The following is a 57,182-nucleotide window of genomic DNA, read 5'->3' as shown; positions in this document are numbered from 1 at the left end:
CGAGCCCGTTGGAGAGCCGGTCGCGCTCGGCCTTCGCTGCGGCGGCGTCGCGCTCGTTCTCCGCCTCGCGCGTCTCCTGATGCGTGCGCCACAGCGCGGTGATCGAGGTGCGCCAGCGGAGGGCGGCGGAAAGCAGGAGCAGGCCGAGGGCAAGCGCGGCCCAGAGCCAGACATGCGGAGCGGGCGCCGCGCCGGTCATTTCGGCAGCTTTTCCTTGAGGAAGGCGACGACTTCGGATTGCGGCACGTCGTCGGCGACGAAGGACTGGCCGATGCCGTGCGTCAGGATGAAGGTGAGCTTGCCGCCCTTGACCTTCTTGTCCTGCGCGATGGCGTCCATCAGCGTCTCGGCCGGCGGCAGGCCGCCGGGGATCTCGCCCATCGTCGTCGGCAGGCCGACGTCGCGCAGATGCGCCTCGACGCGCTTGCCGTCGTCGGGGCTCGCAAGGTTCATCCGGGCGGAGAACTGGTGGGCGAGAACCATGCCGATGGAGACCCCTTCCCCATGGACGAGGCGGGCGCTGTCGTAGTGTGTCGCGGCCTCCAGCGCATGGCCGAAGGTGTGGCCGAGATTGAGGAGGGCCCGCTGGCCGTTCTCGCGCTCGTCGGCGGCGACGACGTCGGCTTTCGCCTGGCAGCTCGTGGCGATGGCCGTAATGCGCGCCTCGCCGCCGGCGAAGACGGCGCGCCAGTTCTTCTCCAGCCAGGCGAAGAAGTCCGGCTTGTCGATGAGGCCGTATTTGGCGACCTCGGCGTAGCCGGCGCGGAACTCGCGCGGCGAGAGCGTGTCGAGCACGTCCGTGTCGGCGAGCACGAGGTCCGGCTGATGGAAGACACCGATGAGGTTCTTGCCGTGGGAAGAGTTGATGCCCGTCTTGCCGCCGACGGAGGAATCGACCTGCGCGAGCAGCGAGGTCGGCACCTGGATGAAGCGCGAGCCGCGGCGCACGATGCCGGCGGCAAAGCCGGTGAGGTCGCCGATGACGCCGCCGCCGAGCGCCACCACCGCGTCGTTGCGCTCGATGCGGGCGGCAAGCACGCTGTCGCAGACGCCGATCAGGTGCTCGAAGCTCTTCGTCTTCTCGCCCGCCGGCAGGACGAGCGAGACGGCCTCGATGCCCTCGGCGCTCAGAGCCGCCATGAAGTTGTCGAGATAGAGGGGCGCGACGTGCTCGTCGGTGACGACGGCGATCTTGCGGCCCTTGAGGCGGCTTGCGATCTCGCGGCCGGCGGCGGAAATGAGGCCGGGGCCGATCAGGATGTCGTAGGAGCGGTCGCCGAGGTTAACCCGCACGGTGCGGCGCGCGGTGGCATTGGCAGTCATGGTCATCTCGTCAGGTTCGGGGCGGAGCGGCGGTGATCGCGGCGAGCACCTCCTCCACCATGGTTTCCTTCTTCACGTCGCGCGACATCACGGTGAGATCGGCTTCCGCATAGATCGGGTAACGGGCGTTCATGAGGTTTTCCAGCGTCTGGCGCGGGTTCTCGGTCTTCAGCAGCGGGCGGGTGTCGCGCTTGTTGACGCGCTCCCAGAGCACGTCGAGGTCGGCCTTCAGCCAGACGGTGAGGCCGCCGCGCTTGATGTGCCGGCGCGTGTTCTCGTTGATATAGGCCCCGCCGCCGGTGGACACGACCCGCGGGCCGGTACGCAGCAGCCGCTTGATGACGCGGGTTTCCAGCGCGCGGAACTCCGCCTCGCCATAGGCGGCGAAGAGGTCGGTGATCGACATGCGCGAGACGCGCTCGATCTCGTGGTCGCTGTCGATGAAGGGAATGCCGAGCGCCTGTGCCGTCATGCGGCCGATCGCCGACTTGCCGGCGCCCATCAGGCCGATCAGAACGAGGTTGCGCTTGCCGAGCGCGGCTCGGGCGACCTCGGCGAGCGGCGGGGCGAGCGTGGAAGAGGCCTGTTCGGTCGGCTCGGTCATGGTGGTTTCCGGATTCTCGTTCCTTCCGTATCGACAAAAGCGCCGGAAGCGTCAAGCCTGCCCGCAAACCGGCGCCGCGTCAGTATTCCTTCTCGTAGAAGATGCCGGCGCCCGCGCTGCCGCCGCTGCCGGCCTCGCCGCGCAGCTTGAGACCCTTGCCGACGTCGAGGTTGATCACCGCCTTGGCGCCGTTGGTCTCCGGGTCCTGCTTCAGCTCGATATAGGTCCGGTCGTTGAGGTATTTGCCCGCCGAGACCGCCGCCCGGCCTTCCGCATCCGTCGTGATGTCGAGGTCGTCGACGCCGAGCTTGCTGCGCAGGCTGTCGAGCAGGCCCGTCGATCTGCCGCCGGCAAGCTGGCTGGCGGCGGAGGCGAGCTGGGCGATCTGCACCGCCGAAAGGTTCGACATCGAGCGGTTGAAGATGAGCTGCGCGAGGATCTCGTCCTGCGGCAGGGACGGCGAGGAGGCGAAGGTCACCGTCGGGTTGCTGGCAAGGCCCGCCACCGTCACCGTGATCTCCGTCGTGCCCGCCGTGCTGGCGGCGACGAGATCGACCGTCGGCACGAGGCCGCCGGCAAAGCCGATATGGGCGCTGGTGAAATCGAGGCGGCGCGTCAGGATCTCCATGCGGCCGCGCTTCAGCTCGAAGCCGCCGGAGACGACGGGGGCCACGGAGGTGCCGGTGATCGTCAGGGTGCCGCCCATTTCCGCGTTGATGCCGCGCCCGCGCACGAAGAGCTGTTCCGGCGCCTCGATCGTCAGGTCGAGGCCGATGCCGCGCGCCGCGCCGCTCGCGCCCTGCTCGCGCTGAACGTCGGCGGTCATGCGCCTGACGTCGGCGGGGGCGTTGCGGTGCTTGATGTCGATCTCGGAGAGCGAGGCCGGCAGCTTCTGCGGAATGGTGATGTTGGCCTTGTTGATGTGCACCTTGCCGCCGAGGGCAAGCCCGGCAACCGGTCCCTTCAGCGTCAGGTCGCCCGTGACGTTCGCCGTCACCAGCGTGCCGTCGACATAGGTGACGTCGCCGAGCTTGAGGGCGACGTCCACCGGAAAGCCGCTCTTAGGATCGATGCCGACCGTGCCGCTCGCCGCAAGCTGCCCGCCGCTTGCCAGCTTGCCGGAGAGCGTCTGGATCACCGCCTGCTTGCCGTCCATGGTGACGCGGATGTCGAGGTTCTCGACCGCGAGGTTACGGCGCACGTCGACGAGGCGCGCCCCGCCCGAGGTGATGCTGCCGGTGACGGAGGGGGCGGCTGCCGTTCCGCCGATGGAGACATCGACCGCGGCATTGCCGGTGAGCACGAAGCCCTGCGCGGAGAGCTGGCCCTGCAGCAGGCCGAAGGGCACGGTGCCGTTGAACTTCAGCGCGAGCGGGGTCGCCCCGCCGATGCCCACCGTGCCGCCGCCGCGGAAGGAGAGGCCGCCATCGCCGGTGAGCACCGTGTCGAGCTTCACCCTGTTGTCGGCGAAATCGCCCTTGGCGTCGATGTTGAGCGGGCCGATGCCGGCCCCGCGCGTCTGGCTGGTCACGGCGCCCTTCCAGTCGAGCGCATAGGTGACGACGGGGGCTGTCGCCTTGCCCTTGACGGTGACCGTGCCGTCGATGGCGCCGGCCGCGTCGAGCCCGGCGGCGAAGGTGTTGGCGAGCGCGGCCGGCAGGGCGTCGAGGCGGACGGCAAGATCGAGCGTCTCGCCGGCCTTGCCGGTGACGGCGACGGCGCCGCTGCCCGTGCGGATCGTCAGCCCGTCGAGCACGGCCGCGCCGTCCACGACGCGGATCGTCGACGGTTTGGCGAGCTTCAGCGGGATGCGGCGCGGTGCGGCTTCGAAGGCGTCGAGCGCGATCGCGAGCCCGCCCTCCTGCAGGACCTTGCCCTTGACCGTAAGCGGCGCGTTGTCGAAGCGGCCGGCGAGATCGAAGGCGGTGCTCTGGCCCTGCCGGGAGAAACCGAGCTTCAGGGCCTCCAGCCGGTTCTCGCCGGCGGCGACCCCGGCGGCCTCGACCGTGCCGGTGACGGCGAGGCTGGCAAGGTCGGAGACGGAAAGGTTGACGGCGGGCTTGGTGATGCTTGCCGTGTCGCGGCTCAGCTTGGCTCCGGAGGCCTCGATGGTCGCGGAGGTCTTGCCGTTCGCCGTGGCGATCTCGACCTGGCCGGCAAGGTCGCCGGCGGCCTTCTGGCCCGCCATGGCGGCGAGCAGGCCGATATCGGGGAAATCGAAGCGGATCGTGCCGTCCGGCATGAAGTTCGGCGCAAGCGTCAGCGCGCCTTTCAGCGTGTTGGGGCCGATCTCGGCCTCCAGCACGGGAACGGTGATGCGGCCGTTCTCGGAAGCGACGGAGGCGCGCACGTTGATCGCCTGGCCGCCGAGCGCGCCGGTTGCCGTCAGGTCGCCGGACGGGCTGTCGGGGACGGCCTTGCCCTTGAGCGTCACGACGAGGTCGCTCAAGGTGCGGCCGGAAAGGGTCGCGCCGCTGGAGGTGACCTTGGCCGAGACGTCGAGCCCGTCGAGGGGGCCGCTGGCGGCAAGGTCGAAGGCGGCTTCCCCCGAGGCATCGGCAAGCAGCTTGCCGAGGGTAAGGACCTTGCCGGAGAGCGTGGCATCCAGCTTGCCGCCGCCGAGCGAGACGTCGCCGCCGGCCTCCAGCGTGCCGGATTTCACTTCAAGGCCGCTGACCGAGAGCGCGCCGTCGCCCGCCTGCCGGAGACGCCCCGAAAGGCCGATGGTCGTGTCGATCTTGCCGGCGAGCGCCGGCGGCAGCACGGCCGGCAGCGCGAAGAGGCGGAAGTTGACGTCGGCCTCGCGGCTCGCCAGTCCGTAGCTGCCGGACAGCGTGCCGCCGATGCTGGCGCTTTCGAGCGTTGCGGGGTCGAAGGCGATACTCTGCGGCGAGACGTCGAGCGTCGCGGCGAGCTTGGCCGGGCCCTTCACCAGCCGGTCGAGATCGGCATTGGCGAAGGCGGTCGCGCCGGTTTCGAGCGTGACGTCGAGCCGGCCTGAGCGGTTCGCGACGTCGAAGGCGTCGCTGTGGGCCGACAGGTGGACCGCCTCGATACGGCCGGCGGGAAGGGCGGCGGAAGCGAGCCGCGCATCGGCCGAAAGCACCGCCGCCTTCGCCTCGCCCTTGAGGGAGATGTCGGCGCCTTCGATGAGGGCCTGGACCTCGCCGTCGGCGAGCGGCCAGCGGAAATCGATGGGGCCGTCCTTGCCGGCGAGCTTCACGTCGAGGTCGTTGGCGCCGCTGGCGCTGACGGTGCCGGAGGCGGCGAGCGTCAGCGCGCCGGTGGAGATCGCGCCCTTTTCGATGCGCAGCATGTCGGAGCCGTCGAAGGCGGCGGTGATGTCGATGCCGGTCTCGCCGGCAAAGAGCGGCCGCAGCGGCGGCGGCATCAGCGCGTCGAACGTGCCGCCGCCGTTGAGGGAGAGGGTGTGCAGGCCGTTTGCCGCAAGGTCGTGGCGGCCGTCGATGCGCAGCGTCTCGGTGCCGTCGAGCGCGGCGGAAAGCCGGCCCTTCCATTGCGAGAGCGGGCCGTCGCCCGTCAGGCGGATCAAGACGGCGGGATCGTTCGGCAGCTTGAGGAGGCCGGCGAGCACGCCGCCCTTCGGTTCGGCGACGGTGGCCTCGAGGCGCAGTTCGTTGGCATCCGGGTTGAAGGCGATGTCGGCCGCGACATGGGCGTCGGGCCGCGCCTTTTCGGATGCGGAGAGCTTGAGGGCGATGCTCTCTCCCGTCGCATCGCCGCGGCCGGAGACGACGATCCGCTGGTCGCGCCCGGCGACGGCGCCGGAGACGAAGAGCTCCGGAATGGCGAGCGAGCCGACATGGACTTCCACCGGCAGCGAGAACGAGCCGCCGGACGTCGTCGTTTCTGCTTCCGCCTTCTTTTCCGGCAGGCGGAGCAGGGAAACGGTGGAGGCGGAGACGCGCTCGGCCTCGAAGCTGAGGGTCAGCAGGCGTAGCGGCGACCAGTCGACGGCAAGGTCGCGGATCTCGGCATAGGTGCCCTTCCCGTCGCCGAGCGTGATTGCGGCGGCGCGCAGCTTGCCGGTCAGAAGGCCGGAGGGCTCGCTGATCGAGATCACCTGCCCGTTCGCCGCCGCGATCCGCTCCGCATAGGAAACGGCCAGCCGCGCGCCCGTATCGGTGAAGCCGACGAAACCCAGCGCGGCGACAAGGACGACGAGGAGAACGGCAAGGGCGTAACCGGCATAGCGGAGCGTGGCGCGGAGAATTCGGGTCAGCCTGTTCATCTTCTTCCATTCGGCCGGCGGGAAGTGCCGCACCTCAGCGTCTAAACTAGGGCGCTTTCGCGCGTCTTCGAATCGCGCGGGGGCGCCCCTGGTCTTTTAGTCGAAGCAATGGCGGGCGCAAAATCGCCGCTTGCCTTCCTGCCATCACCCTGGCTGCAAATCGCGGCGGCCGTCAGAAGGACTGGCCGATGCCGGCATAGACCCCGAAGGAGGTTCCGCCGGGATATTTCTTCAGCGGAACGGCGACGTCGAGGCGCAGCGGCCCGAAGGGCGTCGCATAGCGAAGCCCGATGCCGGCACCCGCCCGGATGTCCTCGAAATCCGGCACCTCGTCGGTCGAGACCGTGCCGACGTCGATGAAGGGGACGATGCCGAGCGTCTCGGTGATGCCGATGCGCGCCTCCGCGGAGGCCGCCACATAGGACCGGCCGCCCAGCAACTCGCCCTTGCCGTTGCGCGGGGAGATCTCCTGGTAGCCGTAGCCGCGCACCGTGCCGCCGCCGCCGAGGAAGAAGCGGCGCGTCGCCGGGATGTCGGAAAGCTGGTCGCCGCCGATGATCGTGCCGGCGGCGAGCTTGCCGGCCAGAACGAAACGGTCCTCCGCGCCGAGCCCCTGGTAGCCGGTGATCGCCCCCTCGAAGCTGGAGAAGACCGTGCCGCGATAGGTCTCGTAGCTCGGCTTGGCGTTGATCAGGAAGCGGTAGCCTTCCGTCGGGTTCAGCTTGTCGTCGCGGGTGTCGCGCACATATTCGATGGGCAGGCTGACGGTCAGGTACTTGTTCTTGCCGAAGGCGTCCTCGACGTCGCTCCACATGACCTCGCCGCCGGCGCTCACCGTGTCCCTGTCGGAAAGCTCCACGCTGACGCCGGCGGCGGCCGTGGTGGTGAAGGCGTTGTAGGCGTCCGGATCGACCAGCGCGGCCTTCAGGCTGGCATTGAAGGTCGAGGCCGGGCCGAAGGCGCCGGGCTTGGAGAAGAGGATCGCCGTCGTATAGTCGAGGTCGCCGAGGTTCGACTCGCCGATGCGGTTGACCGAGCCTTCGATGCGCAGGGATTCGGCCTGGCCGAAGAGGTTGCGGTGGCCCCAGTAGCCCTGGAGGCCGAAGCCGTCCGTGTTGGAATATTGCGCGCCGACGCCGAAATAGCGGTGCTTGCCTTCCGAGACCTCGATGGTCATCGGCAACGAGCCGTCCGGGGCGAGGCTGCTGGCCTCACGAATCGTCACGCTGGAGAAGACGGCGAGCTGGCGCAGGCGCTCGGCCGCCTTGGTGAGCGCTTCCGGCGAATAGGGCTGGCCGGCATTGATGCGCGAATAGCGCTGCACGAAATCCGCGTCCACCGTCTTGGTGCCCTTGACGCCGACGGCGCCGACGGGTGCGACCGGGCCGCCCTCGGCGGCGATCACCACGTCGACGGTGCGCGTCTTGTGGTCGGCGGTCGCGTTGCGCTCGGTGAGCTTTGCGAGCGGCCGGCCCTCGGCCTTGATATCCGCGACGATCTTCTCGCCGGCCTTCAGGATGAGCGTGGAATCGGCGCGCGCGCCGGCCACCAGCCCGTAGTCCGCCGGGTTGCGGCCTTCCGCATCGCCGGAAAAGGCGACCTCGCCGAAGGTGAAGACCGGGCCGGGCTCGACGCGGATCGACACGGGGATCGCGCCCCTGGCGTTGAATTCCGGGTTCGGCGGCAGCGAATCGAGGTCCTGCCCGTTGATGGTGACGTTGACCACGCCGCCGTAGCGGGCGTGCTCGTAGAGCGCGGCGAGGATGCGGTCGCGGTCGTCGCGCGCCTTGATGACGAGGCCGAGATCGCCGGAGACCGGCTTGCCCTCGTCCTGCTTGAGCAGCGCGGTGTTCTCGATCGCCTCCTTGAGGTCGTCGTCCTCCGTGCCGGGATCGAGCGTCAGCGTGTAGGAGACGGGGTCGATGACGGGAGCGGTGTCTTCCTCGCTCTCGAAGAACTTCATGCCGAAGAGCTCGAAGGCGGATGCCGAGGAAACGGAAAGCGGGCCGCAGGCGAGCGATGCCGCAACCGCGAGCGCGGTGCCAGCCTTCAGAAACGCAAAACTCTTTTCCGGCCGGTTCACTTTGTCCCGCATCCGCAGCAATCCGTCGCCTTTCTCCCAAGGTGCGGTGCGGGCGGCAGGCCGACAGCGTCCGACACGATCTCTAGGCACTCCGTTCCATCCGGAGCCTTCCAGGCAGGAAACGACCCTAACGCGTTAGGTTTTCCGTAATGTTAACGGCGGTTTTACACGCTGGCGCAGCGGATTTGAAGCACCGGAGGGGATTTTGTGCGAAGCGCGCAAAGCAAAAGCCCCGGGCCATGCCCGGGGCTTCGCATGAATTGCAACCGTCAGGCTCAGTAGTTGGACGGGCAATTGTCGATGTAGCGGCGGCCGTAGCGGTCGCGGTAGTAGCACTGGCCCGGCTGTTCCGAGACATGGCCGATGACGCCGCCGGCAATGCCGCCGATGGCTGCGCCCACGGCCGCGCCACGGACGTTGCCGGTGACCGCGCCACCGATGATTGCGCCGGAGACGGCGCCGATGCCCGCACCCTTTTCCGTCTGCGTGCAACTGGCGGCGGCAAGGCCCACCAGGACGAGCGCAATGACTTTCTTCATGAAGATGTTCTCCAAAGTTGAGCGGCGGCCGCGTTTGCCGGGTCCGCCCTATCCCCTTCTACCCAGGAAACATACCGGGGCCGTTCGCGACGGCCGGGTCTGTCCGAGCCTGAGGATATATGCGGGACCGGGGAAGTCCATGGCATTGAAGTATTTTTTTGCAGGCCGAATAAAATGCGGGGCCGTGCCGTTTGGCCTCTCCCGGCGCGCGCCCGGTCACGATAATTTTCATCCCCCTTACAAAGTAGCGGTTGATCGCCGCCGCAAAACGTCAAATGATATGATTGTTGAGGTCGCGGCGAAGGAGGAGAAGACGTCGCCGCGGCACTCGTGCCGAAAAGAATGCACGCGAATCGAAATGCTGGAGTCGCTCGATCCCCGCCCGCGTCGTGAGGACGCCCGCTGCATATGACGTCGGATCGTCCGGTCCCAGCGGCAGGTAACCGCCAGGGAGGAATGAATGGCGAAAGTGGCAATGACCGTCAACGGCAGGAAGGTGAGCCGCGAGTGCGAGGACCGCACCCTGCTTGTGCACTTCCTGCGCGACCAGCTCGCTCTCACGGGAACCCATGTCGGCTGCGACACGTCCCAGTGCGGGGCCTGCGTGGTGCATATGGACGGCAAGGCCGTCAAGAGCTGTTCCATCCTCGCGGCCCAGGCCGCCGGCTCCGAGATCCTCACCATCGAAGGCCTTGCCGCGGGTGGGGACCTCCATCCCGTGCAGGCGGCCTTCAAGGCGAACCACGGCCTGCAATGTGGCTTCTGCACGCCCGGCATGGTGATGACTGCGGTGGACATGATCAACCGCTACGGCGCCAAGCTCGACGAGAAGACCGTTCGGGAAAATCTCGAAGGCAATATCTGTCGATGCACCGGCTACCACAACATCGTGAAGGCCATCCTCGCCGCCGCCGAAGAGATGGGCGCGGCAGGCCGGCAGGCTGCGGAATAAGGCATTGGGCGGTAGGCGGTAGCCAGTAGGGAGGCCGTCGCGAGGCGACGAAGTCCCTGACGCCTATTGGCTAGAGCCTGTCGCCTCCATTCTCTGGAGGAGATGAAGATGGGTGTCGAAGGCATCGGCGCGCGCGTCGCGCGAAAGGAAGACAAGAGGTTTCTCACCGGCAAGGGGCGCTATACGGACGACATGTCCGTGCCGGGCATGCGCTATGCCGCATTCGTGCGCTCGCCACACGCCCATGCGAGGATCAGGAGCATCGATACGTCGGCGGCGGAGGACATGCCGGGCGTCATCGCCGTGCTCAACGGCAAGCAGATGCTGGACGACGGCATCGGCAACCTGATCTGCGGCTGGATGATCCATTCCAAGGACGGTTCGCCGATGAAGATGGGCGCCTGGCGGCCCATCGCCCACGAGACGGTGCGCTATGTGGGCGATGCGGTGGCCGTTGTCGTCGCCGACAGCGTCGGCGAGGCGCGCGATGCGGCCGAGGCCGTCGTCGTCGACTACGAGGTGCTGCCCGCCGTCACCGACGCCGTGAAGGCGCTGGAAGCCGGCCAGCCGCAGCTTCACCCCGAGGCCCCCGGCAACCTCATCTACGACTGGGAGATCGGCGACAGCGCCGCGACGGACGCAGCCATCGCATCGGCCGCCCATGTCACCGAGATGAAGATCGTCAACAACCGCCTTGCGCCGAACCCGATGGAGCCGCGCGCCGCGCTCGGCATCTACGATGCGGCCGAGGACCACTACACCTGCTACACGACGAGCCAGAACCCGCATGTCGCGCGCCTCGTCATGAGCGCCTTCTACAACGTGGCGCCGGAAAACAAGCTGCGCGTCATCGCCCCCGATGTCGGCGGCGGCTTCGGCTCGAAGATCTATATTTATCCGGAGGAGATCGTCTGTCTCTGGGCCTCCAAGCGGGCCGGCGTGCCGGTGAAGTGGACGAGCGACCGCACCGAGGCCTTCCTCACCGACGCGCATGGCCGCGACCATGTCTCGACGGTCAAGATGGCCTTCGACGCGAACAATCGCGTTACGGCGCTGAAGGTCGACACCATCGCCAATTTCGGCGCCTACATGTCGCTCTTCTCCTCGGCGGTGCCGACCTATCTCTATGCGACGCTGCTTTCCGGCCAGTACAATTTCCCGGCGATCCACGCCAATGTCAGGGCCGTCTACACCAATACGGTCGCGGTCGACGCCTATCGCGGCGCGGGCCGGCCGGAGGCGACCTATCTTCTCGAACGCACCATGGAGACGGCGGCGCGTGAACTCGGCGTCTCGCCGGCCGAGCTTCGCCGCATCAACTTCATCCGCTCCTTCCCGCACCAGACGCCGGTGATCATGAACTACGACGCCGGCGACTACGAGGCTTCGCTGGAAGCGGCGATGAAGGCGGCCGACTGGGCCGGTTTTGCGGCCCGCAAGGCGGAGGCCGCAGGCCGCGGCATGAAGCGCGGCATCGGCATGAGCTGCTATATCGAGGCCTGCGGCATCGCGCCGTCTGCGGCGGTCGGCTCGCTCGGCGCGGGTGTCGGCCTCTGGGAATCGGCGGAGGTGCGCGTCAATGCGGTGGGCACGATCGAGGTGCTGACCGGCTCGCACAGCCACGGGCAGGGCCATGAGACGACCTTCGCCCAGCTCGTCGCCGACCGCTTCGGCGTGCCGCTCGACAGCGTCTCCATCGTCCACGGCGACACCGACAAGGTGCAGATGGGCATGGGCACCTATGGTTCGCGCTCGGGCGCGGTCGGCATGTCCGCCGTCGTCAAGGCGCTCGACAAGGTTGAGGCGAAGGCCAAGAAGATCGCCGCCCACCTGATGGAGGCCGACGAGAGCGACATCGTCGTCGAGAACGGCGCGCTGAAGGTCGCCGGCACGGACAAGTCGGTGCCGTGGTTCCAGATGGCGCTTGCCGCCTATACCGCGCACAACCTGCCGGCCGGCATGGAGCCGGGCCTCAAGGAGGGCGCCTTCTACGACCCGGCGAACTTCACCTTCCCGGCCGGCTGCTATATCTGCGAGGTCGAGGTGGATCCGGAGACGGGCAAGACGAAGATCGTCCAGTTCGTCGCCGCCGACGACTTCGGCAACATCATCAACCCGATGATCGTCGAGGGTCAGGTGCACGGCGGCATCGCGCAGGGCATCGGCCAGGCGCTACTGGAAGGCGTGCACTACGATCCGGAAACGGGTCAGCTCGTGACGGCAAGCTACATGGACTACACCATGCCGCGCGCCGACGACCTGCCGTCCTTCCAGGTCTCGCACCAGGTCACGCCCTGCCCGAACAACCCGCTCGGCATCAAGGGCTGCGGGGAGGCGGGGGCCATCGGCTCGCCGCCGGCGCTGATGAACGCCATCACCGACGCCATCGGCAACAACGACCTCACCATGCCGGCAACGCCCCAGAAGGTCTGGGCGGCGCTGGCGGCCAGCAACTGACGGAGGAAGCCATGTACGCAACCAACTACCATCGTGCATCCTCCGTCGCGGATGCGGTCAAGCTGCAGTCCTCGTCCGACGAGGCGAAATACGTCTCCGGCGGCATGACGCTGATCCCCACCATGAAGCAGCGGCTCGCTGCGCCGTCCGACCTCGTGGACCTGCGCCATGTCGCCGAACTGAAGGGTATTTCCGTCGACGGCAGCCGTGTCCGCATCGGTGCGGGCACGACGCATTACGAGGTCTCGACCTCGGCGGAGCTCAAGGCGGTCTGCCCGGCGATCTGCCATCTGGCGTCGCATATCGGCGACCCGCATGTGCGCCACATGGGCACGATCGGCGGCTCCATCGCCAACAACGACCCGGCGGCCGACTACCCCTCCGCCATGCTGGCGCTGGGGGCGACCATCGTCACCGACCGCCGCGAGATTTCCGCCGGCGACTTCTTCACCGGGCTCTTCGAGACCGCGCTGGAGGACGGCGAGATCGTGACCGCGGTGACCTTCGCGGCGCCGGCGAAGGCCGGTTATTCCAAGTTCCCCAACCCGGCCTCGCGCTATGCAATGGCCGGCGTCTTCGTGGCGAAGGGGGCGGACGGCAGCGTGCGCGTGGCGGTGACGGGGGCCGGCTCCGACGGCGTCTTCCGGCACGAGGGCATGGAACAGGCGCTTGCCGCAAACTGGTCGCCGGAGGCAGTCGCCGGCGTTTCGGTCGATGCCGGCGATCTCCTCTCGGATATCCACGGCAGCGCGGAATACCGGGCGAACCTCGTGAAGGTCATGGCAAAGCGCGCCGTCGCGGCCGCCTGACCCCCGCAAAAGCTGAAACTGGTTCGATTAAAAGGACGGTTGAGGCCGTCCTTTTTTCGTGCAGACTTGACATGCATCAACATCGAATGGCCTTTGGAGACCTAGGATAGATTGGAATGGTTCAAAGGTGGCGCCGATTTGCCGCAGCGCAATCCGTTGCGGCGCAGGAGCGCCGGGTGTAGCCGATTGAACGACAGCCAACGACGATGATGTCCGGGTTCTCGCCGGACAGGAGACTGCGGATGGACTTCGAGACTTTCTTCAAGAACGAACTGGGCGGCCTGCATCAGGAAGGCCGCTACCGCGTTTTCGCCGACCTGGAGCGCCAGAAGGGCAACTTCCCCAGGGCGACCCGCTACACGGCGGACGGCCCGAAGGAGGTCACGGTCTGGTGTTCCAACGATTATCTCGGCATGGGCCAGAATCCCGCGGTCACGGAGGCGATGAAGCTTGCCATCGACCAGTGTGGCGCCGGTGCCGGCGGCACCCGCAACATCTCCGGCACCAACCACTACCATGTGCTTCTCGAACAGGAACTCGCCGACCTGCACGGCAAGGAAGCGGCCCTGCTCTTCACCTCGGGCTATGTGTCCAACTGGGCCGCGCTCGGCACGCTCTGTTCGAAGGTTCCCGGCCTCATCTGTTTCTCCGATGCCGGGAACCACGCTTCGATGATCGAGGGCATCCGCCATTCGAAATGCGAGCGGGTGATCTGGAAGCACAATGACCTGAAGGACCTCGAAGCCAAGCTGGCGGCCGCCGATCCCAAGGCGCCGAAGCTGATCGCCTTCGAATCGGTCTATTCGATGGACGGCGACATCGCCCCCATCAAGGAAATCTGCGACCTTGCCGACAAGTACGGCGCGATGACCTATCTGGACGAGGTCCATGCCGTCGGCATGTACGGCCCGCGCGGCGGCGGCATTGCCGAGCGCGAAGGCCTGATGGACCGCCTGACGGTCATCGAGGGCACGCTTGCCAAGGCCTTCGGCGTGATGGGCGGCTATATCGCCGGCTCCTCCGCGCTGTGCGATTTCGTGCGGTCCTTCGCCTCGGGCTTCATCTTCACGACGTCGCTTCCGCCGGCGCTGGCCGCAGGTGCGCTCGCCTCGATCCGGCACCTCAAGGCCAGCCAGACCGAGCGTTTCGCGCATCAGGAGCGCGTACGCAAGCTGCGCGCCGCGCTCGACCGCAACGGCATCCCGCACATGCCGAACCCGAGCCATATCGTGCCGGTGATGGTGGGCGATGCCGCCAAGTGCAAGTGGATCTCGGACCTGCTGCTCGACAATTTCGGCATCTACGTCCAGCCGATCAACTATCCGACCGTGCCGCGCAAGACCGAGCGCCTGCGCATCACGCCGACGCCGCTGCATTCGGATGCCGATATCGAGCATCTCGTCGGCGCGCTGCACGCGCTCTGGTCGCGCTGTGCGCTGGCCCGTGCCGTCGCCTGAGACGACGGCGCAATCGACGTTATCCGATGAGCCCGGCGGCCACCCGCCGGGCTTCTTCGTCTCCGGCGAAGACATCGTCCATCGAGGATGCCGGCGGCAGGTGGGCGAGCCTTTCCATCGTCTCCTCGGCGATGTCGGCCATGGCGAGGAAGCCGATGCGCCCGGCGACGAAGGCGTGGAAGGCGACTTCCTCGGCCGCGTTCATCACCGCGCCCTGCAGGCCGCCGCGCGTCAGCGCCGTGCGGGCAAGCCGCAGCGCCGGGAAACGCACCTCGTCGGGTGCCTCGAAATCGAGCCTTGCCAGCCTTGCGAAATCCAGCCGCTCGACATCGAGCGGCGCGCGCTCGGGATAGGTCAGCGCGTAGCCGATGGCCGTGCGCATGTCCGGCGCGCCGAGCTGGGCGAGTACCGAGCCGTCGACATAGCCGACCATGGAATGGACGATCGACTGCGGATGCACGATGACCTCAATCTGCTCCGGCCGAACGTCGAAGAGGTGCTTGGCCTCGATCATCTCCAGCGCCTTGTTGAACATGGAGGCGCTGCCGATGGAGATCTTGAGGCCCATCGACCAGTTCGGGTGCGCGCGGGCGATATCGGCCGTCACGCCGGCCATCTCCTCGCGGCTCCAGGTGCGGAAGGGCCCGCCCGAGGCGGTCAGCACGATGCGCTCGACGGCGTGGCGCTGGTCCTCCTCCAGCGCCTGGAAGATCGCGCTGTGCTCGCTGTCGACGGGGATAAGCCGCCCGCCGCCCCTGGCGACGGCATCGACGAAGAGGTCGCCGGCCGAAACGAGGCATTCCTTGTTGGCAAGCGCGATGTCCGCGCCGCGCTCCGCCGCCGCCAGCGTCGGGGCAAGGCCCGCCGTGCCGACGATCGCCGCCATCACCCAATCCGCATCGCCGGAGGCCGCTTCCAGCAGCGCCGCGCGTCCCGCGGCCGCTTCGATGCCGCTGCCGGAAAGCGCGTCCTTCAGCGCGGCGTAGCGGCTCTCGTCGGCCGTCACGGCCAGCCGGGCGCCGCAGTCTTTCGCCTGCGCGGCCAGCAGCTCGACATTGCCGTTGCCGGTCAGCGCCAGCACCTCGTGGCGCTCGCGCCCGCCGCGCTGGCGCACCACGTCGAGCGTGCTGGTGCCGATGGAGCCTGTCGAGCCGAGAATGGTGATGCGGCGCTTCTGCCGCGTGTCGGGAGCCATGATGATGTCCGCATTTTCTTGTGTTCTGTCTATGGCTCTACAGGCGAAAGAAGTCCGCAACAAGCCATGGAAACGCGCGAAAACGGCGGGCGGGCCGCCGTTGCCGAATCGCGGCTTGACCTTTTCGTGCGGACAGCCATAACGTCCCGGCAAAAGCGGTCTTCCGCGACGATCCGATTGGAGAATTCTGTGCACCGACGCCTGAGAGTATGGACGCTCGCCTGCCTTGCCTTCTTGGCGGCAGCGCCGGCCTATGCCGACGAGCCGGTTCCCGGCGGTCTCGGCGGCACCTGGCTCGTCGAGGACATCGGCGGCAACGGCGTCATCGACGACCTGCAGACGACCCTTGAGATCAAGCCGGACGGCTCCTATGGCGGCAACGGCGGCTGCAACACCTATCGCGGCAAGCTGAAGGTGCAGAACGGCACCATCGCCTTCGCGCCGGCCGCCGCCACGCGCAAGATGTGCGCGCCGGCCATCATGGACCAGGAGCAGAAGTTCTTCGACGCGCTCGGCACCGTCATCTCCTGGAAGCTCGAGAACGGCATCCTGCACCTGACGGGCAAGGAGGGCGCGCCGGAAATCCGCCTCGCCGGCCTCAAGAACAACACGGACGTCGTCATCCGCCTGCCCGGGCCGGAACAGAGCGTGGTGCGCGAGACGCTGAACTACCAGTGCGACGCCGACCAGCGCATCAGCGTCGAATACATCAATGTCGGCGCCAATTCGCTCGCCGTGGTGCGGATCGGCGAGGAGACGGTGATCGCCTCCAACGTCATGGCCGCCTCCGGCGCCAAATATGCCGGCGGCCGCTACGAATGGTGGACCAAGGGCGACGAGGCGACGCTCTACGACCTGACGAAGGGCGAGAACGCGCCGGGCGTCAACTGCCGCAAGACCGGCTGAGGCCGGGATCGGAGGGAAAGGGCATGCCCACGTTCCATGTCGGCCAGAAGGTCGTCTGCATCAACGACCGCTTCAAGAATGTCTCGATCGACCAGGGCATCCGCAAGGGCCAGGTCTATACGGTCCGCTGGGCGGGCCACTACCGGCACTATGTCGACGGCGATTTCTACGGCATCAAGCTGATGGAGCTCCATCGCGGCATGGATGACGGCCCGGAAGGCTACGGCGCCGTCGACATGCCCTTCCGCGCCAGCCGCTTCCGCCCGCTCGTCTCCGACCGCATCCGCGCCATGCTCGGCATGAAGGCGCCGAAGCCGAAGGTCGTCGCCAAACCCTCCATCGTCCCCGCCGTGCGCACCAAGCCGCCCGTCGCCATGCCCGAGCGCGAGACGGAAGAGGTCTGATCGCCATTTCAAGGAAATGGTGATCCCGCCGCGATTCGAACGCGGGACCCCCAGATTAGGAATCTGGTGCTCTATCCTGCTGAGCTACGGGACCACTGACTGCACCCATACAAAAGCCGCGGCGGGAAGCCAAGCGATTTTCCGCGGGACGTTCCCTGCGGAACAGCGAGGCGGCGCGGCGCGTGAGACAGTCGGTTCATGGGATGAAATGGTTCATCCGCAGGAACCGACAGGAGAATGTCTCATGCGCAGGATCATGCTTTCCGCCGTCGTCGCCACTTTCGCGGCGCTTTCCTTTGCCGCGCCCTCCAGCGCCGGCGATTTCTCGATCGGCTTCGGCTTCGGCCACGGCTGGGGACATGGCCATGGGCATGGTCACGGCTGGGGCCACGGCGCCCATGTGCAGGTCTATGACGACTACGGCTACGACTGCTTCTGGAAGAAGGTGAAGCGCTACGATGCCTGGGGCAACCTTGTCATCCGCAGGGTGCGTGTCTGCCGTTGATCCTTGCCTTCGCCCGGTCCTCCCCGCCTAGTCCGGCTGATGTCCCTGCAGCCGGGCGCTTTTCCGTCAGGCGGCAAGGCGGCTTTCGGCGAGCTTGACCCAGTAGGTCACGCCATGGGGGATGGCCTCGTCGTTGAAGTCGTAGGCGGGATGGTGGAGCCCCGCCGTATCGCCGTTGCCGAGGAAGATGAAGGCGCCGGGACGGGCGAGCAGCATGTAGGAGAAATCCTCCCCGCCCATCATAGGGGCGAGCGCCGGTTCGACGGCGGCTTCGCCGGCGATCTCGCGCGCCACCGCGACGGCATGGCCGGTTTCCTCGGCATGGTTGACCGTGACGGGATAGTTGCGGTGGTAGGCGACCGTGATCTCCGCGCCGTGCGCGGCGGCAAGGCCGGCGCAGATCTGGCGGATGCGGCTTTCGGCCTCCTCGCGCATATCCGGGCTCAGCGTGCGCACGGTGCCGGCAAGCTGCGCCTCTTCCGGGATGACGTTGTGCGCGAAGCCCGCATTGAACTTGGTGACGGAGACGACGAGCGAGGCGATGGGATCGGCGACGCGCGAGACGATGGTCTGCAATGCCGTCACCACCTGCGCGCCGATGACGATGGGATCGACCGTCTTGTGGGGCAGGGCGGCATGGCCGCCGCGGCCCTTCACGGTGATGTTGAATTCGTCGGTCGCCGCCATGATGGGGCCGGAGCGCGTGCCGAAGGCGCCGACGGGAAGGCCCGGCAGGTTGTGCATGCCGTAGACCTCGGCAATGCCGAAGCGCTCCATCATGCCGTCCTTGACCATCTCGTTGCCGCCGCCGCCGCCTTCCTCGGCCGGCTGGAAGATGACCGCGACATTGCCGGAGAAATTGCGCGTCTCGGCAAGGTATTTCGCAGCGCCCAGCAGCATGGCCGTGTGGCCGTCGTGGCCGCAGGCGTGCATCTTGCCCCTGACGGTGGAGGACCAGGGCTTGCCGCTCGTCTCCTCGATCGGCAGCGCGTCCATGTCGGCGCGAAGGCCGATGGTGCGGCCCTCTGCCCTGCCGCGGATGAGGCCGACGACGCCGGTGCGGCCGATGCCGGTCACCACCTCGTCCACGCCGAATTCACGCAGCTTCTCGGCCACGAAGGCGGCGGTCTTTTCGACGGCGAAGAGGAGCTCGGGCTCCCGGTGCAGGTTTCGGCGCCATCCGGCGATTTCATCCTGCAATTCTGCGGCGCGGTTGAGAACGGGCATGCAACGCTTCCTGTGATTTCGGCCGTAAATTCGGCCTGCCTACCTCGATGGCTTTGCCATGAGGGTGCCATATAGGTTAAATAGGGCGACGGTTCGAGACAACTCCCGATTTCGAGGACAGACCTTTGCAGATGAACGGACGATCGACGCGCCGGAGCGCGCGGCTTTTGGGCTCCGCCCTGTTGCTTGCAGCTTCCCTTTCCGCAACCGTGGCGAATGCCAATCCGCGCATGCTGGTGGATGTCAACACGCTGAAGGTCATCGAGCACGAGGATGCGTTCCAGCGCTGGTATCCGGCTTCCCTCACCAAGCTGATGACCGCCTATACCGTCTTCCGCGCCATCAAGGCCGGCGAGTTGACGCTGGACAGCCCGGTCACCATGACGAAGAACGCCGCCGCCGAGCCGCCGGCCAAGATGTATTTCAAGCCCGGCCAGAAGATGACGCTCGACAGCGCGCTGAAGATCATCCTCGTCAAGTCGGCAAACGACGTCGCGGTCGCCATCGCCGAATCGGTCGGCGGTTCCGAGCAGCAGTTCGTGAACCGCATGAATGCGGAGGCGGCCCGCATCGGCATGACCTCCTCGCATTTCATCAATCCGAACGGCCTGCCCGGCAAGGGCCAGTACACGACGGCGCGCGACCTTGCGGTGCTCGCCGTCACGCTGAAGCGCGAATTCCCGCAATACGCGCCCTATTTCGCGCTGGAAGGCTTCACCACGGGCAAGAAGCAGTATCCGAACTTCAACATGCTGATCGGCCGCTTCGACGGGGCGGACGGCATGAAGACGGGCTTCATCTGCGCGGCCGGCTTCAACCAGGTCTCCTCGGCGACCCGCAACGGGCGCAGCGTCGTTTCGGTCGTGCTCGGCTCGGACAGCCTCGGCGCGCGCGCCGATATCTCCGCCAACCTTCTCCAGAAGGGCTTGACGGGCCCTGCCGGCAACGGCCCGACGCTCGGCCAGCTTCGCCCCTACGGCGAGACGCGCGACGTGGTTGCGGACATCTCGCAGGACATCTGCACGAAGCATGCCGCCAAGGTGCGCAGCGAGGGGCGCGACGAGGCCGGCCGCCAGAAGCTCGGCTCGCCCTATATCCATGAACTGAACCGGCCGCTGAAGCTCGTCTATGCCGGTCTCATCGCCGGCGACAGCGACAAGCCGGCGGGCGACGACAAGGTCGCCATCGGCGATATCGGCGATGCGGTCAACGTGCCGATCCCGATCCCGCGTCCCACCTACTGACAGGACTGGCCATGACCCTTGCAGAGCGGCGCGTGCCGGTTTCCGTGCTGACCGGGTTCCTGGGCGCGGGCAAGACGACCTTGCTCAACCGCCTGCTGAAGGATCCGAGCCTGACGGATACCGCCGTCATCATCAACGAGTTCGGCGAGGTCGGCATCGACCATCTCCTCGTCGAGCAATCGGGCGACGGCATCATCGAGCTTTCCGACGGGTGCCTGTGCTGCACCATCCGCGGCGAGCTGGTCGATACGCTCGCCGACCTGATGGACCGCATGCAGACGGGAAAGATCCAGCCGCTGAAGCGCGTGGTGATCGAGACGACCGGCCTTGCCGATCCCGCGCCGGTGCTCCAGGCGGTGATGGGCAATCCGGTGCTCGCCCAGTCCTTCAGCCTCGACGGCGTGATCACGGTGGTCGACGCCGTCAACGGCCTGTCGACGCTCGCGAGCCATCCGGAGGCCGTCAAGCAGGTCGCCGTCGCCGACCGCGTGCTGGTCAGCAAGACGGCGATGGCTGACGCGGCGGCGCTGGAGGCCGTGAAGCGGGAGATTGCGGCGCTCAATCCGCGCGCGCCGATATCCGATGTCGATGCGCCTGGCCTTGCCGGTCCGGACCTGCTCGCCAACGGCCTCTACGATCCCGACAGCAAGAGCGCGGACGTCCGCCGCTGGCTGCACGAGGAGGCGCACGGCCATCATCACCATGATCATGATCATGACGATCACCATCACCACCACGATCATGGACACCGGCATGCCCATGACGTGACGCGCCACGATGCGACGATCCGCTCCTTCAGCATCGTGCACGATCGCCCCATCGATCCGATGGCGCTGGAAATGTTCGTCGATCTCCTGCGCTCGGCGCATGGAGAGAAGCTGCTGCGCATGAAGGGCATCGTCGCCATGTCGAATGCGCCGGAGCGCCCGCTGGTGCTGCAGGGCGTGCAGAGCGTGTTCCATCCGCCGGAGCGTCTTGCGGCCTGGCCGGACCCGGAAGACCGGCGCACCCGGCTGGTGCTGATCACCAGGGACCTGCCGGAAGCCTTCGTGCGCGACCTCTTCGACGCCTTCACCGGCACGCCCAAGATCGACCGCCCGGACCGCGCGGCGCTCGCCGACAATCCGCTCGCGATACCGGGATTGAAGCTTTAGGGTTGGGTTCACCCCCTCTGCCGCCAATCAAGTCTTCTTGCGGATCAGGAAACGGTGTCCCGCCTCGATGCGCTCGCTGGCTTCCAGCGCGTGGCCGTCCTCGTGGCAGAAATGGGGGATGTCGATGACGGCGAGGGGATCGGTGGTCTCGACCCAGAGCGCGGTGCCGGGCGCCATGGCGGAGAGGCGCTTGCGCGTCTTCATCACCGGGAGCGGGCATTTGAGGCCGCGCAGGTCGTAGGTCTCGGTGTCGTCCTCTGCCGCCATTCCGGTCATTTCTGCCAGAACTTCCAGAAAGGCTTCTTCGGCGTCTGCTCGACGACTTCCACGGCCGGGTTTTCCTCCGGCACCGGGACTGCGCCCGCCGTGTCCGCCGGCTTCTTCACCTCCGCTCCGGCCTCGGTGGTCCGCGCTTCCTTGCGCGCCTGCCGGCCTTCGCCGAGGGGGTTTTCCGCGGTGTCCTGCGTCGCGGTTACGGCGGGCACGGCTGCGCTCTCGTCGCTGTCCTTCGTCCAGAGCTTCCAGAAGGGCTTCTTTTCCTTCTTCTCGACGACCGTCACGCCCGGGTTTTCCTCCGGCACGGGCAGGGCGCCCTTGCCTTGGGCGGCCTTCTGCGCCTTCTCGGCCGCGACGTCGGCGGCAAGGTCCTCGGCTTCCTTGATCTTTTTCTGCTCGGCCTCGATTTTCGCCTGTTCGACGGCCTGCTTTGCGCGCTCCTCGGCCTCGAGCCTGCGCTTTTCGGCCTCCTCGGCCTTGCGCTTCTGCGCCTCGATCTCGCGCTCGGTCATCAGCTTGCCGGCGTCGAGCGACGTGCCGGTCGGGGCATAGGCGAGCTCGCGGCCCTTGCGCTGGTCGGCGACGATCGCCTTGCGCTGGGCTTCGGACGGCTCGACCCAGACGGTGCCCTCGTATTTCGACAGCGCCTTCGCATAGGCGGCCGCATAGGTCTTGTTGTAGTTCGCGAGCGCCGTTTCCAGCGCGGCCGGCGTCGTCATCGCCGGGCAGGCGCCGCCCGGGGAGAAGGGCTTGTCGGCCTGCTGGTTGAAGACGTACTTGCCCTCGCAGACATTGACCTCCGGCGGGCGCTTGGTGATCTCGAAATGATCCCAGCCGACCTTCAGCATCTTCCAGAAGCCGATATTCGGATTGTCGCGGTGGCGCGCCATGTTCTCCGCGGTCATGCGGAAGGGGAAGGCTTCGAGCTGGATGGCCTTCTGCCCGCCGTCGAAGGCGTCGCGCGCGAAGGCGAAGATCTCCAGCATCTGCTCGTCGGTCATCGAATAGCAGCCGGACGACGAACAGGCGCCATGGATCATGAGGTTGGTGCCGCTCGCCTTGTTGGCGCGGTCGTAGGTGTTCGGAAAGCCGGTGTTGATCGCGAGATAGTAGCTCGAATTCGGATTCAGGTTGGCGCGCGAGAGCGGATAGAAGCCTTCCGGCGCCTGGCGGTCGCCTTCCTTGGTCTTCGGCCCCAGCTTGCCGGACCAGGCGCAGATCTTGTAGCTGCGCACGAGCTGGTAGCGGTTCGAGCGGTCGGCCTTCCAGATCTCCAGCCGGCCCTCTTCCTTGAGGATGCGCAGCATCATCGGCGAGGAGCGGTCGATGTTCATCGCCGCCAGCTTGCTGACGACGGACGAGGAGAGCTGGTAGCCGGTCTTGCTGGATACCGTGCGCAGGTCGACGTCCACCTTGTCGAAGGAATCCAGCGTCTCGTTGGTGCAGCCGGCGGCGGCAACGGCGAGAAGCGAAACGGCGGCAAGAGCTGTCAGGCGCATGCAGAATCCATGAACTATCGTCAGATCGCGAGCCGTCGCGCCGTTGCGGCGGGACGTGCTGTCGTTATCGGCTTATACTTCATAAAGCCTTAACCGGAAATTCTTTCGCGAGGCTGCCGGCAGGCTCACCGTTTCAGACACAAGGATTATGGCCGAGATGGGGCGGCGGGCGGCCTGCCGCCCGCAAATCGCCTCAGAGCTGGCGGCCGATGTTGAGGTAGCGCTGGCGGCGCTCCTTGCGCAACTGGTCGCCCGGCTTGGCGCCGAGATCCTTGAGCGCGGCGGCGATCACGTCGCCGGTGCGGCCGATCACCGCCTCGGCGTCGCGGTGCGCGCCGCCGACGGGCTCGGGAATGATGCCGTCGATGATGCCGAAGGCCTTCAGGTCTTCGGCGGTGATCTTCATGTTGCTCGCCGCTTCCTTGGCGCGGGTGGAATCGCGCCAGAGGATGGAGGCCGCGCCTTCCGGCGAGATGACGCTGTAGATGGCGTGCTCCAGCATGTAGACCCGGTCGCCGGTGGCAATGGCGATCGCGCCGCCCGAGCCGCCCTCGCCGAGAACGACGGAGACGATCGGCACGCGCACGTTGAGACACATTTCCGTGGAGCGGGCGATGGCTTCCGCCTGGCCGCGCTCCTCGGCGCCGATGCCCGGATAGGCGCCGGCGGTGTCGATGAGCGTGACGATGGGCAGGCCGAAGCGGTCGGCCATTTCCATGACGCGGATCGCCTTGCGGTAGCCTTCCGGACGGGCGCTGCCGAAATTGTGTTTCAGGCGCGACTTGGTGTCGTTGCCCTTTTCCTGGCCGATGATGGCGACCGCCTCGCCGCGGAAGCGGCCAAGGCCGGCCTGGATCGCCTCGTCCTCGGCGAACTTGCGGTCGCCGGCGAGCGGCGTGAATTCCTCGAAGAGCTGGGCGGCATAATCGACGAAATGCGGACGCTGCGGATGGCGCGCGACCTGCGTCTTCTGCCAGGGGGTCAGCTTGGAATAGATGTCGGCCATCGCCTCGCGGGCGCGCACTTCCAGCCGGCCGATCTCGTCCGTCGTGTCGATGCTCTCATCTTCCTCGGCGAGCTTGCGGAGCTCGTGGATCTTGCCTTCGAGATCCGAGATGGGCTTTTCGAAATCGAGGTAGTTGTGCATGAGATGCGTTTCCGATCGTTTGCTCAAACCGCGCCAGGCTGCCGTGGACCGGAAGGCCAGCGGCAAGCGATGGGGGTCCTAATCCGTTTTTTTCGCCTGTTTGGCAAGGGGGTGATGGGTTTGAACGAGCTCGTGCAGCCGTTCTTCCAGCACATGCGTATAGATTTGTGTCGTTGAAATGTCCGAATGACCGAGCAGTTCCTGCACCGCGCGAAGGTCCGCGCCGTTCTGCAGGAGATGGCTGGCAAAGGCGTGGCGAAGGACGTGCGGGGAGAGCGTGGCGGCCCGGATGCCGGCCCGTCCCGCGAGCGCCTTGAGGTCGCGCGCGAAGACCTGGCGCGGCAGGTGCCCCTCCTTGCTTGCCGCCGGAAAGAGGAAGTCGCCGGCCGACGGATCGTCGTCGGCTTCCGCCGCAAGCGCCGTCCTGTAGGCCTCCATGGCGGCGACGGAGGCGCGCGACAGCGGCACCAGCCGCTCCTTGTTGCCCTTGCCCTTGACGACGAGGAAGCGCCCGGTCTGCGCCAGCACGCTCGCCGGCAGCGAGACGAGCTCGCTGACGCGCATGCCCGTCGCATAGAGGAGCTCGACGAGAAGATGCATGCGCCGCTTGAGGAGGGGATTGCCATCGGGTTCGTTCGCCTCCGTCTCCGCCCGGGCGATGAGGCGGGTGACGTCGTCGACGCTGAGGGTCTTCGGCAGGGTGCGGCCCTTCTTCGGCGCGTCGAGGATGCCGGTCGGGTCGTCGCCGCGCAGGCCCTCGCCGTAGAGGAACTTGAAGAATTGACGCAGCGCCGAAAGCCGCCGGGCCTGCGATGAGGCGGCAAAGCCCTGCCGCGCGAGATGGCCGAGATAGGCGCGCAGGTCGTCGGCCGTAGCCTCGGTGAGGCGCACGCCACGCCCGTTCAGGAAGGAGCGGGCGTCCTCCAGGTCGCGTTCGTAGGATTGCAGCGTGTTCGTCGCCGCGCCGCGCTCGGCGCTCATCATCTCGAGGAAGGATTCCACCTGGAGCGCCGACGGATCCCTCATGGCTGCGGGTTCACCCGTTCGGAGGGGATGCGGATCGTCACCTCGCGCGTCGTCGGCTCGACGAACGTCACCAGCGCCACCATCGTGCCGTAGACCGAGCCGGCGATCACGGCGCAGAAGAACAGGAATCGGAACAGGGTGGGCATGACACTCTCCGGGACGACGATCCTATATCGCCCCGCCCGCCGCCGAGCGCAAGGGTAAGGGGCGCGGCGGCGGCCCGCGAGCATCATGCGGGCGATGCGCAACAAAAGGCCCGCCGTTTGAAAGATTTTAACCAGAGGGTGCATAGGATCGGGCCCACGACGCAGACCAACTGGAAAGACCTCACGATGACCGCCATCAAAACTCCCGGCTTTACCGGCGATACGCTCGAAATCATCGCCTTCCGCCTGCACGATCAGGAATTCTGCGTGAAGACGACCACGATCCGCGAAATCCGCGGCTGGGCGCCGTCCACGCCGATCCCGCATTCGCCGCCGGACGTCATCGGCGTGATGAACCTGCGCGGCACGGTGATCCCGATCATCGACCTTGCCCACAAGCTCGGCATGAAGAGCACGGAGGCCAACGAGCGCAGCGCCATCGTCGTTGCCGAGGTGCACAGCATGGTGGTCGGCCTCGTCGTCGACCGGGTGTCCGATATACTCACCATCCGCGGCGAGCAGATCCAGCCGGTGCCGGAAGTGACGACCTCCTTCGACAAGGCCTATGCCGAGGGTATCATCGCCCATGAGAACGGCATGATCTGCTTCCTCAATCTCGCGCGCATGTTCAAGGAGCGCGACATGGAAGACATGGCGGCCTGACCGCTTCTTCCATCGTAGACAGGACGAACCGCCGTGCCGGCCGCACGGCGGTTTTTTGTTGCCTGTTCGAGACCGCAACCTTTGCGTTATTTAGCGTGTAGGCTGAAAATTCCGCCTGACGCAACGTTAACTTCCTCGACCCCGAATTGTCCCCGTTTCTCAGGGGAAAGGCGACATGTCGCTCGCTTTCCTTTATCACTTGTTAAGTCTGTCACTCTATCCTTGATTGCAAATGCGCATTCCGGCGGTTCGCCACGTCGCCTTCCGCCGAAAGAGACACCGAGGAACCCGCGCGGCCGGTGAAGCAGGCCGCGGAGAACGCAACCCAATGGCCGCCGCGCAGGCAATTCCCAGGAAGGCGTGGCCGTCGTAGAAAAGGGACAGGTCATGCTTTCATTCGCCAAGTCCATGGATGCGGGCCATATCGTCGATGCGCTGTCGCGCTCGCAGGCCGTGATCCAGTTCGACCTCAAAGGCAATATCCTCACCGCCAACGAAAACTTCTGCCGCGCGCTCGGCTACGAGTTGAAGGAGATCGTCGGCAAGCATCATCGCATCTTCTGCGACGCCGCCCATGTGGAGAGCGACGCCTACCGCCAGTTCTGGGCGCGGCTCGGCAACGGCGAATACGATTCCAACACCTACAAGCGTATCCGCAAGGACGGGGCCGAGATCTGGATCCTTGCGACCTACAATCCGGTCTTCCGCGGCGGCAAGCCCTACAAGGTCGTCAAGTTCGCCACCGACATCACCGAGGCGCGGATGCGGGCGGCGGAAGATGCCAGCAAGCTCGCGGCGATTTCCCGCTCCCAGGCGGTGATCGAGTTCACGCCGACCGGCGAGATCCTCGATGCCAATGCCAATTTCTGCGATGCGCTCGGCTACGACATTTCCGAGATCCGCGGCAAGCATCACCGCCTGTTCTGCGATCCCGCCTATACGCAGACGCAGGCCTATGCGGATTTCTGGAAGAACCTTGCTGAAGGCAACTTCGCTTCAAGCGAATTCGTGCGCTACGGCAAGGGCGGACGGGAGATCTGGATCCAGGCGGCCTACAACCCCATCCGAGACCTCAACGGGCGCGTCTACAAGGTGGTGAAGTTCGCCACCGACGTGACCGAGCGCATGTCGGCGATCAACGCGCTCGGCGGCGCGCTGAAGGCGCTTTCCGAAGGGGACCTGACGCAGAACCTCGCCATGACGTTCGTTCCGTCGATGGAGGCGGTGCGCAAGGACTTCAACGAGGCGGTGGCAGGCCTTCACGAAGCCATGCGCACGGTCGAGACCAATGCCAATGCCATCGCCTCGGGCGCGCAGGAGATCCGCTCTGCCGCCGACGATCTCGCCAAGCGCACGGAGCAGCAGGCGGCCTCCGTCGAGGAGACGGCCGCCGCGCTCGACGAGATCACCACGACCGTCGCCGATTCGAGCCGGCGGGCCGACGAGGCCGGCACGCTGGTCGCCAAGACCCGCGCCGGGGCGGAAAAATCCGGCGAGGTCGTCAAGAAGGCGATCGACGCGATGGGGCAGATCGAGCAGTCCTCGCGGGAAATCTCCAACATCATCGGCGTCATCGACGACATCGCCTTCCAGACCAACCTGCTGGCGCTCAACGCCGGCGTGGAGGCGGCGCGCGCGGGCGAGGCCGGCAAGGGGTTTGCGGTGGTGGCACAGGAGGTGCGCGAGCTCGCCCAGCGGTCGGCGAGCGCGGCCAAGGACATCAAGGCGCTCATTACCACCTCGGGCGAGCAGGTGAAAAGCGGGGTGGCGCTGGTCGACGAAACGGGGCGCGCTCTCCGGGAGATCCTGGAACAGGTGCAGGAGGTCCACACTAACGTGTCGGCGATCGTCGAAGCCTCGCGCGAGCAGTCGACCGGGCTTCGCGAGATCAACCAGTCCGTCAACTCCATGGACCAGGCGACGCAGAAGAACGCGGCGATGGTGGAGGAAAGCACGGCGGCAAGCCATGCGATGGCGCGCGAGGCCGAGGCGCTGCACACCCTTATCCGCCGGTTCCGGCTTTCGGGCAGCGCGCCGTCCGCGGCGCGCCCGCATACGCCGGCTCCCGTCCCGCAGCTTCATGCCGTGGCGCGCACCATGCGCGCGCCGCGTGGCTCCACGGCGGCGGCGGAGAGCTGGGAAGAGTTCTGAGCCCGCGATACGACAGAAAGGCGGCCGGCAGCGATGCCGGCCGTCGGCATTCGTGAGGGGCCGTCAGCGGGCGGCGGGCGGCACTTCCGGCGGCGGCGGACGGCGGATCATGGGCACGGCCTCCATGACGAGCCAGTCGAGCCCTTCGCCGCCGCGGTTGTCGACGATGTCGAAAAGCTGCCGGCGCATGCGCGGCTCCCAGAACTTGTTGATATGGGTCGCCACGCCGCTCGCCGCTCCGCTCCTGGGCTGCGAATGGAAGAACGTGGCGATCTGGTTCGCCTCCCTGACCAGTCTGTTGCCTTCCGACATTCCTGTCTCCTAACCGCTGCCGACCTTGCGCCTCGCGCCGGAGGCGATGCGCCCGGCGCCTGTGAAAATCTCGAATTCATCGCCCCGGACCAGCGCGACCAGCGTCATGCCCGCCTCTTCCGCCGTGCGGATGGCAAGCGCCGTCGGCGCGGAAATGGCGATGATGAAGGGGCTGCCGACGATGGCCGTCTTCTGCACCATCTCGACGGAAACGCGGCTCGTCACGATGACCGCGCCCGCTCCGCCGTCATGGCCCGCGCGGCGCGCGGCGCCGACGAGCTTGTCGAGCGCATTGTGCCGGCCGACATCCTCGCGCACGGCGACGAGCCCCTTTCCCGGCACATAGAAGCCGGCGCCGTGCACGGCGCGGGTCGTCCTGTGCAGCGGCTGCCCGCCGTTCAGCAGATGGACCGCCTCGACGATCTCGTCCTCGCTCAAGGTCAGCGCCGACGAGCGCACGGACGGCGTGACGCGCACCGCCTGCTCGATCGATTCGATGCCGCAGAGGCCGCAGCCGACCGGCCCTGCCATATGGCGGCGGCGGGTGACGAGCGCGTCGTTGCTGGCATCCGCAAGGCGGATCTGCAGGTCGATGCCCTTGTCTTCCGCGACGACCTCGATGGCCTCGATCTCGCCAGGACCCGCGATGATGCCCTCGGTCAGGCTGAAGCCGGTGGCGAAGTCCTCGAGGTCAGCGGGCGTTGCCATCATCACCGCATGGGTGGAGCCGGCATAGGAGAAGGCGACCGGCGTTTCTTCCGGCACGAAGCGCTCACCGTCCTCCATCCGCCCGCTGCGGCGGGCGATCTCGGCAACCTTGATCGTGGTGGAAAAGCCCGTCACGGTCGTTCCTATTCCGCCGCCTCCATCTTGCCGGCGATGCGGCGCGCGCGGCGCGCCACCTCGTCATATTCGACCTGCCATTCGGACGGGCCGTTCGACGGGGAGATCTGCACGGCGGTCACCTTGTATTCCGGGCAACTGGTCGCCCAGTCGGCGAAATCGGTGGTGATGACGTTCGCCTGCGTGCCCGGATGGTGGAAGGTCGTGTAGACGACGCCCGGCGCCACGCGGTCGGTGACGAGCGCGCGCAGCGTCGTCTCGCCGGCACGGCTGGCAAGGCGCACCCAGTCGCCGTCGCGGATGCCGCGGTTCTCCGCGTCGTGCGGGTGGATCTCCAGCCGGTCCTCGGCATGCCAGGCGACATTGTCGGTGCGCCGCGTCTGGGCGCCGACATTGTACTGGCTGAGGATGCGGCCGGTGGTCAGAAGCAGCGGGAAGCGCGGGCCGGTCTTCTCGTCGGTCGCGACATATTCCGTGCGGATGAACTTGCCCTTGCCGCGCACGAAGCCATCGACATGCATGATCGGCGAGCCGAGCGGATGCTGCTCGTTGCAGGGCCACTGGATGGAGCCGACCTTGTCGAGGTAATCATAGGAAACGAGGGCAAAGCTCGGGGTCGTCGCTGCGATCTCGTCCATGATCTCGGAGGGGTGGGCGTAGTTCCAGTCGAGGCCCATCGCCCTTGCGAGGTTCTGCGTGACCTCCCAGTCGGCATAGCCGTTCCTTGGCGTCATGACGCGGCGCACCCGGTTGATGCGGCGTTCGGCATTGGTGAAGGTGCCGTCCTTCTCCAGGAAGGTCGAGCCCGGCAGGAAGACATGGGCGTAGTTCGCCGTCTCGTTGAGGAAGAGATCCTGCACCACGACGCATTCCATGGAGGAAAGGCCGGCGGCGACGTGCCGCGTGTCGGGGTCGGACTGGAGGATGTCCTCGCCCTGCACGTAGAGGGCCTTGAAGGAGCCGTCCACGGCCGCGTCCAGCATGTTGTTGACGCGCAGGCCCGGCTCGGGATTGAGCGTCACGCCCCACATCTTCTCGTAGATGTCGCGCGTGCTCTCGTCCGAGATGTGGCGATAGCCCGGCAGCTCGTGCGGGAAGGAGCCCATGTCGCAGGAGCCCTGCACGTTGTTCTGGCCGCGCAGCGGGTTCACGCCGACGCCCGTCCGGCCGATATTGCCGGTGACCATGGCGAGGTTGGCGATGGCGATGACGGCGGTCGAGCCCTGGCTGTGCTCGGTGACGCCGAGGCCGTAGTAGATCGAGCCGTTGCCGCCGGTGGCGAAGAGCCGGGCGGCGCCGCGCAGCGCCTCGGCCGGCACGCCGGTGAAGGCCTCGGTCTCTTCCGGGCTGTGGCGCGGCTCGGCGACGAAGGCGGCCCAGTCCTCGAATTCCGACCAGTCGCAGCGCTCGCGGATGAACGCCTCGTCGCAAAGCCCTTCGGTGACAATGACATGAGCGAGCGCGGTGAGGATGGCGACGTTCGTGCCGGGCTTCAGCGGCAGGTGGAAGGCGGCCTTCACATGCGGCGCGGAGACAAGCTCGGTGCGGCGCGGATCGATGACAATGAGCTTGGCGCCCTCGCGCAGGCGCTTCTTCATGCGCGAGGCGAAGACCGGATGGGCGTCGCTCGGATTGGCGCCGATGATGATGATGACGTCCGTGTGCTCGACGGAATCGAAATCCTGCGTGCCGGCGGAGGTACCGAAGGTCTGGCCGAGGCCGTAGCCGGTCGGCGAATGGCAGACGCGCGCACAGGTATCGACATTGTTGTTGCCGAAGCCGGCGCGGACCAGCTTCTGCACGATATAGGTCTCCTCGTTCGTGCAGCGCGAGGAGGTCAGCGCCCCGATCGAATCGCGGCCGTACTGGTACTGGATGCGGCGGAATTCGGAGACGACATGCGCATAGGCCTCTTCCCAGGTGACTTCACGCCAGGGGTCGGAGGTCTTCTCGCGGATCATCGGGTTGAGGATGCGCTCGCGATGGGTCGAGTAACCATAAGCGAAGCGGCCCTTGACACAGGAATGGCCGTGGTTGGCCTTGCCGTCCTTCCAGGGCACCATGCGCACCAGCTCCTCGCCGCGCATCTCCGCCTTGAAGTTGCAGCCGACGCCGCAATAGGCGCAGGTCGTGATGACGGAATGCTCCGGCTGGCCGATCTCGATGACCGACTTCTCCGTTAGCGTCGCCGTCGGGCAGGCCTGCACGCAGGCGCCGCAGGAGACGCATTCGGATTCCAGGAAATTCTCGTGCATGCCGGCCGAGACGAAGCTGTCGAAGCCGCGGCCCTCGATGGTGAGCGCGAAGGTGCCCTGCACCTCCTCGCAGGCCCGGACGCAGCGCGAGCAGACGATGCACTTGGAGGGATCGTAGGTGAAATAGGGGTTGGATTCGTCTTTCGGCGTCCAGCGGGCGTTGATCTCGCCGTTATTGCGCGGCTTGACGTGGTTCTCGCCGTCATAGCCGTAGCGCACGTCGCGAAGGCCGACGGCGCCGGCCATGTCCTGCAGCTCGCAGTCGCCGTTTGCCGCGCAGGTGAGGCAGTCGAGCGGGTGGTCGGAGATGTAGAGCTCCATCACGCCCTTGCGGATCTGCTTGAGACGGCTCGTCTGGGTATGGACGACGAGGTCGGGCGCGACGGGCGTCGTGCAGGAGGCGGGCGTGCCGTTCCGGCCCTCGATCTCCACGAGACAGAGGCGGCAGGAGCCGAAGGCGTCCACCATGTCGGTGGCGCAGAGCTTGGGCACCTCGATGCCGGCCTCCATCGAGGCGCGCATGATGGAGGTGCCTTCTGGCACGGTAATCTCGTTCCCGTCGATGGTGAGCGTCACCATATTTTCGGAGCGGGAGGCGGGCGTGCCGTAGTCGATTTCAGAAATCAGGGGCATGGGATCACTCCGCAGCTTCGGCGACGGGCGCCGGCGAAAAATCTTCCGGGAAGTGGGTCATGGCGCTCATGACCGGATAGGGCGTGAAGCCGCCGAGCGCACAGAGCGAGCCGAACTTCATCGTGTTGCAGAGATCGGTGAGCAGCGCGCGGTTCTTCTCCGGCTCGATGCCCTCGGCGATCTTGTCGGCGGTCTCCACGCCGCGCGTCGAGCCGATGCGGCAGGGCGTGCACTTGCCGCAGCTTTCGACGGCGCAGAACTCCATGGCGAAGCGCGCCTGCTTGAGCATGTCGACCGTGTCGTCGAAGACGGTGATGCCGGCATGGCCGATCAGCCCGTCCTTCGCCGCGAAGGCCTCGTAGTCGAAGGGCGTATCGAAGAGGGCGCGCGGGAAATAGGCCCCGAGAGGGCCGCCCACCTGCACGGCGCGCACCGGCCGGCCGGAGGCCGTTCCGCCGCCGATGGCATCGACGATCTCGCCGAGCGTCAGGCCGAAGGCGGTCTCGTAGAGGCCGCCATGCTTGACGTTGCCGGCGATCTGGATCGGGATGGTGCCGCGCGAGCGGCCCATGCCGAAATCGCGGTAGTAAGCCGCGCCCTTTTCCATGACGACCGGCACGGAGGCGAGCGAGATGACGTTGTTGACGACGGTGGGGCGCCCGAGGAAACCCTGCAGCGCCGGCAGCGGGGGCTTGGCGCGCACCACGCCGCGCTTGCCTTCGAGGCTGTTGAGGAGCGCCGTCTCCTCGCCGCAGACATAGGCGCCGGCGCCGGTGCGGATCTCCATGTCGAAGGCCTTGCCGGAGCCGAGCACGGACGGGCCGAGGATGCCGGCGGCGCGCGCGATGTCGATGGCGTCGCTCATGGCGGCGATGGCATGGGGATATTCGGAGCGGGTGTAGACGTAGCCCTTGGTGGCGCCGGTCGCGAGGCCGGCGATCGCCATGCCCTCGATCAGCACGAAGGGATCGCCCTCCATGATCATGCGGTCGGCGAAGGTGCCGCTGTCGCCCTCGTCGGCGTTGCAGACGATGTATTTCTTCTCGCCCGGCGCCTCCAGCACGGTCTTCCACTTGATGCCCGTCGGGAAGCCCGCGCCGCCGCGGCCGCGAAGGCCGCTGTCGGTGACTTCCTTGACGATGTCGGCGGGCGCCATCGCAACGGCCTTTTCGAGGCCGAGGAGGCCGCCATGGGCCTTGTAGTCGGCAAGCGAGAGCGGGTCGGTGACGCCGCAGCGGGCGAAGGTGAGGCGGGTCTGGTTCCTGAGGAAGGCGATCTCCTCGGTCTTGCCGAGACAGAGCGGATGCGCCTTGCCCTCGATGAGGCCGGCATCGAGAAGGCCTGCCACGTCGGACGGTTTCACCGGGCCATAGGCGATGCGGCCGGCGGCGGTCTCCACCTCGACCAGCGGCTCCAGCCAGTGCATGCCGCGCGAGCCGTTGCGCACGATCGTGATGTCGAGCCCGCGGCCTGCCGCTTCCTCGGCGAGTTTCTTCGCGACGCGGTCTGCGCCGAGCGAAAGGGCCGCGGCATCGCGGGGAACGTAGAGACGAACGGTCATCGGCGTGCCTCCGCGACGAGTTCGGCGGAAAGGTCGGCGTCGAGCCTTCCATGCACCTCGCCGTCCAGCATGGCGGACGGCGCGCAGGAACAGAGGCCGAGACAGTAGACGGGTTCGAGCGTCACAGCGCCGTCGAGGGTCGTCTGGTGGAAGTCGATGCCGAGCAGCGCCTTCACGCGGGCGGCGATCTCGTCTCCGCCCATCGACTGGCAGGCCTCGGCGCGACAGAGCTTCAGGACATGCCGGCCGGCGGGATGGTCGCGATAGTCGTGGTAGAAGGTGACGACGCCGTGCACCTCGGCGCGCGACAGGTTGAGCTCCTGCGCGATGATCGGCAGGCTCTCCTGCGGGACATAGCCGAACTCCGCCTGGATCTCGTGCAGAATGGGCAGAAGCGGCCCTTCCAGACCCTTCAATGCGCCGACAATCGCCAGCGTCTTCGTTCCGACATCGTTGCCGGTGACGTGAACATTCATGATCTGGCCTCCCAACCTGCACGAATGAACCGCAGGGAAATGCCGGTTCCGTCGCGCCGATACCATTGAATTTCTTCGGCGAAGACGGGAATCCCGACGATCCCCACGTCCTATTGTAGCAGCTTCTCAGGCGGGAGACGACGGGTCAATAAAGCTGTCCCGTCAATCAATAGAAATTTCCTATCAATCCATCCCCTTCTCGGCGAGGATGCGCGCCTCATGCAAGAGGGCGGAGACGAGAGGAGTGAAGGGTTCGCGGTGGGTGGCGACGAGGCCGACCGTATGTTCCGGATTCGGCTCGACGAGCGAAACTATACTCAATTCCTCATGAAATCCGAAGGAATGGGCCACGTTGCGCGGCATGATGCTGCTCCAGCGGCCGGTACGCACATGGGAGAGCAGCACGATCATCGAGTTGGATTCGAGGGAGGGTTCGGCGCTCACGCCGGCATCGGCGAGGTGGCGATTGATGATACGGCGGTTCTGCATGTCGGCGGTCAATAGGCAAAGCCTAATGCTGCCGGCCTCCTGCCAGGTCACGCTTTCGCGATCGGAAAACGGGCCGCCCCTGGCGGTGATGAGACAATAGTGCTCGTGCAGCAGCGGCACGCTGGTGACGCGGCCGAGCGGCTCGTTCTCGAGATAAGTGAGGCCGGCGTCGATCTCGAGGTTTTCCAGAAGCCCGAGGATGCGGATCGACGTGGTGGAGGTGATGGAGAATGTGACGTCGGGGTGCTTTTCCTGGAAGGGCGCGGTGAGGCGCGGCACCATGGCGAGCGTCGTCGGGATGGCGGCAAGGCGGATATGGCCGGAAAGGCCGGTGCGGGCGGCGCGCATTTCCTCGCGCATGGTGCGCGTGTCGCCGACGATGCGGCGCGCCCATTCGAGCACGCGCTGGCCTTCCGGCGTCAGGCCGCGGAAGCGCGAGCCGCGCACGACGAGCATAACGCCGAGCTGGCCTTCCAGCTGGCGGATCGCCGCCGAGAGCGTCGGCTGGGAGATGCCGAGCTCCTCGGCCGCCCGGGCGAAATGCCGTTCGCGGGCGAGCGCAATGAAATATTCGAGCTTGTCTATCATCGGGAAACTGCGCCTCCGGGCTCTTGATACAAAAGAACAGTGGCGGCACCAATGCCCCGCGCCCTATATCTGGAGCATCGAAATGAGGACGAGGAGCAAGCCATGACGTTTCAAGCATTGCTGGTCGAGAAGGGCGCGGACGGCGCGGTCGCCGCTTCGGTTCAGGAACTCGACGATTCGCGGCTTCCGGACGGCGACGTGACGGTCGCCGTCGAATATTCGACGCTCAACTACAAGGACGGGCTCTGCATTAACGGCAAGGGCGGGCTGGTGCGCACCTTCCCGCATGTGCCGGGCGTCGATTTCGCCGGCACGGTGGAGGCTTCGGACGATCCGCGCTACCGGCCGGGCGACCGGGTGGTGCTGACCGGCTGGCGTGTCGGCGAGGTCTGGTGGGGCGGCTATGCGAGCCGGGCGAAGGTCAAGGCCGACTGGCTGGTGCCGCTGCCCGACACGCTTTCCACGCGACAGGCCATGGCGATCGGCACGGCGGGCCTCACCTCCATGCTCTCCGTCATCGCGCTGGAAAAGGCCGGGCTTTCGCCGCTGAAGGGCGAGGTGCTGGTGACGGGAGCTGCCGGCGGCGTCGGCTCGGTCGCCGTCACGCTTCTTTCCCGGCTCGGTTATTCGGTTGCCGCCGTGACGGGCCGTCCGGAAACGGCCGGCTACCTCAAGGAGCTCGGCGCGGAAACGATCGTCCCGCGCGCCGAGCTTGCCGAGCCGAGCGGCAAGCCGCTCGAATCCGAGCGCTGGGCGGGCTCGGTCGATGCGGTCGGCGGCGACATGCTGGCGCGGGTGCTCAAGCAGATGAAATATGACGGGGCGGTTGCCGCCGTCGGGCTTGCGGCGGGTGCCGCCGTGCCCTCCTTCACGGTCATCCCCTTCCTCCTGCGCGGGGTGAGCCTCCTCGGCATCGATTCGGTCAACCGGCCCTACGACCAGCGCGTCGATGCGTGGAACCGCATCGCAAGCGATCTGCCGATGGACAAGCTGGAGGCCATGGTTGTCGAGCACCGGCTCTCCGACCTGCCGGAACTTGCGAACCGGATTCTCGAGGGCAAGGTGAAGGGGCGCGTCGTCGTGGACGTCAATTCCTGAAGCAATTCCAGCAAAAGTGTGAAGCGGTTTTGCGTTCGGAATTGCGTGGAGAAATCGTCAGCAGATGAGCTGGCCGCCGTTCACCTCCAGCACCTGGCCGGTGATGTAGCCGGAGAGCGTGTTGGAGGCGAGGAAGAGATAGGCGGGGGCGCAGTCCTCCGCCGTGCCGAGGCGTTGCAGGGGAATGGTCTTGCGGGTCGCCTCCAGCTTTTCCGCCGAGGAATAGCGCGCGTGGAAATCGGTGGTGATGGTGCCCGGCGAGACGCAGTTGACGCGGATGCCGTCGGGCGCAAGCTCCCGGGCAAGACCCTTGGAATAGGTCGAGACGAAGGCCTTGGTGGCCGAATAGATGGCCGAGCCCGGGCTGCCGCCCGTCAGCGCCGAGATCGAGACCGTGTTGACGATGGCGGCATGGGGCGCACGGCGCAGCGAGCGCAGCAGGCCGCGCGTCACCTCGACGACGGAGGTCTGGTTGAGGCGCACGACGGTATCGTACTGCTCGTCCGTGAGGTCCGCCGCGGGAAAGCGGCCGACCATGGTGCCGGCATTGTTGATCAGCACGTCGACATGCGGGAAGAGGCTGTCCACCCGCTGCAGCAGCGCGCCGATGCCGCCTTCCTCCAGGAAATCCGCATAGACGACGTGGGCGCGGGCCTCCGCGACGGCGTTCTCCAGGAAATCGGGCAGGGGGCCTGCGGCGGCGCGCCCGCCGTGCAGCAGCACATGGGCGCCGCAATCGAGGAACTGCCGCGCGATCTCCAGCCCGATGCCGCGTCCCGCGCCGGTGACGACGACATTGGCGCCCTTGAACAGAGACGGATGAAACATGCGCTTTCCTCCCGGTATCGCCGCGGCCTGCCTTCGCCCAGTATCACAAAAAGCGGGGCGCTCTCCAAGAAGGCAGGATCGATCAATTGATGTGCTTTCGTTTTTGCATATTATGAAACCAAACGAAAACAATGGGAGGTGCCGATGTTTCTAACGGGTCGCCAGGCTGAGATCCTCGATCTCGCCAAGGCGGAGGGCCGCGTGCTCGTGGAGGATCTTGCCACGCGCTTCTCCGTGACGCCGCAGACCATCCGCAAGGACCTCAACGACCTTTGCGACAGCAAGGCGCTGACGCGCATCCATGGCGGCGCGCTGTTTCCGAGCGGCAACGAGAACGTGAAATACGAGGCGCGCCGCTCCATCGCCGCGCCGGAGAAGCAGGCGATCGGCCGCGCCGCCGCGGCGATGATCCCGGACAATTCCTCGCTCTTCATCAATATCGGCACGACGACCGAGGCCGTGGGCGAGGCGCTGCTCGAACATCGCGAGCTGATGGTCATCACCAACAATATCAACGTCGCCAACCGCTTGCGCGTCTATCCCTCGATCGAGGTGGTGATCGCCGGCGGCGTCGTGCGCGGGGCGGACGGCGGCATCGTCGGCGAGGCGGCGGTCGATTTCATCCGCCAGTTCAAGGTGGACTATGCCGTGATCGGCGTCTCGGCCATCGACGAGGACGGCGCGCTGCTCGACTTCGACTACCGCGAGGTGAAGGTGGCGCAGGCGATTATCGCCAATGCCCGCCACGTCATCCTGGTTTCGGATTCGACGAAATTCGAAAGGACCGCGCCGGTGCGCATCGGCCACCTCTCGCAGGTCCACACCTTCATCACGGATAGCTGTCCTTTCGAGGGGATTCGCGTCATTTGCCAGGAGCACGACGTCCGGCTCGTGGAGACCGCTTCACAGGCCTGACACAGGAGCCTGCTATTTCTATCTACATTCGTTTGACATTCGGAATGTTTTCGTTTTAACTCTCCTTGCTTTCGCAACTGCGCAAGATTGTGCAATGCGAAATGGGAGGGGACATTGGACGGCGACGTGATCCGCGATATTTTCGTCATCGGTGGCGGCATCAACGGCTGCGGCATCGCCCGCGATGCAGCGGGTCGCGGCTATTCGGTCGTGCTTGCCGAGATGAAGGATTTCGCCTCCGGCACGTCCTCGGCCTCCACCAAGCTCATCCACGGCGGCCTTCGCTATCTCGAACATTACGAATTCCGCCTCGTGCGCGAAGCGCTGATGGAGCGCGAAGTGCTCTGGGCGATGGCGCCGCACGTCATCTGGCCGATGCGCTTCGTGCTGCCGTTCCAGAAGGGCGGCCTGCGTCCGGCCTGGCTCATCCGCCTCGGCCTCTTTCTTTACGACCATATCGGCGGGCGCAAGCTCCTGCCCGCGACCGCGACGCTGGACCTTGCCAGGGACCCGGCGGGCGGGCCGCTCAAGAAGCTCTTCCGCAAGGCCTTCGAATATTCCGACGGCTGGGTGGACGATGCGCGCCTCGTCGTGCTCAACGCCCGCGATGCCGCCGACCGCGGCGCGGATATCCGCACCGGCACGAAGGTGGTCGCCGCCCGGCGCGAGAACGGCCACTGGAACGTCGAGACGGAGAATGTCGAGACAGGCGACCGCGAGACCGTCCGCGCCCGCATGCTGGTCAATGCCGCCGGCCCCTGGGTGGACAAGGTCCTGTCCTCCGCCTTCGGCCGCAACGACGTGCACAATGTCCGCCTCGTGCAGGGCAGCCATATCGTCGTGAAGAAGAAATTCTCCGATCCGCGCGCCTATTTCTTCCAGAACCCGGACGGGCGCATCATCTTCGCCATCCCCTATCAGGAAGAGTTCACGCTGATCGGCACCACCGACCGGGACTACAAGGGCGATCCGCGCGAGGCTCGCATCAGCGACCAGGAGATAGACTATCTGTGCGCCTCGGCCAGCGAATATTTCGCCGAGCCGGTCGAGCGGGACGATATCGTCTGGACCTATTCCGGCGTGCGCCCGCTCTTCGACGACGGAGCCAGCAAGGCGCAGGAAGCAACGCGCGACTACGTGCTGAAGGTCGACGGCGAGAGCGGCCAGGCGCCGCTCCTCAACATCTTCGGCGGCAAGCTCACCACCTACCGGCGCCTTGCCGAATCCGCGCTCGACAAGATCGGCGATGCGATCGGCGCCAAGGGCGAGCGCTGGACGGCGCGCTCGCGCCTGCCGGGCGGTGATTTCGCCATCGACGGTTTCGACGCCGAGGTGCGCTCGCTTGCGAAGCGCTTCGCCTTCCTTTCGCCTGCCCATGCGCGGCGGCTCGTGCGGCTCTACGGCACGCGGGCGGCGGCCATGCTGGACGGGGCAAGCCGCATCGAGGATCTCGGGCGGCATTTCGGCAGCGACCTCTACGAGTGCGAGGTGCGCTGGCTGATGCACGAGGAATGGGCCCGGCACGCCGAGGACGTGCTGTGGCGGCGGACCAAGAGGGGCCTGCATCTGACGGCCGCCGAGGCGGCCGCGCTGGAAGACTACATGGCCGGGGCGCCTGCCGCCCCGCATTAGCCGCCGCGCGATCCGGTGGCTGGGAGGAACATTGGAGACATGAATGCTTGAACTCAGAAACATCGCGAAGGTGTCGGGGGCGGAAACGCATATCCACCCGACGAACCTCGTGCTGGAGCGCGGCTCGCTCAACGTGCTGCTCGGCCCGACGCTGTCCGGCAAGACCTCGCTGATGCGGCTGATGGCCGGCCTCGACAAGCCGACCTCCGGCTCCGTCCGGTTCGACGGCAAGGACGTGACGGGCGTGCGCGTGCAGGACCGGGGCGTCGCCATGGTCTACCAGCAGTTCATCAACTATCCGGCGCTGACCGTCTACGAGAACATCGCCTCGCCGATGCGCATCAAGGGCGCCGATGCCGCGACCATCGACCGCGAGGTGCGCAAGGCGGCCGATCTCCTCAAGCTGACGCCCTATCTCGACCGCACGCCGCTCAACCTTTCGGGCGGCCAGCAGCAGCGCACGGCCCTTGCCCGCGCCATCGTCAAGAACGCCAGCCTCGTGCTGCTCGACGAGCCGCTCGCCAACCTCGACTACAAGCTGCGCGAGGAATTGCGGCTGGAGCTTCCGAAGATCTTCGCCGCGTCCGGCGCCATCTTCGTCTATGCGACGACGGAGCCCTCCGAGGCGCTGCTTCTCGGCGGCAACACGGCGACGCTGTCGCAAGGCCGCATCACGCAGTTCGGCCCCACGATCGAGGTCTATCGCCGGCCGAACGACCTCGTTACGGCCCGCACCTTCGCCGACCCGCCGCTCAACACGATCACGGTCACGCGGAAAGGCGGCCATTTCGAGATCGGCGACAAGCCGGTTCTGCCGGTGCCGGCGCACCTTGCCGGCGTGCCGGCAGGGCCGTGCACCATCGCCTTCCATCCGCACCACCTGGCGCTCACGCGCCAGAACGCCGCCGCGGCGCCCCTTTCGGTGCGCACGGCGATCTCGGAGATCGCGGGGTCGGAAAGCTTCATCCATATCGAGTTCGAGGGCACCCGCTGGGTGATGCTCGCGCCGGGCATCCACGACATCGAGCCGGACGCGGTGATCACCGTCCATGTCGACACGCGCCACCTGATGGCTTTCGGCGCGGACGGCAGGGCGATTGCCGAGCCCGCGGCCGCGGCGGCCTGAGGAGGGGACCATGGCACGCATCAATCTCGACCATATCCGCCACGCCTACGGCGAAAAGCCGAAGTCGGAAGCCGACTACGCGCTGAAGGAAGTCCATCACGAATGGAACGACGGCGGCGCCTATGCGCTGCTCGGCCCGTCCGGCTGCGGCAAGACCACGCTGCTCAACATCATCTCGGGCCTCCTGCAGCCGTCGGAAGGCCGCATCCTGTTCGACGGCAAGGACGTGACCTACCTGTCGACGCAGGAGCGCAACATCGCGCAGGTCTTCCAGTTCCCGGTCATCTACGACACGATGACGGTCTACGACAATCTCGCCTTCCCGCTGCGCAACCGCGGGGTGGCCGAGCCCGAAGTCGACCGCCGCGTGCGCGAGATTTTGGAAATGATCGACCTTGCCGGCTGGGCGAAGAAGACGGCGCGCGGGCTCACCGCCGACCAGAAGCAGAAGATCTCGCTCGGCCGCGGCCTCGTTCGCAGCGACGTCAACGCGATCCTCTTCGACGAGCCGCTGACCGTCATCGACCCGCACATGAAATGGGTGCTGCGCTCGCAGCTCAAGAAGCTGCACCGCCAGTTCGGCTTCACCATGGTCTATGTCACGCACGACCAGACCGAGGCGCTGACCTTCGCCGACAAGGTCGTCGTCATGTACGACGGCCAGATCGTGCAGATCGGCACGCCCGCCGAGCTCTTCGAGAAGCCGAGCCACACCTTCGTCGGCTATTTCATCGGCTCGCCGGGCATGAACGTGCTGCCGGCCGCAATCGACGGCAGCGCCGTCAGGGTCGGCGAGGAGACGATCACGCTCGACTACGCGCCCGCGGTTTCCGCCGGCGCGAAGACCGAGCTCGGCATCCGCCCGGAATTCATCACGCTGTCGCGCGAGGGCATGCCCGTCTCGATCGGTAAGGTCGAGGATATCGGCCGCCAGAAGATCGTGCGCGCGGAATTTGCCGGCAAGCCGATCGCCATCGTCGTGCCGGAGGATGGCGAAATCCCCGCCGATTCGCGCGTGACCTTCGATCCCGCCGCCATCAACATCTACGCCGATAGCTGGCGTGTCGGCAGGGAGGGCTGACCGATGAACAAGACCTGGAACAACAAGGCCTGGTTCATGGTCCTGCCGGTGCTGCTGCTCGTCGCCTTCTCGGCGGTGATCCCGCTGATGACGGTGGTGAACTATTCGGTGCAGGACACCTTCGGCAACAACGCCTTCTTCTGGGCCGGCACCGACTGGTTCGCCCAGGTGCTCGCCTCCGACCGATTCTGGGAGGCGCTCGGACGCAACCTCCTGTTCTCCGCCATCATCCTCGCCCTGGAAATCCCGCTCGGCATCCTGATCGCGCTCAACATGCCCAAGAAGGGCCTCGGCGTGCCGGTCTGCCTCGTGCTGATGGCGCTGCCGCTGCTCATTCCGTGGAACGTCGTCGGCACGATCTGGCAGGTCTTCGGCCGCGTCGACATCGGCCTGCTCGGCCGCGTGCTCGACGGCATCGGCTTCGACTACAACTACGTCAACGACGTGTTCGACGCCTGGGTGACGCTGATCGTCATGGACGTCTGGCACTGGACGAGCCTCGTCGTGCTGCTGTGCTATGCCGGCCTCGTCTCGATCCCGGAGGCTTACTACCAGGCCGCCAAGATCGATGGCGCCTCGCGCTGGGCCGTGTTTCGCTACATCCAGTTGCCGAAGATGAAGCGCGTGCTGCTCATCGCCTTCCTCCTGCGCTTCATGGACAGCTTCATGATCTACACCGAGCCCTTCGTCGTCACCGGCGGCGGCCCCGGCAACTCGACCACGTTCCTTTCGATCGACCTCGTCAAGATGGCGATCGGCCAGTTCGACCTCGGCCCGGCCGCGGCCATGTCCATCATCTACTTCCTGATCATCCTGCTGCTGTCGTGGATCTTCTACACGGTCATGACCAGCAGCGACGACCAGGCGTGAGGGAGGAGAGACCCATGACCTCACAGGCAATCACCGCAAACACCGTCCAGCCGGGTGCGAAACGCAACCTCTCCTGGATCGTGCCGACGCTCTACATCGTCTTCCTGATGCTGCCGATCTACTGGCTCGTGAACATGAGCTTCAAGGAGAACACGGAGATCACCGGAGCCTTCACGCTCTGGCCGCGCCAGCCGACGCTGCACAACTACGCCGTCATCTTCACCGATCCGGCCTGGTATTCCGGCTATATCAACTCGATCATCTACGTGGTGCTGAACACGGTCATCTCGGTCTCCGCGGCGCTGCCGGCGGCCTATGCCTTCTCGCGCTACCGCTTCCTCGGCGACAAGCACCTGTTCTTCTGGCTGCTCACCAACCGCATGGCGCCGCCGGCCGTCTTCGCGCTGCCCTTCTTCCAGCTCTATTCGGCTTTCGGCCTCATCGACACGCACATCGCCGTCGCCATCGCGCACTGCCTGTTCAACGTGCCGCTGGCGGTGTGGATCCTCGAAGGCTTCATGTCGGGCGTGCCGAAGGAGATCGACGAGACGGCCTATATCGACGGCTATTCGTTCCCGCGCTTCTTCACGAAGATCTTCGTGCCGCTGATCGCCTCGGGCATCGGGGTGGCCGCCTTCTTCTGCTTCATGTTCTCCTGGGTCGAGCTCCTGATCGCCCGCACGCTGACGACGACGGACGCCAAGCCCATCGCCGCCACGATGACGCGCACGGTCTCGGCCTCGGGCATGGACTGGGGCGTGCTCGCCGCCGCCGGGGTGCTCACCATCATTCCCGGCGCGCTCGTGATCTACTTCGTCCGCAACTACATCGCCAAGGGCTTCGCCCTGGGGAGGGTCTGATGGCCGCCGTCGCCAACCGCAACACCCGCTGGCCCGTGGCGCTCGCCGCCGTGCTGGCGATCTACGCCGCCGCCGTCGTCCTGCTCGTCATGGCGCTGCCCGTCAAGGACGGCGCGCGCGACTGGTTCGCCACGCTCATCCCGGGGGGATGGATGGCCTGGTCGTTCCCGACCGCCATGTTCTTCCTGACGATCTTCCTTCTCATCGCGCTGATGGCGGTGTGGGAATATGCCCGGCCGGGTGGCGCCCCGCGCGTCGGCATCCTGCGCTTCGAGACGACCCGCGGCGACCGGCTCTTCGTGTCGCTGCTCGGTTCCGCATTCATCCAACTCGCATGGCTGGGCCTCGTCGGTCCCAACCTGTGGTGGGCTCTTGCCCTGTCCGTGGTCTACGCCATCGGCGTATTCCGCTTCGTCTAGGGCAATCGAACGGAGGCCCCGGGGAGACATAGGGGCCTTCGCACTTGCAATCGCAAAACCTTAAGGGAGGACAAAATGCGAAAGCAACTTCTGATGACGACGGCAGTCATGCTGCTGGCGTTTACCGGCTCCGCATTCGCGGACATGGATGCCGCAAAGAAGTTCCTGGATTCGGAAATCGGCGACCTGTCGTCGCTCTCGCGTGCCGACCAGGAAAAGGAAATGCAGTGGTTCGTCGACGCCGCCAAGCCGTTCGCCGGCATGGACATCAAGGTCGTCTCCGAAACGCTGACCACGCATGAATACGAATCGAAGGTGCTGGCGCCCGCCTTCACCGCGATCACCGGCATCAAGATCACGCACGACCTCATCGGCGAGGGCGATGTGATCGAGAAGCTGCAGACGCAGATGCAGTCGGGCGAGAACATCTACGACGCCTATGTCAACGACTCGGACCTGATCGGCACCCACTGGCGCTACCAGCAGGCCCGCGCGCTGACCGACTTCATGGCCAACGAAGGCAAGGACGTCACCAACCCGAACCTCGACATCGACGACTTCATCGGCAAATCGTTCACGACCGCGCCGGACGGCAAGCTCTACCAGCTTCCCGACCAGCAGTTCGCGAACCTCTACTGGTTCCGCTACGACTGGTTCAACGACGAGAAGAACAAGGCCGACTTCAAGGCGAAGTACGGCTACGACCTCGGCGTGCCGGTCAACTGGTCGGCCTATGAGGACATCGCCGAATTCTTCACCGGCCGCGAGATCGACGGCAAGAAGGTCTTCGGCCACATGGACTACGGCAAGAAGGACCCCTCGCTCGGCTGGCGCTTCACCGATGCGTGGCTGTCGATGGCCGGCAACGGCGACAAGGGCATCCCGAATGGCCTGCCGGTCGACGAATGGGGCATCAAGGTCGACGAGAACTCGCGTCCGGTCGGCTCGTGCGTCGCGCGCGGCGGCGACACCAACGGCCCGGCCTCGGTCTATGCCATCCAGAAGTATCTCGACTGGATCAAGGCCTATGCCCCGCCGTCGGCAGGCGGCATGAACTTCTCCGAATCCGGTCCCGTCCCCTCGCAGGGCGAGATCGCGCAGCAGATGTTCACCTATACGGCGTTCACCGCCGATTTCGTGAAGGAAGGCCTGCCGGTGGTGAATGCCGACGGCACGCCGAAGTGGCGCTTCGCCCCGTCCCCGCATGGCGTCTACTGGAAGGACGGCATGAAGCTCGGCTACCAGGACGCCGGCTCCTGGACGCTGATGAAGTCCACTCCTGACGACCGTGCCAAGGCCGCTTGGCTCTACGCGCAGTTCGTGACCTCCAAGACCGTCGACGTGAAGAAGAGCCATGTCGGCCTCACCTTCATCCGCCAGTCGACGCTCGACCACCAGTCGTTCACCGACCGCGCGCCCAAGCTCGGCGGCCTGATCGAGTTCTACCGTTCGCCGGCCCGCCTGCAGTGGTCGCCGACCGGCACGAACATCCCGGACTATCCGAAACTCGCCCAGCTCTGGTGGCAGGCGATCGGCGATGCCGCTTCCGGCGCCAAGACGGCGCAGGAAGCCATGGATTCGCTGTGCGCGGAGCAGGAGAAGGTGCTGAGCCGCCTCGAACGCGCCGGCGTTCAGGGCGACATGGGCCCGAAGCTCGCCGAGGAGCACGATCTCGAGTACTGGAACAAGGATGCCGTTTCCAAGGGCAACCTCGCTCCGCAGCTCAAGATCGAGAACGAGAAGGAAAAGCCGGTCACCGTCAACTACGACGAACTGGTCAAGAGCTGGCAGAAGTAAGAAGCTGACAGGGCCGCGGGCGGCCTTTGCCGCCCGCGGCCGATTTTGAAATCCGATCCCCTTTGCCCGCGCCCCGCAAGGAGCGCGGGTCTTTTCGTTTCCGCGCCGCGGCCATTTGCCCGATTCCATGCATTGCACAGCGCGGGGTCTTCCGCTAAGAACCCCGCGGTTTCCCCGCGCGCTCGCGCGAACATCGAAAACAGCGGTACACCCATGGCACGCATCGTGATGAAATTCGGCGGAACGTCCGTCGCCGACCTCGACCGTATCCACAATGTGGCCCGCCATGTGAAACGCGAGGTCGATGCCGGCCACGAGGTCGCCGTCGTCGTGTCGGCCATGTCCGGCAAGACGAACGAGCTCGTCGCCTGGGTGCAGAACATGCCGAAGGTGACGGGCGCCAGCTCGCCCTTCTACGACGCGCGCGAATACGACGCCATCGTCGCCTCGGGTGAACTCGTCACCGCCGGCCTTCTCGCCATCGCGCTCCAGTCGATGGACGTCAACGCCCGCTCCTGGCAGGGCTGGCAGATCCCGATCCGCACCGACAACGCGCACGGCGCCGCCCGTATCCTCGAAATCGAGGGCGAGGAGATCGTGCGCCGCATGGGCGAGGGCCAGGTCGCCGTCGTCGCCGGCTTCCAGGGCCTCGGCCCGGACAACCGTGTCGCCACGCTCGGCCGCGGCGGTTCGGATACCTCCGCCGTCGCCATCGCCGCCGCCGTCAAGGCGGATCGCTGCGACATCTATACCGATGTCGACGGCGTCTATACGACCGATCCGCGCATCGAGCCGAAGGCCCGGCGCCTGAAGAAGATCGCCTTCGAGGAAATGCTCGAAATGGCCTCGCTCGGCGCCAAGGTGCTGCAGGTTCGCTCGGTGGAGCTTGCCATGGTGCACAAGGTGCGCACCTTCGTCCGCTCGTCTTTCGAGGATCCCGATGCGCCGGGCATGGGCGATCTTCTGAACCCGCCCGGTACGCTGATTTGTGATGAGGATGAGATCGTGGAACAGGAAGTCGTAACCGGCATCGCCTATGCCAAGGATGAAGCGCAGATCTCGCTCCGCCGCGTCGCCGACCGGCCGGGCGTTTCGGCCGCGATCTTCGGCCCGCTGGCCGAGGCCCATATCAATGTCGACATGATCGTCCAGAACATCTCCGAGGACGGCTCGAAGACCGACATGACCTTCACGGTTCCCTTCGGCGACGTCGAGAAGGCGCTGAAGGTGCTGGAAGGCGCCAAGGGACAGGTCGGCTTCGACGTGATCCAGCACGAGACGGGCCTCGTCAAGGTCTCCGTCATCGGCATCGGCATGCGCAGCCACGCGGGCGTCGCCGCCTCGGCCTTCCGCGCGCTTGCCGACAAGGGCATCAACATCAAGGCGATCACCACCTCGGAAATCAAGATTTCCATCCTGATCGACGGCCCCTATGCCGAACTCGCCGTTCGGACTTTGCATTCCGTCTACGGTCTCGATAAGAAGTAAGGACCGGCCGACTCGGCGCCGATCCATGGGGATCGCCGGCGCGGCGCGCGCCGGTGTGGGGTAACGTCATTTTCGGGAGACGCCACGCGATGAGAGACCTCTCCGCGGGCCCGCGCGTTCTTCTCAAGCGGCTGCGCGAACTCATGGCGGAGCCGCTGGAGCCGCAGGAACGCCTGGACCAGATCGTGCGCCAGATCGCGCAGAACATGGTCGCGGAAGTGTGTTCCGTCTACGTGCTGCGCTCCGACGGCGTCCTCGAGCTCTACGCGACCGAAGGTCTCAATCCGAGCGCCGTCCACCTTGCCCAGCTCAAGATGGGCCAGGGCCTCGTCGGCACGATCGCGGCCTCCGCCCGGCCGCTCAACCTTTCCGACGCCCAGTCGCATCCCGCCTTCACCTATCTGCCGGAAACGGGCGAGGAGATCTACCACTCCTTCCTCGGCGTTCCTATCTTGCGCACCGGCAGGGCGCTCGGCGTGCTTGTCGTGCAGAACAAGGCGAGCCGCACCTACCGCGAAGACGAGGTGGAGGCGCTCGAGACGACGGCGATGGTGATTGCGGAAATGGTGGCGACCGGCGAGCTGAAGAAGCTCACAAGGCCCGGCCTCGAGCTCGACCTTTCCCGCCCCGTCGCCATCGAGGGGGCGAGCTTCGGCGAGGGCATCGGCCTCGGCTATGTCGTGCTGCACGAGCCGCGCATCGTCGTCACCAACCTGCTCAACGAGGATTCCGAGCACGAGCTCGGCCGGCTTGCCGAGGCGCTCGGCTCGCTACGCATCTCCATCGACGACATGCTGTCGCGCCGCGAGGTGTCGATGGAGGGCGAGCACCGCGAGGTGCTGGAGACCTACCGCATGTTCGCCCATGACCGCGGCTGGGTGAGGAAGCTCGAAGAGGCGATCCGCAACGGCCTGACGGCGGAGGCCGCCGTCGAGCGCGTGCAGAGCGAGACCAAGGCGCGGATGATCCGCCTGATGGACCCCTATCTGCGCGAGCGCATGCACGATTTCGACGATCTTGCGAACCGTCTCCTGCGCCAGCTTACCGGCTATGGCGCGAAACTCTCGGCCAGCAGCTTCCCGAACGACGCCATCGTCGTCGCGCGCGCCATGGGTGCGGCCGAGCTGCTCGACTATCCGCGCCAGAACGTGCGCGGCCTCGTGCTCGAAGAGGGCGCCGTCACCAGCCATGTCGTCATCGTCGCGCGCGCCATGGGCATTCCCGTGGTCGGCCAGGCGGTCGGTGCGGTGGCGCTGGCGGAAAACGGCGACCCGATCATCATCGACGGCGACGATGCGAAGGTGCATCTGCGCCCGATGCCGGACCTCCAGCGCTCCTACGAGGAGAAGGTGCGCTTCCGCGCCCGCCGGCAGGAGCAGTACCGGGCCTTGCGCGCCGTCGAGCCGGTGACGAAGGACGGCCGGGCGATCAATCTGCAGATGAATGCCGGCCTCCTCGTCGACCTGCCGCATCTCAACGAATCGGGCGCCTCCGGCATCGGCCTCTTCCGCACCGAGCTCCAGTTCATGATCGCCTCGACCATGCCGAAGGCGGAGGAGCAGGAAGATTTCTACCGCAACGTCCTGAAGCATGCGGGCGGACGCCCCGTGACCTTCCGCACGCTCGACATCGGCGGGGACAAGGTCGTGCCCTATTTCCGCGCGGCCGAGGAGGAGAACCCTGCCCTCGGCTGGCGCGCCATCCGCCTGTCGCTCGACCGGCCGGGCCTTCTGCGCACCCAGCTTCGCGCCATGCTGCGCGCGGCGGCGGGCGCCGATCTCCGGCTGATGCTGCCCATGGTGACGGAGGTTTCGGAGCTGAAGGAGGTCCGCCACCTTCTGCAGAAGGAAATCCAGCGCCAGTCGAAGCTCGGCGAGCAATTGCCGAAGAAGCTGCAGTTCGGCGCCATGCTCGAAGTGCCGGCGCTGCTCTGGCAGCTCGACGAGCTGATGGCCGAGGTGGATTTCGTCTCGGTCGGCTCGAACGACCTCTTCCAGTTCGCCATGGCGGTCGACCGGGGCAATGCCCGCGTTTCCGACCGTTTCGACACGCTCGGCAGGCCGTTCCTGCGCATCCTGCGCGATATCGTCAGGGCCGGGGTCCGCAACGACACCTCGGTCACGCTCTGCGGGGAGATGGCGAGCAAGCCGATCTCGGCCATGGCGCTGCTCGGCATCGGCTTCCGCTCCGTGTCGATGTCGCCGACGGCGCTCGGCCCCGTGAAGTCGATGCTGCTGTCGCTCGATGCAGGCAGGCTGGAGGCCGTGCTGACGCCGGCGCTCGACGACACGAAGCCCACCGTCTCGATCCGCCAGATCCTGACGGACTTTGCGGCCGAGAACGGCATTCCGCTTTAACGATCTGATTGGAGTCGAACGGTGGCCACGCTTCCCGTTGAAAAGATGCGCGAACTCGAACGCCGTTTCGGCGAGATCGAGGCCCGCATGTCGGCGGGCCCGGATTCGGAGACCTATGTGCGCCTCGCCTCGGAATATTCCGAGCTCCAGCCGGTCGTCACGAAGGTGCGCGAATACGAGAAGGTGAGGGGCGAGATCGCCGACCTCGAAGCGCTGCTTGCCGACAAGACGACGGACCGCGAGATGCGGGACCTCGCCGAGATGGAGCTGCCGGAGCTCAAGGAGCGCCTCGAAGGCCTCGAGAAGGAGATGCAGATCCTTCTCCTGCCGAAGGATGCGGCGGACGAGAAGAGCGCGATCCTCGAAATCCGCGCCGGCACGGGCGGCTCGGAAGCCGCGCTCTTTGCCGGCGACCTCTTCCGCATGTACGAGCGCTATGCCGCCGCCCATGGCTGGAAGGTCGAGGTCATCTCGTCGAGCGAAGGCGAGGCCGGCGGCTACAAGGAAATCATCGCGACCATCACCGGGCGCGGCGTCTTCGCCAAGTTGAAGTTCGAATCGGGCGTGCACCGGGTCCAGCGGGTGCCGGAGACGGAGGCGAGCGGGCGCATCCACACCTCGGCCGCGACCGTCGCCGTGCTGCCGGAAGCCGAGGAGATCGATATCGAGATCCGCCCCGAGGACATCCGCATCGACACGATGCGCTCGTCGGGCGCCGGCGGCCAGCACGTCAACACGACCGATTCGGCCGTGCGCATCACGCATCTTCCGACCGGCCTCGTCGTGACGAGCTCGGAGAAGTCGCAGCACCAGAACCGCGCCAAGGCCATGCAGATCCTGCGCTCGCGGCTCTACGACATGGAGCGCCAGCGCGCCGACAGCGAGCGCTCGGCCGACCGCAGGAGCCAGGTCGGCTCCGGCGACCGCTCCGAGCGTATCCGCACCTACAATTTCCCGCAGGGCCGCGTGACGGACCACCGCATCAACCTGACGCTCTACAAGCTCGACCGGATGATGGTGGGCGAGATCGACGAGGTGGTGGACGCGCTGCTCGCCGACTACCAGGCAGGCCTTCTCGCGCAGCTTGGCGAACAGGGCCGATGAGCGGCGTGACGCTTGCCGGAATGCTGGCCGACGCGCGGCGCAGGCTTTCCGAAGCGGGCATAGCCGAGGCGGCGCAGGATGCGCGGGCGCTGGTTGGCGGCATTCTCGACCTTTCCTCCACCGCCTTCGTGACGGACGGCGCCCGCATGCTGGAGGACGGCGAGGTCTTTGTGATCGAGGCGGCGCTTGCCCGGCGCGCGGCGCGCGAGCCGGTGCATCGCATCCTCGGCCGGCGGGCCTTTTCCCGGCTCGATCTTCTCTTGTCGCCCGAGACGCTGGAGCCGCGGCCGGATACGGAAATCCTCGTCGATACGCTCGTGCCCCCTGCGCGGCGGATGGTGGCGGAGAAGGGGAGCTGCCGCATCCTCGATCTCGGCACGGGCACGGGGGCGATCTGCCTTGCGCTCCTCGATCTCGTGCCCGGCGCGACGGGCGTGGGCGCCGATCTTTCGCCGGGCGCCCTTGAAACGGCGCGGCGCAATGCCGATATCAACGGTGTCGCCGACCGCTTCGAGACGGTCGAGAGCGACTGGTTTTCAGCCGTGACCGGGGCTTTCGACATCATCGTGTCAAATCCGCCCTATATCGTCCGCTCCGTGGTCGGAATGCTGGACGAGGATGTCCGGCTCTACGATCCGGTCCTGGCACTGGACGGCGGTGAAGACGGGCTCGATGCCTATCGCACCATCGCGGCCGGGGCGGGCGACCATCTTCGGGAAAACGGCCTTGTGGCTTACGAAATCGGTTATGACCAGAAGGAAAGCGTCACTGCGCTCATGCACGAAAAGGGTTTCGTGCGCCTTGAAGCGGTGAAGGATTTCGGTGGCAACGACCGTGTCCTCGTCTTTTCGAAACCGGCGGTTGCTTGAGATATTGCTGCATGAGCGCAGCAATTTCCGCGACTGCAAAGAAAAGGCTTGGAATTGTGAAGGAAGCGGGCTAGGTTGCGGCCACGCACCGGGCAAGAGGTCATGGCACGGCGATTTGCTCCGCATGACCCGATCGCGAGGATTGCTCTCTCGAAGAGTTGCTAGGGTTGAAGACTGCCCTGTGCGGGTACCTGTTAATTTGACGTCTTACGGCGACAGGACCACCGACCGACGTGGTTCGCCCGCGGGTAAGGATGCTTGATCTGGCGTGTCCCGATCAGGCGCGAAGACACGAATCATCGATACATGGATACGTTAGGTGAGTGACATATGAGGCCAGGACAGCAAAACAAGCGCGGCCGCGGGCGTAACAACAACAATAATAATAACAACAATAGCAACAACAACCACCGCAAGGGCGGCAATCCCCTGACGAGGACCTACGACAGCTCGGGTCCGGACGTGAAGATCAGGGGCACGGCCCAGCACATCGCCGAGAAATATTCTGCGCTTGCCCGCGACGCACAAAGCGCCGGCGACCGCGTCATGGCGGAAAACTACCTGCAGCACGCAGAGCACTACAACCGCATCATTGCCGCCGCGCAGGCGCAGATGCAGGACCGCTTCCCGCGTGACGAGCGCTCCGACAATGCCGACCGGCACGACTTCAATGATCGCGACGGCTACGACCGGGACGACGAGATCGATTCGACGCCCGTCGAGGATCACCCGGCGCCCGCCGCTGCGGCGCCCGCTCCGGCTCCGGCCGCCGAGCGGACCGTGGTCGACGGCTCCGGCCCGCAGCCGGTGATCGAAGGCACGCCGGCGGAAGTCGCTCTCGAAGAGGAAGGCGCCGCTCCGGCCGCCGGCCGCCAGCCGCGCCGCCGCAATGCCGCCCGTCCGCGCCGCCCGCGCCGCGGCGAAGGCCAGGCCGGGGGCGAGGACGGCCAGCCGGCCGGCGACGACGCTCCGGCGCTCGAAGCCGCTTCCGAGTAAGCTTTGCTTCCATTCCATCGGGAACCCGGCCTTGTGCCGGGTTCTTGCGTTTGTGCAGTCCGGCTCCAAAAAATCCGCCGGAGCGGGCAGGCGCCTCCCTTTAATTTGGCGCGGGCCTCCACCATATCCTCCAGCGAAGGGCTTGCCTTGACGGGAGCCCTATCCTGAATCGTCGGTCGGTGCCTCGAAGGGCCGGCCGAGTTATGGAGGCAGATGATGAATATCGAAAAATACTCCGAGCGCGTGCGCGGCTTCCTGCAATCCGCCCAGACCAAGGCGCTTGCCGACGGCAACCCGCAGTTCACGCCCGAGCACGTCCTGAAAATGCTGCTCGACGACGAGCAGGGCATGGCCGCATCGCTGATCGAGCGGGCCGGCGGCAATGCGCGCGAAGCGCGGATCGCCAACGACGCCGCCCTTGCCAAGCTGCCGAAAGTGACCGGCGGCAACGGCCAGGTCTATCTTTCCCAGCCGCTCGCCAAGGTCTTCTCGACCGCCGAGGAAGCCGCCAAGAAGGCCGGTGACAGCTTCGTCACCGTCGAACGGCTGCTGCTGGCGCTCGCCATCGAGAAATCCGCCGCGACCGCCGATATCCTCGCCAAGGCCGGCGTGACGCCGACGGCGATCAACCAGGTCATCAACGATATCCGCAAGGGCCGCACCGCCGATACGGCGAGCGCGGAACAGGGCTTCGATTCGCTGAAGAAGTTCGCCCGCGACCTCACCGCCGATGCGCGCGAAGGCCGCCTCGACCCGGTGATCGGCCGCGACGACGAGATTCGCCGCACGATCCAGGTCCTCTCGCGCCGCACGAAGAACAATCCCGTCCTCATCGGCGAGCCCGGCGTCGGCAAGACCGCCATCGCCGAGGGCCTTGCGCTGCGCATCGTCAACGGCGACGTGCCGGAGAGCCTGAAGGACAAGAAGCTGATGGCGCTCGACATGGGCGCGCTGATCGCCGGTGCGAAGTATCGCGGCGAGTTCGAGGAACGCCTGAAGGCCGTCCTTGCCGAAGTGCAAGCGGAAGACGGCGAGATCATCCTCTTCATCGACGAGATGCACACGCTGGTCGGCGCCGGCAAGGCGGAAGGGGCGATGGACGCCTCGAACCTGCTGAAGCCCGCGCTTGCCCGCGGCGAGCTGCACTGCGTCGGCGCGACCACGCTCGACGAGTACCGCAAGCACGTCGAGAAGGACGCCGCCCTCGCACGAAGGTTCCAGCCCGTCATGGTGGACGAGCCGACCGTCGAGGACACGATCTCGATCCTGCGCGGCCTGAAGGAGAAGTACGAGCAGCATCACAAGGTCCGGATCTCCGACTCGGCCCTCGTTGCCGCCGCCACGCTCTCCAACCGCTACATCACGGATCGCTTCCTGCCGGACAAGGCCATCGACCTGATGGACGAAGCCGCCTCGCGGCTGCGCATGCAGGTCGATTCCAAGCCGGAGGAGCTCGACGAGCTCGACCGCCGCATCATCCAGCTCAAGATCGAGCGCGAGGCCCTGAAGAAGGAAACCGACCGCTCCTCGCAGGACCGGCTCGAAAAGCTCGAGATCGACCTTGCCGCGCTGGAAGAGGAAGCCTCTGCGCTCACTGCGCGCTGGCAGGCGGAAAAGTCCAAGCTCGGCCGCGCCGCGGACCTGAAGCGCCAGCTCGACGAGTTGCGCAACGAGCTTGCCATCGCCCAGCGCAAGGGTGAGTTCCAGCGTGCCGGCGAGCTTGCCTACGGCATCATCCCCAGGCTCGAAAAGGAGCTGGAGGACGCCGAAGGCCGCGATGCGAGCGACGTGGACCCGATGGTGCAGGAGGTTGTGACCGCCGACAACATCGCGCAGGTCGTCTCCCGCTGGACCGGCATTCCGGTCGACAAGATGCTGGAAGGCGAGCGCGACAAGCTGCTGAGGATGGAAGACGAGCTCGCCAAGTGGGTCGTCGGCCAGGGCGACGCCGTGCAGGCCGTCTCCCGCGCCGTCCGCCGCTCGCGCGCCGGCCTTCAGGACCCGAACCGGCCGATCGGCTCGTTCATCTTCCTCGGGCCGACGGGCGTCGGCAAGACGGAGCTGACCAAGGCGCTCGCCCGCTTCCTCTTCGACGACGAGACGGCGATCCAGCGCATGGACATGTCGGAATACATGGAGAAGCACTCCGTGGCCCGGCTGATCGGTGCGCCTCCCGGCTATGTCGGCTATGAGGAAGGCGGTGCGCTCACCGAATCCGTCCGCCGCCGGCCCTACCAGGTCGTGCTGTTCGACGAGATCGAGAAGGCGCATCCGGATGTCTTCAACGTGCTCCTGCAGGTCCTCGACGACGGCCGCCTGACCGATGGCCAGGGCCGCACCGTCGACTTTCGCAACACGATGATCATCATGACCTCGAACCTCGGCGCCGAATACCTGACGGCGCTCGGCGAGAACGAGGACAGCGAAAGCGCCCGCGACCAGGTCATGGAGGTGGTGAAGACCTTCTTCCGGCCGGAGTTCCTCAACCGGGTGGACGACATCATCCTGTTCCACCGCCTCAAGCGGTCGGAAATGGGCGCGATCGTCGACATCCAGCTGGAACGCCTGCGTGCGCTTCTGGCAGATCGCAAGATCGTCCTCGATCTCGACGAGGAGGCCGTGCACTGGCTGGCCGAGAAGGGCTACGACCCGGTCTACGGTGCGCGTCCCCTGAAGCGGGCGATCCAGAAGCACCTTCAGGATCCGCTGGCCGAGAAGATCCTCGCCGGCGAGATCCCGGACGGCTCGATCGTCAAGGTGACGGCTGGTTCCGACCGGCTGCTGTTCACGGCGCGCAATGCGTCGGTCAGCAAGGCCGCCTGAGATCGGTCATCGGTGAAAGAATGAGGCGCGGGGCCGGTCCCCGCGCCTTTTTCGTCAGCGGGTTTCCGCCACCTCGGTCTGGTCCTCGTCATGGCCGAGCAGGTCGTCGATGCGCTTGCGCTCGGTCTCGAACTGGGCGAGGGCCTTGCCTTCCAGCGACTTGCCGCCGGGCAGGCGAATTTTCAGCGCATCCACTTTGTTGCCGTTGACGATCAGCTCATAGTGCAGGTGCGGGCCGGTCGAAAGGCCGGTCGTGCCGACGAAGCCGATCACCTGGCCCTGCCGCACCTTGACGCCCGGCTTGATGCCCTTGGCGATGGCGCTCTGGTGGTTGTAGGAGGAGACGTAGCCGTTGGCATGGCGGATCAGCGTCTGGTTGCCGTAGCCGCCCGAATCCCAGCCCGCCTTCTCGACGACGCCGTTGCCGGCGGCGATGATCGGCGTGCCGCGGGGTGCGGCCCAGTCGACGCCGGTATGCATGCGCGAGAAGCCGAGGATCGGGTGGCGGCGCATGCCGAAGCCGGAGCGGAAGACGCCGTTGGGGACCGGGTTGCGCAGCAGGAACTGGCGGATGCTCTTGCCGTCCTCGTCATAGTAGTCGACGGAATCGTCGTCCGGGTTCTGGAAGCGGTAGACGCGGGTTTCCGTGTCGCCGAACTTGGCGTCGAGGAAGAGGATCTCCGAATCGGCCGTCGCCATGCCGTTCTGGTCGCTGACGGAGAAGAAGGCCTCCAGCGAATCCGTCGGGCGCAGTTGCGCCTGGAAATCCACGTTGCTGGCGAGGATGCGGATGATCTCCGCCGTCATGTCCTGGCCCATGCCGTAGGAAAGCGCGGCGCGGTAGATGCCGTCATAGACGCGCGGCAGGTCGCGCCCGGCAAGGATCGTCGGCCGGTCGTCGTCGTCGAAGGCCGTGGCGACGGCATCGAGCGGCGGCGGCTCGGCGCCGCTGACGAAGCGGCCGTTGTCGTCGAGCGCGGCGGTCACCACGTGGCGCCCGCGTGTATAGACGCTCGCCCGCACGATGCTCGCTTCCTTGCTTTGCTGGGCAACGCAGATGCGCAGCACATCGCCCTCGCCAAGCTCACGGCTGCCGAGCTCGCCTTCGAGATAGTTGGCAAGGTCGTCGGCCTGCGCCTTGGTGTAGCCGGCGGCGGTCATGATCTGGTCGATATCGGCGCCGCGGCGCACGGGGATCACGTCGTCGGCATATTCGGTATCGTTCGAGGTCGGCGTGTCGAAGGTCGACACGCTCATGTTCTCCTCGACGATGCGGGCGGACAGGCCCTGCAGGAGGTCGATGTCGGAACCTTCGGACGCGAAGCGCTGCGGGTCGACGTAATAGAGCGAGGCGACCTGCGTGTCGCCGTCCGTCAGCACCGAGCCGTTGGTGCGCACGTTCTCCTCGACCTCTTCCAGCGACATCTGGTCGGCATAATCGAGCGCCGAGCCGCCGGTCGGGAAGGCCTCGGTCTGCAGCGCTACCTCCGATTCCACGTCCGAGCCGTAGATCGTGCCCATGCGCGAGACGGCGGGCGTGGCGTCCTTGTCGCTGGTGGAGAAGATCGCGAGCGGGTCGAAGCGCGGATAATCCTCGCTGGCCGCATGGTTGGCGGCAAGCGCCATCTTCACATGGGCGAAGGGCTGGCGGCGCACGACCTCCTTCTCGCCGTCATGGATCATGGTGGAGATTTCCATGATCTTCTTGTCGGACGGCTTTGCGACGATGGCGGGCTCGAGAAC

The 57,182-nt window shown here is 66.3% G+C and carries 47 protein-coding genes and 1 tRNA gene (2 of these 48 cut by a window edge); 26 read left to right on the top strand and 22 right to left on the bottom strand.

Annotated features, from left to right (window positions below; all coding sequences use genetic code 11):
• The 6 genes from ACZ5TO_RS15350 to ACZ5TO_RS15325 all read right to left on the bottom strand — a co-directional run.
• Positions 1-199 carry the beginning of a transporter associated domain-containing protein gene (locus tag ACZ5TO_RS15350; protein WP_184145824.1) on the bottom strand. 686 nt of this gene lie to the left of the window's left edge, so the window shows 199 of its 885 coding nt (coding positions 1-199); the start codon lies at positions 197-199; its stop codon lies beyond the left edge, outside the window.
• On the bottom strand, positions 196-1,323 hold the full coding sequence (gene aroB, locus ACZ5TO_RS15345) for a 3-dehydroquinate synthase (RefSeq protein WP_464798715.1): 1,128 nt from the start codon (positions 1,321-1,323) through the stop codon (positions 196-198). The genes ACZ5TO_RS15350 and aroB overlap by 4 nt, the downstream gene beginning before the upstream one ends.
• A gap of 10 nt (positions 1,324-1,333) precedes the next feature.
• Positions 1,334-1,927, bottom strand: a complete 594-nt coding sequence (locus ACZ5TO_RS15340; protein ID WP_184145822.1) for a shikimate kinase — start codon at positions 1,925-1,927, stop codon at positions 1,334-1,336.
• Positions 1,928-2,006: 79 nt separating this feature from the next.
• Positions 2,007-6,179 (bottom strand): translocation/assembly module TamB domain-containing protein, encoded by a 4,173-nt coding sequence (locus ACZ5TO_RS15335; RefSeq protein WP_464798714.1) that lies wholly within the window; start codon positions 6,177-6,179, stop codon positions 2,007-2,009.
• A 172-nt stretch (positions 6,180-6,351) separates the two neighbouring features.
• On the bottom strand, positions 6,352-8,274 hold the full coding sequence (locus ACZ5TO_RS15330) for an autotransporter assembly complex protein TamA (RefSeq protein ID WP_464798713.1): 1,923 nt from the start codon (positions 8,272-8,274) through the stop codon (positions 6,352-6,354).
• Positions 8,275-8,537: 263 nt separating this feature from the next.
• Complete coding sequence (locus tag ACZ5TO_RS15325; protein WP_184145819.1) at positions 8,538-8,801, bottom strand: glycine zipper domain-containing protein; 264 nt, start codon at positions 8,799-8,801, stop codon at positions 8,538-8,540.
• 460 nt (positions 8,802-9,261) lie between these two features.
• Here ACZ5TO_RS15325 and ACZ5TO_RS15320 point away from each other — a divergent pair, with 460 nt between their 5' ends.
• From ACZ5TO_RS15320 to hemA, 4 genes are all read left to right on the top strand, one after another.
• Positions 9,262-9,753, top strand: coding sequence for a (2Fe-2S)-binding protein (locus tag ACZ5TO_RS15320; protein ID WP_184145818.1), 492 nt, complete (start codon positions 9,262-9,264; stop codon positions 9,751-9,753).
• Positions 9,754-9,861: 108 nt separating this feature from the next.
• Positions 9,862-12,210, top strand: coding sequence for a xanthine dehydrogenase family protein molybdopterin-binding subunit (locus ACZ5TO_RS15315; RefSeq protein ID WP_464798712.1), 2,349 nt, complete (start codon positions 9,862-9,864; stop codon positions 12,208-12,210).
• An 11-nt stretch (positions 12,211-12,221) separates the two neighbouring features.
• Entirely contained in the window at positions 12,222-13,019 is a 798-nt protein-coding gene (locus ACZ5TO_RS15310) for an FAD binding domain-containing protein (RefSeq protein WP_464798711.1), read from the top strand.
• Positions 13,020-13,261: 242 nt separating this feature from the next.
• Entirely contained in the window at positions 13,262-14,476 is a 1,215-nt protein-coding gene (hemA, locus tag ACZ5TO_RS15305) for a 5-aminolevulinate synthase (RefSeq protein ID WP_464798710.1), read from the top strand.
• Between the two features lie 19 nt (positions 14,477-14,495).
• Here the strand turns inward: hemA and dxr are convergent, their stop codons facing one another.
• A complete protein-coding gene (dxr, locus tag ACZ5TO_RS15300) occupies positions 14,496-15,671 on the bottom strand; it encodes a 1-deoxy-D-xylulose-5-phosphate reductoisomerase (protein WP_464798709.1) in 1,176 nt (391 codons plus the stop codon).
• A gap of 234 nt (positions 15,672-15,905) precedes the next feature.
• Between dxr and ACZ5TO_RS15295 the strand changes: the two genes are divergently transcribed.
• On the top strand, positions 15,906-16,577 hold the full coding sequence (locus ACZ5TO_RS15295) for an META domain-containing protein (protein ID WP_246434359.1): 672 nt from the start codon (positions 15,906-15,908) through the stop codon (positions 16,575-16,577).
• A gap of 23 nt (positions 16,578-16,600) precedes the next feature.
• Complete coding sequence (locus tag ACZ5TO_RS15290) at positions 16,601-16,981, top strand: CAP-Gly domain protein (RefSeq protein WP_464798708.1); 381 nt, start codon at positions 16,601-16,603, stop codon at positions 16,979-16,981.
• A 17-nt stretch (positions 16,982-16,998) separates the two neighbouring features.
• Here the strand turns inward: ACZ5TO_RS15290 and ACZ5TO_RS15285 are convergent.
• A tRNA-Arg gene (locus ACZ5TO_RS15285) sits at positions 16,999-17,075 on the bottom strand.
• A gap of 150 nt (positions 17,076-17,225) precedes the next feature.
• On the opposite strand from ACZ5TO_RS15285, the gene ACZ5TO_RS15280 reads away from it, so the two are divergent.
• Positions 17,226-17,486 carry a hypothetical protein gene (locus ACZ5TO_RS15280; RefSeq protein ID WP_464798707.1) on the top strand — a complete coding sequence of 87 codons (261 nt, stop codon included), beginning with the start codon at positions 17,226-17,228 and terminating at the stop codon, positions 17,484-17,486.
• Positions 17,487-17,552: 66 nt separating this feature from the next.
• On the opposite strand, the gene ACZ5TO_RS15275 is transcribed toward ACZ5TO_RS15280, so the two are convergent.
• Entirely contained in the window at positions 17,553-18,713 is a 1,161-nt protein-coding gene (locus ACZ5TO_RS15275; RefSeq protein ID WP_464798706.1) for a M20 aminoacylase family protein, read from the bottom strand.
• Positions 18,714-18,844: 131 nt separating this feature from the next.
• Between ACZ5TO_RS15275 and ACZ5TO_RS15270 the strand changes: the two genes are divergently transcribed.
• Positions 18,845-19,957 carry a D-alanyl-D-alanine carboxypeptidase family protein gene (locus ACZ5TO_RS15270; protein WP_464798705.1) on the top strand — a complete coding sequence of 371 codons (1,113 nt, stop codon included), beginning with the start codon at positions 18,845-18,847 and terminating at the stop codon, positions 19,955-19,957.
• Between the two features lie 11 nt (positions 19,958-19,968).
• Positions 19,969-21,111 carry a CobW family GTP-binding protein gene (locus ACZ5TO_RS15265; RefSeq protein ID WP_464798704.1) on the top strand — a complete coding sequence of 381 codons (1,143 nt, stop codon included), beginning with the start codon at positions 19,969-19,971 and terminating at the stop codon, positions 21,109-21,111.
• A 27-nt stretch (positions 21,112-21,138) separates the two neighbouring features.
• Here ACZ5TO_RS15265 and ACZ5TO_RS15260 read toward each other — a convergent pair whose 3' ends face one another.
• The 5 genes from ACZ5TO_RS15260 to ACZ5TO_RS15240 all read right to left on the bottom strand — a co-directional run bounded on the left by ACZ5TO_RS15260 (position 21,139) and on the right by ACZ5TO_RS15240 (position 25,205).
• The gene (locus ACZ5TO_RS15260; RefSeq protein ID WP_464798703.1) at positions 21,139-21,378 is read right to left on the bottom strand and encodes a sulfurtransferase TusA family protein; all 240 of its coding nucleotides are present in this window, start codon (positions 21,376-21,378) and stop codon (positions 21,139-21,141) included.
• 5 nt (positions 21,379-21,383) lie between these two features.
• Entirely contained in the window at positions 21,384-22,886 is a 1,503-nt protein-coding gene (locus ACZ5TO_RS15255; RefSeq protein WP_464798702.1) for a L,D-transpeptidase family protein, read from the bottom strand.
• Positions 22,887-23,079: 193 nt separating this feature from the next.
• The gene (locus ACZ5TO_RS15250) at positions 23,080-24,033 is read right to left on the bottom strand and encodes an acetyl-CoA carboxylase carboxyltransferase subunit alpha (protein ID WP_184145806.1); all 954 of its coding nucleotides are present in this window, start codon (positions 24,031-24,033) and stop codon (positions 23,080-23,082) included.
• A gap of 78 nt (positions 24,034-24,111) precedes the next feature.
• Entirely contained in the window at positions 24,112-25,059 is a 948-nt protein-coding gene (gene xerD / locus ACZ5TO_RS15245; protein WP_464798701.1) for a site-specific tyrosine recombinase XerD, read from the bottom strand.
• Positions 25,056-25,205 (bottom strand): hypothetical protein, encoded by a 150-nt coding sequence (locus tag ACZ5TO_RS15240; RefSeq protein ID WP_184145804.1) that lies wholly within the window; start codon positions 25,203-25,205, stop codon positions 25,056-25,058. The genes xerD and ACZ5TO_RS15240 overlap by 4 nt, the downstream gene beginning before the upstream one ends.
• A 186-nt stretch (positions 25,206-25,391) precedes the next feature.
• Here ACZ5TO_RS15240 and ACZ5TO_RS15235 point away from each other — a divergent pair, with 186 nt between their 5' ends.
• The gene (locus ACZ5TO_RS15235) at positions 25,392-25,868 is read left to right on the top strand and encodes a chemotaxis protein CheW (RefSeq protein WP_184145803.1); all 477 of its coding nucleotides are present in this window, start codon (positions 25,392-25,394) and stop codon (positions 25,866-25,868) included.
• A 387-nt stretch (positions 25,869-26,255) separates the two neighbouring features.
• The gene (locus ACZ5TO_RS15230) at positions 26,256-28,019 is read left to right on the top strand and encodes a methyl-accepting chemotaxis protein (RefSeq protein ID WP_464798700.1); all 1,764 of its coding nucleotides are present in this window, start codon (positions 26,256-26,258) and stop codon (positions 28,017-28,019) included.
• Positions 28,020-28,082: 63 nt separating this feature from the next.
• Here the strand turns inward: ACZ5TO_RS15230 and ACZ5TO_RS15225 are convergent, their stop codons facing one another.
• The 6 genes from ACZ5TO_RS15225 to ACZ5TO_RS15200 all read right to left on the bottom strand — a co-directional run bounded on the left by ACZ5TO_RS15225 (position 28,083) and on the right by ACZ5TO_RS15200 (position 35,176).
• Positions 28,083-28,331 carry a formate dehydrogenase subunit delta gene (locus ACZ5TO_RS15225; protein ID WP_184145801.1) on the bottom strand — a complete coding sequence of 83 codons (249 nt, stop codon included), beginning with the start codon at positions 28,329-28,331 and terminating at the stop codon, positions 28,083-28,085.
• A gap of 9 nt (positions 28,332-28,340) precedes the next feature.
• Positions 28,341-29,117 carry a formate dehydrogenase accessory sulfurtransferase FdhD gene (gene fdhD / locus ACZ5TO_RS15220; RefSeq protein ID WP_464800402.1) on the bottom strand — a complete coding sequence of 259 codons (777 nt, stop codon included), beginning with the start codon at positions 29,115-29,117 and terminating at the stop codon, positions 28,341-28,343.
• A 65-nt stretch (positions 29,118-29,182) separates the two neighbouring features.
• Positions 29,183-32,062 carry a formate dehydrogenase subunit alpha gene (fdhF, locus tag ACZ5TO_RS15215; protein WP_464798699.1) on the bottom strand — a complete coding sequence of 960 codons (2,880 nt, stop codon included), beginning with the start codon at positions 32,060-32,062 and terminating at the stop codon, positions 29,183-29,185.
• Between the two features lie 4 nt (positions 32,063-32,066).
• A complete protein-coding gene (locus tag ACZ5TO_RS15210; RefSeq protein WP_464798698.1) occupies positions 32,067-33,623 on the bottom strand; it encodes a formate dehydrogenase beta subunit in 1,557 nt (518 codons plus the stop codon).
• On the bottom strand, positions 33,620-34,099 hold the full coding sequence (locus tag ACZ5TO_RS15205) for a formate dehydrogenase subunit gamma (RefSeq protein ID WP_464798697.1): 480 nt from the start codon (positions 34,097-34,099) through the stop codon (positions 33,620-33,622). Before ACZ5TO_RS15205 ends, ACZ5TO_RS15210 begins: the two co-directional genes overlap by 4 nt.
• A gap of 183 nt (positions 34,100-34,282) precedes the next feature.
• Positions 34,283-35,176: a LysR family transcriptional regulator gene (locus tag ACZ5TO_RS15200; protein ID WP_184145796.1), complete on the bottom strand. Its 894-nt coding sequence runs from the start codon at positions 35,174-35,176 to the stop codon at positions 34,283-34,285.
• A 102-nt stretch (positions 35,177-35,278) separates the two neighbouring features.
• On the opposite strand from ACZ5TO_RS15200, the gene acuI reads away from it, so the two are divergent.
• Complete coding sequence (gene acuI, locus ACZ5TO_RS15195; RefSeq protein WP_464798696.1) at positions 35,279-36,274, top strand: acrylyl-CoA reductase (NADPH); 996 nt, start codon at positions 35,279-35,281, stop codon at positions 36,272-36,274.
• 57 nt (positions 36,275-36,331) lie between these two features.
• Here the strand turns inward: acuI and ACZ5TO_RS15190 are convergent, their stop codons facing one another.
• Positions 36,332-37,102, bottom strand: coding sequence for an SDR family NAD(P)-dependent oxidoreductase (locus tag ACZ5TO_RS15190; protein ID WP_464798695.1), 771 nt, complete (start codon positions 37,100-37,102; stop codon positions 36,332-36,334).
• Between the two features lie 144 nt (positions 37,103-37,246).
• On the opposite strand from ACZ5TO_RS15190, the gene ACZ5TO_RS15185 reads away from it, so the two are divergent.
• From ACZ5TO_RS15185 to clpB, 14 genes are all read left to right on the top strand, one after another.
• On the top strand, positions 37,247-38,017 hold the full coding sequence (locus ACZ5TO_RS15185) for a DeoR/GlpR family DNA-binding transcription regulator (RefSeq protein WP_184145793.1): 771 nt from the start codon (positions 37,247-37,249) through the stop codon (positions 38,015-38,017).
• A 114-nt stretch (positions 38,018-38,131) separates the two neighbouring features.
• On the top strand, positions 38,132-39,649 hold the full coding sequence (gene glpD, locus ACZ5TO_RS15180; protein WP_464798694.1) for a glycerol-3-phosphate dehydrogenase: 1,518 nt from the start codon (positions 38,132-38,134) through the stop codon (positions 39,647-39,649).
• A 43-nt stretch (positions 39,650-39,692) separates the two neighbouring features.
• The gene (locus tag ACZ5TO_RS15175; protein WP_464798693.1) at positions 39,693-40,775 is read left to right on the top strand and encodes an ABC transporter ATP-binding protein; all 1,083 of its coding nucleotides are present in this window, start codon (positions 39,693-39,695) and stop codon (positions 40,773-40,775) included.
• 10 nt (positions 40,776-40,785) lie between these two features.
• Complete coding sequence (locus ACZ5TO_RS15170) at positions 40,786-41,856, top strand: ABC transporter ATP-binding protein (protein WP_464798692.1); 1,071 nt, start codon at positions 40,786-40,788, stop codon at positions 41,854-41,856.
• Between the two features lie 3 nt (positions 41,857-41,859).
• Positions 41,860-42,726, top strand: a complete 867-nt coding sequence (locus ACZ5TO_RS15165) for a carbohydrate ABC transporter permease (RefSeq protein WP_184145789.1) — start codon at positions 41,860-41,862, stop codon at positions 42,724-42,726.
• Positions 42,727-42,740: 14 nt separating this feature from the next.
• Positions 42,741-43,586: a carbohydrate ABC transporter permease gene (locus ACZ5TO_RS15160; protein ID WP_184145788.1), complete on the top strand. Its 846-nt coding sequence runs from the start codon at positions 42,741-42,743 to the stop codon at positions 43,584-43,586.
• On the top strand, positions 43,586-44,005 hold the full coding sequence (locus tag ACZ5TO_RS15155; RefSeq protein WP_184145787.1) for a DUF2160 domain-containing protein: 420 nt from the start codon (positions 43,586-43,588) through the stop codon (positions 44,003-44,005). The genes ACZ5TO_RS15160 and ACZ5TO_RS15155 overlap by 1 nt, the downstream gene beginning before the upstream one ends.
• 75 nt (positions 44,006-44,080) lie before the next feature.
• A complete protein-coding gene (locus ACZ5TO_RS15150; RefSeq protein ID WP_184145786.1) occupies positions 44,081-45,802 on the top strand; it encodes an ABC transporter substrate-binding protein in 1,722 nt (573 codons plus the stop codon).
• Between the two features lie 213 nt (positions 45,803-46,015).
• On the top strand, positions 46,016-47,290 hold the full coding sequence (locus tag ACZ5TO_RS15145) for an aspartate kinase (RefSeq protein WP_464798691.1): 1,275 nt from the start codon (positions 46,016-46,018) through the stop codon (positions 47,288-47,290).
• An 89-nt stretch (positions 47,291-47,379) separates the two neighbouring features.
• A complete protein-coding gene (gene ptsP / locus ACZ5TO_RS15140) occupies positions 47,380-49,647 on the top strand; it encodes a phosphoenolpyruvate--protein phosphotransferase (protein ID WP_464798690.1) in 2,268 nt (755 codons plus the stop codon).
• 21 nt (positions 49,648-49,668) lie between these two features.
• Complete coding sequence (gene prfA / locus ACZ5TO_RS15135; protein ID WP_464798689.1) at positions 49,669-50,751, top strand: peptide chain release factor 1; 1,083 nt, start codon at positions 49,669-49,671, stop codon at positions 50,749-50,751.
• On the top strand, positions 50,748-51,620 hold the full coding sequence (gene prmC, locus ACZ5TO_RS15130) for a peptide chain release factor N(5)-glutamine methyltransferase (protein WP_464798688.1): 873 nt from the start codon (positions 50,748-50,750) through the stop codon (positions 51,618-51,620). Before prfA ends, prmC begins: the two co-directional genes overlap by 4 nt.
• Before the next feature lie 330 nt (positions 51,621-51,950).
• Positions 51,951-52,616: a DUF4167 domain-containing protein gene (locus ACZ5TO_RS15125; protein ID WP_184145781.1), complete on the top strand. Its 666-nt coding sequence runs from the start codon at positions 51,951-51,953 to the stop codon at positions 52,614-52,616.
• A 216-nt stretch (positions 52,617-52,832) separates the two neighbouring features.
• A complete protein-coding gene (gene clpB, locus ACZ5TO_RS15120) occupies positions 52,833-55,439 on the top strand; it encodes an ATP-dependent chaperone ClpB (protein ID WP_464800401.1) in 2,607 nt (868 codons plus the stop codon).
• 54 nt (positions 55,440-55,493) lie between these two features.
• Here the strand turns inward: clpB and ACZ5TO_RS15115 are convergent, their stop codons facing one another.
• Positions 55,494-57,182: the 3' portion of a M23 family metallopeptidase gene (locus ACZ5TO_RS15115; RefSeq protein ID WP_464798687.1), read on the bottom strand. Its footprint extends 273 nt past the window's final position; only the last 1,689 of its 1,962 coding nucleotides appear in the window; its start codon lies off the right edge, out of view; it ends in the stop codon at positions 55,494-55,496.

The sequence above is a fragment of the Shinella sp. Sh6 genome (assembly GCF_055392685.1).
Note: the sequence above shows the minus strand (reverse complement) of the source record. Positions and strands in the feature narration are given on the sequence as shown.

What these genes read in the sequence shown, in the direction of transcription:
- aroB (WP_464798715.1), bottom strand. Translation starts at nt 1,323, where the DNA reads ATGACTGCCAATGCCACCGCGCGCCGCACCGTGCGGGTTAACCTCGGC.
- ACZ5TO_RS15340 (WP_184145822.1), bottom strand. Translation starts at nt 1,927, where the DNA reads ATGACCGAGCCGACCGAACAGGCCTCTTCCACGCTCGCCCCGCCGCTC.
- ACZ5TO_RS15335 (WP_464798714.1), bottom strand. Translation starts at nt 6,179, where the DNA reads ATGAACAGGCTGACCCGAATTCTCCGCGCCACGCTCCGCTATGCCGGT.
- ACZ5TO_RS15330 (WP_464798713.1), bottom strand. Translation starts at nt 8,274, where the DNA reads ATGCGGGACAAAGTGAACCGGCCGGAAAAGAGTTTTGCGTTTCTGAAG.
- ACZ5TO_RS15325 (WP_184145819.1), bottom strand. Translation starts at nt 8,801, where the DNA reads ATGAAGAAAGTCATTGCGCTCGTCCTGGTGGGCCTTGCCGCCGCCAGT.
- ACZ5TO_RS15320 (WP_184145818.1), top strand. Translation starts at nt 9,262, where the DNA reads ATGGCGAAAGTGGCAATGACCGTCAACGGCAGGAAGGTGAGCCGCGAG.
- ACZ5TO_RS15315 (WP_464798712.1), top strand. Translation starts at nt 9,862, where the DNA reads ATGGGTGTCGAAGGCATCGGCGCGCGCGTCGCGCGAAAGGAAGACAAG.
- ACZ5TO_RS15310 (WP_464798711.1), top strand. Translation starts at nt 12,222, where the DNA reads ATGTACGCAACCAACTACCATCGTGCATCCTCCGTCGCGGATGCGGTC.
- hemA (WP_464798710.1), top strand. Translation starts at nt 13,262, where the DNA reads ATGGACTTCGAGACTTTCTTCAAGAACGAACTGGGCGGCCTGCATCAG.
- dxr (WP_464798709.1), bottom strand. Translation starts at nt 15,671, where the DNA reads ATGGCTCCCGACACGCGGCAGAAGCGCCGCATCACCATTCTCGGCTCG.
- ACZ5TO_RS15290 (WP_464798708.1), top strand. Translation starts at nt 16,601, where the DNA reads ATGCCCACGTTCCATGTCGGCCAGAAGGTCGTCTGCATCAACGACCGC.
- ACZ5TO_RS15280 (WP_464798707.1), top strand. Translation starts at nt 17,226, where the DNA reads ATGCGCAGGATCATGCTTTCCGCCGTCGTCGCCACTTTCGCGGCGCTT.
- ACZ5TO_RS15275 (WP_464798706.1), bottom strand. Translation starts at nt 18,713, where the DNA reads ATGCCCGTTCTCAACCGCGCCGCAGAATTGCAGGATGAAATCGCCGGA.
- ACZ5TO_RS15270 (WP_464798705.1), top strand. Translation starts at nt 18,845, where the DNA reads ATGAACGGACGATCGACGCGCCGGAGCGCGCGGCTTTTGGGCTCCGCC.
- ACZ5TO_RS15265 (WP_464798704.1), top strand. Translation starts at nt 19,969, where the DNA reads ATGACCCTTGCAGAGCGGCGCGTGCCGGTTTCCGTGCTGACCGGGTTC.
- ACZ5TO_RS15260 (WP_464798703.1), bottom strand. Translation starts at nt 21,378, where the DNA reads ATGGCGGCAGAGGACGACACCGAGACCTACGACCTGCGCGGCCTCAAA.
- ACZ5TO_RS15255 (WP_464798702.1), bottom strand. Translation starts at nt 22,886, where the DNA reads ATGCGCCTGACAGCTCTTGCCGCCGTTTCGCTTCTCGCCGTTGCCGCC.
- ACZ5TO_RS15250 (WP_184145806.1), bottom strand. Translation starts at nt 24,033, where the DNA reads ATGCACAACTACCTCGATTTCGAAAAGCCCATCTCGGATCTCGAAGGC.
- xerD (WP_464798701.1), bottom strand. Translation starts at nt 25,059, where the DNA reads ATGAGGGATCCGTCGGCGCTCCAGGTGGAATCCTTCCTCGAGATGATG.
- ACZ5TO_RS15240 (WP_184145804.1), bottom strand. Translation starts at nt 25,205, where the DNA reads ATGCCCACCCTGTTCCGATTCCTGTTCTTCTGCGCCGTGATCGCCGGC.
- ACZ5TO_RS15235 (WP_184145803.1), top strand. Translation starts at nt 25,392, where the DNA reads ATGACCGCCATCAAAACTCCCGGCTTTACCGGCGATACGCTCGAAATC.
- ACZ5TO_RS15230 (WP_464798700.1), top strand. Translation starts at nt 26,256, where the DNA reads ATGCTTTCATTCGCCAAGTCCATGGATGCGGGCCATATCGTCGATGCG.
- ACZ5TO_RS15225 (WP_184145801.1), bottom strand. Translation starts at nt 28,331, where the DNA reads ATGTCGGAAGGCAACAGACTGGTCAGGGAGGCGAACCAGATCGCCACG.
- fdhD (WP_464800402.1), bottom strand. Translation starts at nt 29,117, where the DNA reads ATGGAGGACGGTGAGCGCTTCGTGCCGGAAGAAACGCCGGTCGCCTTC.
- fdhF (WP_464798699.1), bottom strand. Translation starts at nt 32,062, where the DNA reads ATGCCCCTGATTTCTGAAATCGACTACGGCACGCCCGCCTCCCGCTCC.
- ACZ5TO_RS15210 (WP_464798698.1), bottom strand. Translation starts at nt 33,623, where the DNA reads ATGACCGTTCGTCTCTACGTTCCCCGCGATGCCGCGGCCCTTTCGCTC.
- ACZ5TO_RS15205 (WP_464798697.1), bottom strand. Translation starts at nt 34,099, where the DNA reads ATGAATGTTCACGTCACCGGCAACGATGTCGGAACGAAGACGCTGGCG.
- ACZ5TO_RS15200 (WP_184145796.1), bottom strand. Translation starts at nt 35,176, where the DNA reads ATGATAGACAAGCTCGAATATTTCATTGCGCTCGCCCGCGAACGGCAT.
- acuI (WP_464798696.1), top strand. Translation starts at nt 35,279, where the DNA reads ATGACGTTTCAAGCATTGCTGGTCGAGAAGGGCGCGGACGGCGCGGTC.
- ACZ5TO_RS15190 (WP_464798695.1), bottom strand. Translation starts at nt 37,102, where the DNA reads ATGTTTCATCCGTCTCTGTTCAAGGGCGCCAATGTCGTCGTCACCGGC.
- ACZ5TO_RS15185 (WP_184145793.1), top strand. Translation starts at nt 37,247, where the DNA reads ATGTTTCTAACGGGTCGCCAGGCTGAGATCCTCGATCTCGCCAAGGCG.
- ACZ5TO_RS15175 (WP_464798693.1), top strand. Translation starts at nt 39,693, where the DNA reads ATGCTTGAACTCAGAAACATCGCGAAGGTGTCGGGGGCGGAAACGCAT.
- ACZ5TO_RS15170 (WP_464798692.1), top strand. Translation starts at nt 40,786, where the DNA reads ATGGCACGCATCAATCTCGACCATATCCGCCACGCCTACGGCGAAAAG.
- ACZ5TO_RS15165 (WP_184145789.1), top strand. Translation starts at nt 41,860, where the DNA reads ATGAACAAGACCTGGAACAACAAGGCCTGGTTCATGGTCCTGCCGGTG.
- ACZ5TO_RS15160 (WP_184145788.1), top strand. Translation starts at nt 42,741, where the DNA reads ATGACCTCACAGGCAATCACCGCAAACACCGTCCAGCCGGGTGCGAAA.
- ACZ5TO_RS15155 (WP_184145787.1), top strand. Translation starts at nt 43,586, where the DNA reads ATGGCCGCCGTCGCCAACCGCAACACCCGCTGGCCCGTGGCGCTCGCC.
- ACZ5TO_RS15150 (WP_184145786.1), top strand. Translation starts at nt 44,081, where the DNA reads ATGCGAAAGCAACTTCTGATGACGACGGCAGTCATGCTGCTGGCGTTT.
- ACZ5TO_RS15145 (WP_464798691.1), top strand. Translation starts at nt 46,016, where the DNA reads ATGGCACGCATCGTGATGAAATTCGGCGGAACGTCCGTCGCCGACCTC.
- ptsP (WP_464798690.1), top strand. Translation starts at nt 47,380, where the DNA reads ATGAGAGACCTCTCCGCGGGCCCGCGCGTTCTTCTCAAGCGGCTGCGC.
- prmC (WP_464798688.1), top strand. Translation starts at nt 50,748, where the DNA reads ATGAGCGGCGTGACGCTTGCCGGAATGCTGGCCGACGCGCGGCGCAGG.
- ACZ5TO_RS15125 (WP_184145781.1), top strand. Translation starts at nt 51,951, where the DNA reads ATGAGGCCAGGACAGCAAAACAAGCGCGGCCGCGGGCGTAACAACAAC.
- clpB (WP_464800401.1), top strand. Translation starts at nt 52,833, where the DNA reads ATGAATATCGAAAAATACTCCGAGCGCGTGCGCGGCTTCCTGCAATCC.